Source organism: Curtobacterium sp. B18 (genome assembly GCF_000333375.1).
GTDB lineage: Bacteria > Actinomycetota > Actinomycetes > Actinomycetales > Microbacteriaceae > Curtobacterium.
The window spans coordinates 1-47,653 of record NZ_BACZ01000044.1; the positions used below are offsets into that span (position 1 = coordinate 1).

Genomic DNA, 47,653 nt, shown 5'->3' on the forward strand with positions numbered 1-47,653 from the left:
CGGCGTCGTAGGTCGGGGCGTCGGGGGCGTCCTTCGCCGGGCCCACACCGATCGGCACACCGGCCTCGGGGTGGTTCAGGTCGAACGCCGGCGACTCCGAACGGATGCGCGGGATCGACGTGAAGTTGTGCCGCGGCGGCGGGCAGCTGGTCGCCCACTCGAGCGAACGGCCGTAGCCCCACGGGTCGTTCACGGCGACCTTCGGTGCGTTCCGGGCGGTCACGTAGACGTTGAAGATGAACGGCAGGAACGAGATCGCGAGGATCATCGAGCCGATCGTCGACAGCTGGTTCATCCAGGTGAACCCGTCGTTCGGCAGGTACGTCGCGTACCGACGCGGCATGCCGATGACGCCCAGCCAGTGCTGGATGAGGAACGTCGTGTGGAATCCGATGAACAGGAGCCAGAAGTGGATCTTGCCGAGACGCTCGTTGAGCATCTTGCCGGTCCACTTCGGCCACCAGAAGTAGAACCCGGCGAACATCGCGAACACGACGGTGCCGAAGACCACGTAGTGGAAGTGCGCGACGACGAAGTACGAGTCGGACACGTGGAAGTCGAGCGGCGGCGACGCCAGGATCACACCGGTGAGACCACCGAACGTGAAGGTGATGAGGAAGCCGACCGACCAGAGCAGCGGGGTCTCGAAGGTCACCGAGCCGCGCCACATCGTGCCGACCCAGTTGAAGATCTTCACGCCGGTCGGGACCGCGATGAGCATCGTCATGAGCGAGAACCACGGGAGCAGGACGCCACCGGTGACGTACATGTGGTGCGCCCACACCGTGACCGAGAGGGCCGCGATCGAGATGGTCGCGTAGACGAGGGTCTTGTACCCGAAGATCGGCTTGCGGCTGAACACCGGGAAGACCTCGGAGACGATGCCGAAGAACGGCAGCGCGATGATGTACACCTCGGGGTGGCCGAAGAACCAGAAGAGGTGCTGCCAGAGGAGCGCCCCGCCGTTCGCCGGGTTGAAGATCTGCGCGTTGAACACGCGGTCGAGACCGAGGCCGAAGAGCGCCGCCGCGAGGACCGGGAAGGCCATCAGCACGAGCAGGGCCGTGACGAGGGTGTTCCACGTGAAGATCGACATGCGGAACATGGTCATGCCCGGTGCACGCATCGTGATGATCGTGGTGATGAAGTTCACCGCGCCGAGGATCGTCGAGAAGCCGGTCATGCCGAGGCCGAAGACCCAGAGCGTCCCGCCGAGGCCGGGTGTGAACGTCGTGTCACTCAGTGGGGCGTAGGCGAACCAACCGAACGATGCGGCACCCTGCGGGGTGAGGAAGCCGCCGACCGCGATGAGCGCGCCGAAGACGTAGAGCCAGAACGCGAAGCCGTTGAGACGCGGGAACGCGACGTCGGGGGCACCGATCTGGAGCGGCATGATCGCGTTCGCGAAGCCCGAGAACAGCGGCGTCGCGAAGAGCAGCAGCATGATCGTGCCGTGCATCGTGAAGAGCTGGTTGTACTGCTCCTTCGTCGCGACCACGTGCAGCCCGGGCTCGAAGAGCTGGGCGCGGATGACCAGGGCCATCACACCCGCGAGCAGGAAGAAGATGAACGACGCGATCAGGTACATGTACCCGATGGTCTTGTGGTCGGTGGACGTGATCCACCGGACGATGATGTTGCCCTTGCGGCCGACTCTCGACGCCTGGAAGTCCAGGGTCGTGGAGCCTGCCGCCGGCTGGCCGACGAGCGACGTGGTCATCTGACGGAGCCCCTACTCGTTCTCGGACGCCGTCACGGGCGCCTTGTTGTTCGGTTCGTTCGTGTTGGTGTTGTACTCGTTGCCGAGCAGACCCACCTTGCCCTGCTTCTCGAGCGAGTCGAGGTACTCCTGGTACTCGGTCGGCGTGACGACCTTCACCTGGAAGAGCATGAGCGAGTGGTACTCACCGCAGAGCTCCGCGCACTTGCCCTGGTAGGTGCCGAGCTTCTCCGGGATGAAGTACTCGTCGTTCTGCTTCCCGGGGATCATGTCCTTCTTGTAGAGGAAGTCGATGATCCAGAACGAGTGGTTGACGTCGCGCGAGGAGAGCTCGATGTGGACCTTCTTGCCCTTGGGCAGGTAGAGGGTCGGGAGCTGCGACTCGTCGATCGCGCCGTTCGCGTTCTCTTCTTCCTGGGCCTGGATGCCCTGGTAGTAGACGCTCTTGGACTTGTCGTCCTCGTTGATGTAGTTGAAGTCCCACGCCCAGCGCTTGCCGTAGACGTGGATGGTGGCGTCGGCGTTCTTGAACGGCTGCTCGATCGCGGTCTGGTCCTTCGCGGTGAAGGCGAAGAAGCCGAGCACGAGGATGAGCGGCACGATCGTGTAGAAGATCTCGAGCGGCATGTTGTACCGCATCTGCACCGGCAGGCCGGTCTGGCCCTTGCGGCGGCGGTAGACGATCGCTGCCCAGATGATGAGGCCCCACACGATCAGACCGACGGCGAGGAGCACGACCCAGCTGGTGGTCCACAGGCCGACGATGCGGCTCGTGTGGTTGGTGACGTCCTTCGTCTCCTCCGTGCCGGGGAGCCATCCGTTCAGCTGCTGCTGCGTGCAACCAGCCAGTGCGATGACCAGACCGACGGCCACCGGGACGGCCGCCCAACGTATACGGCGATTCGAACGCACTGTTACCTCTCGGAAGAACGTGAAACCGGAGCAGGCCGCGACGTGAAGGTCGCGCATGGCTCGCTCCCAGCTTGGTTGGAACACTCCTAGCTTACTCGCAGCTCGGGGCCGCTCGCGCACACGCGACACACCTCGGGCCGCTATCCGCAACGGCCCAGGACGGGTTTTCCCTGGTCGTGCCGCATGCCGCGCCCGGGAACGAACGAGCGGGGAGCGACCGTGTCGGTCACTCCCCGCTCGTGTCGGGTCGACGGGTGCTCAGTGGAAGCTGTCACCGCACGCGCAGCTGCCCTGCGCGTTGGGGTTGTCGATCGTGAAGCCCTGCTTCTGGATGGTGTCCTCGAAGTCGATCGAGGCACCGTCGAGGTACGGCACGCTCATCTTGTCGACGACGACCTCGACGCCGCCGTCGAACTCGGCCGTGGCGTCGCCGTCGAGCAGGCGCTCGTCGAAGTAGAGCTGGTAGATCAGGCCCGAGCAGCCACCGGGCTGCACGGCCAGACGCAGACGGAGGTCGTCGCGACCCTCCTGCTCGAGGAGGCTCGCCACCTTCGCCGCGGCCGCGTCGCTGAGCAGGACGCCGTGCGACGGCGCCTCGGTCGTCGGTGCGTTGTCGGTGATGGTGTCGCTCATCCGCGCGTCTCCCTCCGTGCGGTGTCGATCACCGCGCTCGGATCGATTGTAAGCACCGTCAGCCGCGAGTCGCGAGACGCGCCAGCAGGATCGTCTCCGAGGCGATGGCCCGGTGCAGGACGCCGAGGTGCTGCGACTCGTTCGGGCTGTGCGCCCGGGTGTCCGGGTCCTCGACGCCGGTGACCAGGATCTGCGCGTCCGGGAACTGCGCGGCGAGGTCCGACACGAACGGGATCGACCCGCCGATGCCCTGCTCGACCGCCTCGTTGCCCCAGCCCTCGCGCATGGCGACCCGCGCCTCCTGGACGGCCCAGCCGGCGGTGTCCACGAGGAAGCCGTCGCCGGCGTCCGGCTCGGTGATCTCGAGGCGCGCGCCGAACGGCACGTGCGCGCGCAGGTGCCGTTCCACGGCCGCGTACGCGTCGGTCGCGGCCTGCCCGGGCGCGACGCGCACCGACACCCGCGCCGAGACCGTCGGCAGCAGCGTGTTCGACGCGTTCGCGACGCTCGGGACGTCCATGCCCGTGACCGTGATCGACGGCTGGAACCACATGCGGGACAGGACCTCGCCACGGCCGACGGGACGCACGCCCGGCAGCAGTGCGGCGTCGGCGGCGAGCTCGTCCTCGGTCCGCGTCGGCACGTCGGCCTCGTAGGCAGTGAGGCCCTCGACCGCCACGGCACCGTCGTCGTCGTGCAGGGAGGCGAGCAGCCGCACCATCGGGATCATGGCGTCCGGAGCCGCTCCCCCGAACATGCCGCTGTGGCTCGCGTGCTCGAGTGTCGTCAGCGTCAGCTTGAAGGTGACGTTGCCGCGGAGGGACACCGTGATCGACGGGACCTCGGTCGACCAGTTGTCGCTGTCCGCGACCACGATGACGTCGGCGGCGAGGTGCTCCTGCTGCTCGCGGAGGAACGTCCGGAACGACCGGGAGCCGAACTCCTCCTCGCCCTCGATGAACAGGACCACGCCGAGGTCCAGGTCGTCGCCGAACCGGGCGTGCAGCGCCCGGAGCGAGGCGATGTGGGTCATCACCCCGGCCTTGTCGTCCGAGGCGCCGCGCCCGTACAGGCGGTCGCCGCGCAGGGTCGGCTCGAAGGGCGGCGTCTCCCAGAGCGCGTCGTCGCCCTGCGGCTGGACGTCGTGGTGGGCGTAGAGCATCACGGTGGGCTTGCCGTTCCGGGCCGGGCGCACCGCGAGGACGGCGGGCTGACCGAGCTCGCCGCCGGCGGCCTCGACCGTCGTCGTGTCCCCCTCGACCGCCGACCGGACGATCCGGACGGCGTCGTCCGCGAACACGCCCGTCGACCGCGCCAGGTCCGCGACGGCCTCGGCGCTGGCCCGCACGTTCGCCGGGTCGAAGGCCGACCAGGACACCGACGGGAGCCGCACGAGGGCGGACAGGTCGGCGATCGTCGTGGGCAGCGATCCCTGCACGTGTTCGCGGAGGGCGTCGAGGAGTGCGGGGTCGGTGGCGGCGGCGTGCTGGTCGGTGTCGGTCATGTCCCGTAATCTAGAGGACGATCCAGCACGCAGACCGCAGTCAGGAACGCACCGTGGCGAAGGCAGCCCCCAAGACCAACACGACCGTCAACCCGTCCGAGGCCGAGCTCCTCGAACAGGGGAAGGGCCGTCCGACGCCGACCCGTCGCGAGCGCGAGGCGGCCAACCGCCGTCCGATCGTGGGCGGCTCCGCCGAGGACAAGAAGGCCGCTCGTGCCCGCCTCGCGAACGAGCGCGAGAAGGCCCGGGTCGGCATGGCCAACGGCGAGGAGCGCTACCTGCCGGCGAAGGACCGCGGCGAGCAGCGTCGGTTCGTCCGGGACTGGATCGACGCCCGCTGGAACGTCGGCGAGATCATGATGCCGGTGCTCGTGCTGTTCCTCATCGTCGGGTTCGCCGCCTCGCAGACCGTCATCGCGTCGTACTCGCTGCTGCTCGTCTGGGCGTTCGTGGCGCTCTTCGTGCTCGACTGCCTCGTGCTCTGGCTGTCCTTCCGCAAGAAGCTGACGGCCAAGTTCGGCACGATGCAGCGCGGGACGTTCCTCTACATCCTCACGCGTGCGTGGCAGCTGCGCTTCCTGCGCCTGCCGAAGCCGCAGGTCAAGCGCGGGCAGTACCCCACCGTCTGACCCCTCCACGAAGCGCCGTCCGGTCCGCCGGACGGCGCTTCGTCGTGCGGGCAGTGGGTCGGATGCGGGCGCGGGCCGCGGGCGCCTGCTCGGCGGGCCCGGCGCGCCCCCGCCGAGCGGGCGAAATACGTCACGCTCGCGGCCTCCAGGCGGCAGTTCTCGCCCGCTCGCCGAACCTGAGCGGCACGTCGTGCCCACTCGCCCCGCCCGCACGTCGAACGTGAGCGGCAGTTCCCGCCCGCTCGACGAACGCGAGCGGCACGTCGTGCCCACCGTGCCCACTCGCCCCGCCCACTCGCCGAACGCGAGCCGCGCATCGCGCTGCCGACCACCTGCGGATCGACGCGCCGACCACCCACCGGACTGGAGGCGCGGTGCACCCCCGCCCCGCGCCTCCAGTCCGTCAGGCGCGCGCCGCGGGCTCGGGACCCGTCCGATCCGCACCGGCGAAGTCGCGAGAAGTGCCGCTCCGCGGCGCGCGCGACGGCACCTTGCGCGACCTCGCGGCAGCGCACGCGGCGTGTCGTGCGACCTCGCGGCAGCGCGCGCGGCGTGTCTCGCGACCTCGAAGACGGAGGTGCGACCTCGCGCGGCGGGACGCGACCGCGCCCCGACCGGCGCTCAGCGCGCGGCGCGCCGCAACCGCCGGCGCCGCAGCCGGTTGATCCGCGCGGCCCAGGTCGGCCCCTCGTAGAGGAACGCCGTGTAGCCCTGCACGAGGGTCGCCCCCGCGTCGATCCGGTCCTGCACGTCCTGCTCGCTCGTGACGCCCCCGACCGCGATGACGCAGAAGTCCTCGGGGACGGCGGCGCGGACGCGACCGAGGACCTCGAGGGAGCGGGCGGCGACCGGTGCGCCGGACAGTCCCCCGGCACCCATCGCCTCGACCTCCGCCGCGGGGGTCCGGAGTCCCTCGCGCGAGATGGTGGTGTTGTTCGCGATGATCCCCGCGAGCCCGATCGACACCGCGAGTCCGGCGATCGCATCGATCTGGTCGTCGGTGAGGTCCGGCGCGATCTTCACCAGCACCGGGGTCTTGCCGGCGGCGTCGCGCACGGCGGTGAGCAGCGGGCGGAGCTGGTCGAGTTCCTGCAGACCGCGGAGTCCCGGGGTGTTCGGCGAGCTGACGTTGACCGCGAGGTAGTCGGCGAACGGTGCGAGCCGCCGGGTGGACTCGAGGTAGTCGTCCACCGCGTCCTCGACCGCGACGACCCGGCTCTTGCCGATGTTCACGCCGATGACGGGTCGACCGGGGTGCCGACGGGCGCGTTCGAGCCGACGGGCGGCCGCGGCGGCGCCGTGGTTGTTGAACCCCATGCGGTTGATGAGCGCGCGGTCCGGGATGAGCCGGAAGAGCCGGGGCCGCTCGTTGCCGGGCTGCGGCTTCGCCGTGATCGTGCCGACCTCGACGTGCCCGAAGCCGAGGACCCCGAGTCCGGCGATGCCACGAGCGTCCTTGTCGAACCCGGCGGCGAGGCCGAAGCGGGACGGGAAGTGGATCCCCATCGTGGTCACGCCGTCGGCGGCCGAGGGGCGGCAGTACTGCTCGACGACCCGACCGAGGACGGGGACGCGCGGCAGCCACTTGATCACCGCGAAGGCGATGTGGTGCGCGCGCTCGGGGTCCATGTTGGCGAACACCGAGCGGAAGACGACGGCGTACCCGTTCCGGACGACCCGCTCGGCGATGCCGCTCACGCGTCGGCCCCGGCCGGGCTGGTGGTGCCGTGGTGGTCGAGGCGGAGCTGGGTGATGGCGTCCTCGAAGTCCTCGAGCGAGTCGAAGGCCTGGTAGACGCTCGCGAACCGCAGGTAGGCGACCTCGTCGAGCTCGCGGAGCGGTGCGAGGATCGCGAGACCGATGTCGTTCGCGTCGATCTGGCTCGACCCGGACGACCGCACGGTCTCCTCCACGCGCTGCGCCAGCACCGCGAGGTCGCCGTCGGTGACCGGGCGCCCCTGGCAGGCCTTGCGCACGCCGGAGACGATCTTGTCGCGGCTGAACGGCTCAGTGACCCCGTTGCGCTTCACCACGTTGAGCGAGGCGGTCTCGGTGGTCGAGAAACGGCGCCCGCAGGTTCGGGCACTGACGACGGCGACGGATGGAGGTTCCGTCGTCGCTCGTCCGGNAGTCGACGACGCGGGAGTCCGGGTGGCGGCAGAAGGGGCAGAACATGTCGTGCCCAGGCTACCGGTTCGTGCGCTCCGTCACGGCGGCGCCGTGCGCGGGGAGCTGCTCCTCGGTGGCGAGGGCGACGATGTGCGGCGCGACCTCGGCGAGGGCGTCGGGCGTGTACCGGACGACCTGCTGGGCCCGCAGGGAACGTCGAGGCGGACAGCCCGGACCCGAAGCGGGCCTGCCCGCCCGTGGGCAGGACGTGGTTCGACCCGGCGAGGTAGTCACCGAGGCTCACGGGCGTGCTCGGTCCGACGAACACCGCACCGGCGGCGTCGATGTCGGCGAGGACCGCGTCGTCGTCGGCGGTCTGGATCTCGAGGTGCTCGGGTCCGTACGCGTTGCTCACGGTCGCCGCGTCGGCGAGCGAGTCCACGAGCACGATCGCGGACTGCGGTCCGTCGAGCGCGACCTGGAGGCGCGACACGGTCCCGACGCGCGCCGCGCGTTCCGGGATGGCCGCCTCCACCGCGTCGGCGAACGCCGCGGACGTCGTCACGAGGACGGCGCCGGCCTGCTCGTCGTGCTCGGCCTGGCTGATGAGGTCGGCGGCGACGTACCCGGGGTCCGCGGTGTCGTCCGCGATCACGAGGATCTCGGTCGCGCCGGCCTCGGAGTCGATGCCGACCGTGCCCCGCACGATCCGCTTCGCCGCGGCCACGTAGTTGTTCCCGGGACCGGTGACGAGGTCGACCGGCTCGAGGCCGATCTCGCCGACACCGTGGGCCAGGGCGCCGACGGCTCCGGCGCCGCCCATGGCGTAGACCTCGTCGATGCCGAGGAGCCCGGCCGCGGCGAGGATCGTCGGGTGGACCGCGCCGCTGTGGTCGCGCTGCGGCGGCGACACGAGCGCAATCGACCGGACGCCGGCGACCTGCGCGGGTACGACGTTCATGACGACGCTCGAGGGGTAGACGGCCTTGCCGCCGGGCACGTAGAGCCCGACGCGGCGCATCGGCTGCCAGCGCTGGTGCACCTCGGCACCGTCGGCCAGGGTGGTGACGGACGCGGCGGGGACCTGTGCGGCACTCGCCGCCCGGACCCGGCGGATCGCCTCGTCGAGCGCCGTGCGGAGTTCCGGCGTCAGGCCGGCGACGGCCGCGGCGATCTCGGCCGCCGGGACCCGGACGTTCGCGGGCGCTCCCCCGTCGAACCGTTCGGCCTGGTCGCGCAGCGCCGACGCCCCGTGCTCGCGGACGGCGTCGACGAGCTCGCGGGCGGCGTCGACCGCGTGCGAGACGTCGCCGGTGGCGCGCGGCATGAGTCGGTGGAGTTCGGCGCGGGCGGGGAGCCCGCCGCGGAGGTCGATTCGCTGCATCATGAGGGTGTCGATCCTACCGATCGACGCCGTGTGGCCCAGTAACGTGAGGGTCGATGAACTTCGAGAAGGCACGACGCCTCGTCGGCGACCTCGTCCGTGTGAACGAGCGCTACGCCCGGGACGGCCACTACCGGAACGACGTCCGCGAGCGACTCGGGCGGACGGTGTCCCGCGTGGACGTCGGGGTGGCCCGGCGCGAGCGCGACCGTGCACCGCTGACCGCCCGCCCGTTCGAGGGCCTGGTAGAGACGAGCCTCGCGCTCGCCGGCATCCGGACGACCGACCGCGCGCCCGAGGTCGTGCTCGTGGTCGACGAGCTCCGCGAAGGTGCTGCCTTCGCCGGTGTGCAGACCGCACTGGCAGTGGCGCTCGCGCTCGGCGGACGGCTCGGCCGACCGGTCCGCGTGGTGATGGTCCGCTGGACCACGCCGGGCAACAGCGCCGCCGCGGCCGAGGCCCTCGTCGCCGACCGCTTCCCGGAGTCCCGCGTCGACGGCCGCCCGGGGGTCCGGGTGGTCCGCCGCGAGGACGTCCTCGACACCACGTTCGGCGACGACGACGTCTGGATCGCCACGCACTGGAAGACCGCGCACCCGATCGACGTCGCGGTCACCGCCGGGGTGATCGGCCGCGAGCGCGTCGTCTACCTCGTGCAGGACTACGAGCCCGGGTTCAGCCCGTGGTCGACGGAGTACGCCGTCGCCGCCTCCACCTACCGCGCCGGCTTCCGGATGCTCGTGAACTCGGAGCCGCTGCGCCGGTACCTCGCCGAGGTCGAGGCACTCGACGTGCCGCGCGAGCGCACCTTCGCGCCGCACCTGGACCTCGAGCTGCTCGACCGCGTCGCCGAGGCACGCCGGCACGAGGACGTCGTGCGCGTGCTCTTCTACGGTCGTCCGAGCAAGCACCGCAACCTGTTCCGACTCGGTGTCGCCGCGCTCCGGGTGGCGGTCCAGGAGCTCGCCGCCGACGGCCTGCGGGTCGAGTTCCACTCGGCGGGCGAGCAACACGGTGACGTCGAGCTCGACGGCGGCCGCGGCGACGTGAAGCTCGTCAGCCACGGCACGATGCCGTGGGACGACTACTTCCGCTTCATCGCGTCGACCAACGTCGTGCTGTCGCTGCAGCACAGCCCGCACCCGAGCCACCCGCCGTTCGACGGTGCGATCTCGGGGGCCCGTGTCGTCACCAACGAGTTCCGGGACACCCGCGCGCACCTGCACCCGAACCTGACGGCCGTGCCCGCCGACGCCCGGTCCCTGGGGCTCGCCGTCGCCGACGCGGTCCGGCGGGCGGCGGCCGAGGGGCCGACCGGTGCCGTCCCGCTCGCCGACGGCGCGCTCGGGGGTCCGCTCGACGCGGCCGTCGACGCACTCGCCACCAGCCTCGAGGAGCCCTCCGCATGACCCGCACCACCCTCGTCGTCGTCCCGGTGTACGGCGATCTCGAGTCCCTGCTCCGCTGCGTGGACGGGCTGGTCGAGCACCTCGACACGGACCGCCACCGCGTGCTGCTCGTCAACGACTGCGGCCCCGACGCGGACGCGATCGAGACCGCCCTGCTCGGGCGCATCGCTGACCGCCCCGGCTTCCGGTACGAACGCAACGACCACAACCTCGGGTTCGTCGGGACCTGCAACCGCGCCGTGACCGAGCTCGACGCGGGCGCCGACGGCGACGCGGTCCTGCTGCTGAACAGCGACGCGGTCCCCACCGCCGGCTTCCTCGACGCGATGCTCGCCGTCCTCGACGAGGACCGCACCGGCGTGGTGACCGCCAGGAGCGACAACGCGACGATCGCGAGCATCCCGTACCGGCTGACGAACCGCGGCGCGGCGCGGACCGAGGCACGGACCCGCGCGGTGTGGGACGCGATCGCACCGCTGCTGCCGGCGTCGCAGGTGCTCCCCGTCGCGATGGGCTTCTGCTTCCTGACCCGGCGCGAGCTCGTCACCGAGCACGGCCTGTTCGACGAGGCGTTCGCCCCCGGGTACGGCGAGGAGAACGACTACTGCCTCCGCATCGCCGCGCACGGCTGGCTCGCGAAGATCGCGAACCGGGCACTCGTCCTGCACGCCGGCGGGAAGAGCTTCGCCGGCAACCGGTCCGCGCTGCGCGCCGCCCACCAGCGCGAGCTCGAGCGCCGCTACCCCTTCCTGCCGGACGCGGTCGCCGCCTACCAGCGGCACGGCACGACGGCGACCGAGCGGTTCGCCGACGTGCTCGTCCCCGCGGGACCCGCCGCGCGGCTGGCGGTCGACCTGCGTCACGTCGAGGACGCCGCGGGGCTGGCCCGGCGGATCGACGCGGCCTTCGGGGACGGCTTCGCCCTGGAGGCGCGGCTCCCCGCTGGCACGCCGGCCCCGGACGGCTGGACGGTCACCACCGACGACCCGGACCCGGACGACCTCGTCACCGTGCAGGTGCTGGTCGACCCGACACCGGCCGACCTCGTCACGGCGAACCGCCGCGCCGCCTTCTGGGTCGTCGTCGAGACCGGCGTCGCGTCCGTCCCGTGGTCGTCCGCGCCGTACCGCGCCGGGTCGGACCGCGTCGACGCCCTCGTCCGCCCGTTCGCGGACGTGGTGGGCCCGGAGGAGCTGGAGAGCGCCCGCGAGGGCGTGGAGCACAGCATGCTCGCCCCGCTCGAGGGCACCTCTGCCCACCTCGAGCGGCGCTGGGCGGCACTGCTCCCCCTCGACCTCGCTGTCGCCGAGGTCGGCGCACGCGGCGCCGCCACCGAGGTCGCGCGACTCCGCCGGGAGCTCGAGGACCTGCGCACGAGCCGGTCCTTCCGCACCGGTCAGGCGATCGCCAAGGTCGCCGCACGACTGCCGGGGCGTCGCTGATGGCCGACCGGAGCGGCATCGGACGCATCACCCGGCGACTCGCACGCGGGCTGCGGGGCCCCGAGAAGCCGCTTACCGTCACGGACCGGCTCGACCGGTGGGCGCGGCGCATCGGCGAGTTCGGCGTGCTCGACCGCCCGTACCTCGAGGCCCAGACCGGGCGAACGTTCGCCACCGACGACGAGGCGATCGCCTTCTACGTGCACAACGACGGGCAGCGGGGGCTCTCGCTCAGCCCCCTCGTGGAGCACGAGTGGATGCGCGAGCACCAGCCGGTGCCCGCGATGTCCTGGTACGACGCACTGCACCAGGAGGGGCCGGAGCTCTTCCAGACCGGACCGCTCTTCGACGCCGCGGCGTACGCGGCGTCGCTGTCGGCGGCCGACCGACCGGCGTCCACGCTCGATGCGCTCCGCCACTTCCTGCGGAACGCGACCGACGAGACCACGCTCCCCGTGCCTCCAGGCCGTCGCGGACCCGCGCCGACCTGGGCCGCCGTCCGCGAGTCGGCCACGGTTGCGGCTCGCGAGTTCGCCGCGGCCCAGCACCGGACCCGGCGTCGCTACCGGGCGACGTGGGACGGACCGGAGACCGCCGAGGTCCTCGCACGGTACCCGCGCGGGGCCGCCCGCCGCGAGGCCGAGCAGCCGCTCGTCTCCGTCGTGATGCCGGTGCACCGCCGGGCCGACGTCGTCGGCGCGGCCATCGCGTCCGTGCGCGCCCAGCAGCACGCCGCGTGGGAGCTCGTGCTCGTCGACGACGGGTCGGGTGACGACACGGTCGACGTCGTGCGCCGGGCCGCGGTCGACGAACCGCGCATCCGCCTCATCGAGCGCGAGAACGGCGGCGCCGGTGCCGCACGCAACACCGGGCTGGCCGCCGTGCGCGGCGACTTCGTGGCGTTCCTCGACGCGGACAACACCTGGCGGCCCGAGCACCTCGCCGTCGCGGTGTCGGCGCTGCTCGAGACGGACGGTCCCGGGGTGCACACCGGCGTGCGGATGATCGGTGCGAACAACGCCGACGACTCCACCGCGCCGGTCGAGACGTACCGCGGCGAGGACGGCACCCTCGACGACCTGTTCGCCGGGAACTTCATCGACCTCAACGCCCTCGTCGTCCGCCGGGACGTCGCCGCCGCCGTCGGCCCCTTCGACGAGACGCTCCGGCGGTGGATCGACTGGGAGTGGCTGCTCCGCATCGGGAAGCGCTTCGGCGTCCCCGCGTACGTCCCCGTGATCGGCGTCGACTACGACAACGTCCGCGACCCGCGGCGGGTCTCGTCCGCGCAGCCAGCGTCGTGGCAGGAGGTCGCGCTCGCGCGGCACCGCATCGACTGGGACGCCCTCGCCGCGGCGGCGCCCACCCGCGACGCCGCCCTGGTGTCCGTGGTCGTGCCCGTCTTCCGCGACTGGACGATGACCCGTCGGGCCGTCGACACCGTGCTCGGCGCGGCCGACCACGACGGCGACCGGGTCGAGGTCGTGCTCGTCGACAACGGGTCGCCGCGGTCCGTGTCGGCGATCCTCGGCGCGTGGTTCCGCGACGAGCCCCGTGTCGTGCTGCAGCGCGAGGACCGCAACCGCAACTTCGGGCTCGGCAGCGACCTCGGCCTCGCCCGTTCCGCCGGCGGCACCGTCGTCATGCTCAACAACGACACCGAGGTCACCACCGGGTGGCTCCGCCCGCTCGTCGCGGCGCTCGAGGACCGTGCCGTCCTCGGCGCGCAGCCGCTCCTCGTCTACCCGGACGGCGTCGTCCAGACCGCCGGCACCGTCTTCGGCGGCGACAAGGTGCTGCCCTGGCACTTCCTCGGCGACCACCCGCGCCACGACGCGTCCCGAGCCTTCGGCGCGACCGCCGGCGACCCGGGCTCCCCCGCCCGGTTCACCGCGATCACCGCCGCGGCGGCCGCCTTCCGGGCCGCCGACCTGATCCGCTGGCACGGGTTCGACCCCGTGTACGCGAACGGCCTCGAGGACGTCGACCTGTGCCTGCGGGCCATCGAGTCCTCGCCTGCCGGATCGGCCTTCGTCGTCGTGCCGGCGTCCGTCGTCGTCCACCACGAGAGCCGCACACCCGGCCGCGACGACGCCCGCGTCGACAACCGCCGGATCTTCGACGAGCGCTGGCGCGGTCGCTACCCGGCCGCCGACGCCGTCGACCGGTACGACACCGCCGGCCTCCGGTACCTCGGCGTCGAACCCGGGCTGCCGAAGGGCCACGACGTGCACGTCCGGTCGTCGCGGCCCGTCGTCGTCCGCGAGGAGGGGGCCGTCGGGCTCCGCGTCGCGATCAAGCACGACGGGACCCGCGTGGCGGACGTCACGGCGCTCGTCGCCGCACTGGAGGCCGCCGGCCACACCGCGGCGGTCGACATGCCGACGTCCTGGTACCGGGGGTCCAGCGGGATCGACGAGGTGACCGTGACCGTCGTCGGCGGTGGCTCGGCGTCCGGTCGCGCCGGTGCGTCGTTCGTGCCGCAGCCGGGCGCGCGGAACGTCGTCTGGGCCGCGCCGGGGCAGGTCGTGGCGGACGGGGACTTCGCGGTGGTCGTGCCGACGGGGGACGGGGCGGAGCAGGTGGTCCGGGCACTGTAGAGCCGAGGATCCGTCCTTTCTGGGGCCGTTTCTGCGGGCACGTTCACCGGCTTCCAAGCCAGACGCCGCCGTCTGTTCACGTTGGCGGAGCACGATGTCTGCATGTCGCTCCTCTCCGATGCCATGCGGTCGACCTTCACGACCAAGTGCTCCGTGTGCGGTGCCGTCATCCGGAGGCGCGACGCGCTCGCTCACGAGGGGCTGGCGTTCTGCTCGGTCCTGCACGAGGCCGAGTACATCGTCGCCACAGCGGACTGACGACTCCCCGTAGGATCGGGCGGTGCCCGATCGCTCCCTCGCGGTGTTCCCGGCCTACCGGGACAACCCGTACCTGAACCTCATGCTGCTGGCGCCGCGGGCGCGCGGCTGGAACGTCCTCGAGAGCACCCGCCTCGAGCAGCTCGAACAGCACCTCGGACGCCTCGGCGCCGGTGACGTGTTCCACATGCACTGGACCGCGCCGATCGTGCAGCGGACCGACGACGACCTCGCTGCGGCCGGCGCACGCCTCGACCGCTTCCGCACCGCTGTCGACGCGGCACGCGCCCGGGGCGCGCGGCTCGTGTGGACGATCCACAACGTCCTCCCCCACGACGCCCGGCACCTCGAGCTGGAAGTGACGCTCGACCGGTACCTCGCCGCCACCGCCGACGTCGTGCACGTGATGAACGCGGACACCGCCGCCGCCGTCGCCGTCGCGGAGCACTACACACTGGACCCGGACCGCATCGTCCGCATCCCCCACCCCAGCTACCAGGGCGTCTACCCGGCATCGGTCACGCGCTCCGAGGCGCGTGCGGCCCTCGGCCTGATCGACTCGGACCGGACCGTGCTCGCCTTCGGCCAGATGCGCCCGTACAAGGGCCTCGACGTGCTGGTCGACGCCGTCCGCCGGGTCCCGGCCGCGGACCGTCCGGTCCTGCTGCTCGCGGGCCGGACGTCGGACGCGGACCGGGCGTCGATCGACACCATGCTCGGCGACGACCTCCGAGCCGTCCGCGAACACGACCACGTCGGCGACATCGACGTGCAGCGGTGGTTCCGGGCTGCCGACGTGGCCGTCTTCCCGTACCGGCGCGTCCTCAACTCCGGCGCGCTGCACCTCGCGGCGTCGTTCGGCGTGCCGTCCGTCCTGCCCGACGAGCCGCACCTCCGCGCCGAGTTCGGGGACGAAGGGTGGGTGCGGTGGTTCGACGCCGGCGATGCGGCCGCGTCCCTCGCCGGGGTGCTCGCCGCCCCGGTCGAGGGTGCGCCGGGGGCCGAGGAGTTCAGTCGGCGGCTGGCGCCGTTCGGGCGGTCGAGGGACTACGCGCGGTTGTTGGACGAGGTCGCCCGGTAGCGGCTCCGCTCAGAAGAGCAGGCGTCTCGCCGGGCTGAGGCGGAGAACCAGCGCGACCAGGAGCGGCGCGAAGTAGGCGATCAGGAACGTCCACTTCGACGAGGGAAGACCGAGCCGCTCCGTGATGGCCAACGAGAGTGTGTGGGTCAGGATCATCGGGATCGCGCACGCTGCGACGGCGAAGACGACATTGCGCCCCCAGGCGGGGATGAAGCGTTCCAGGCCCTCGACGACGAGGAGCATGCCGCACGAGATCGCTGCGGCCATCAACACGCTCAGGACCGGCGTGCCGAGGTTGCCGGCCTTCATGTTGAGGGTGTCGAGCGCTCCCGACCAGCCCAGCCACCACGACGGTACGAAGAGCACGACCCCCACGAGCAGGGGATGCTCGATCGAGTCACGGTGACGGCGCAACGCCATGCCCACCAGCATGAACGCGAGCGCCGGCAACGCCATCCCTGCGGACTCCGGGATGTGCGCGATGGGGTACCGGTCCCCGATGCACCACGCGATCCCGATCCCCGCCGCGAACCAGGGCAGGAACGGGTGCAGTCGTTCGAGCCACCGCATCAGGACGGCAGCGACGAAGAGACAGGTCACGAACCAGAAAGCCGAGTACGGGCGCGAGATCCAGTCGCCGCCGAGCGGGAGGAGGGAGAGCGTCTTCGTGTCCGCGGGATCACCGACGGCTGCCCGGAACGCCGCCCAGATCACGGTCACGAGGACGAGCCAGCTGAGGTACGGCACGAGCAGGGTCCGAGCCCGCCGACCGAGTTCGTCACGTGTCGTGCGACCGGACTTCCACAGGTACCCGGTCAGGACGAAGAACACCGGAACGTGCCAGGTGTACAGGCCTGCTTGGGCGAAGTGGCGCTGGTCCCAGGTGTGACCAGCCACGATGGCGATGACACCGACGACACGGACGAGGTCGACCGCGACCGACCGGTCCGGTCGGCTCTGCCGGTCCGCGAGGTCGTCCGTGCGAGCCGTCATCGAGAGCATGCCTCATGCTATCGATCTGCGGACACTGCCCAGGACGCACGACCAGCGGGCACGATCACGACGGCGAGGCGGCCACCACGGAGAGGATGATGCTCCGGAAGGCGAGACCGAGACGTCGGTACTCGGCGGCGTCGGCCGGGTGCGTCCCGTCGGTGCTCACGCCGTTCGCCCAACTCGATCCCGACCTCGCGAAGGTCCACGGGTCGGCCCACCGCCATCCCTCCTGGACGACGAACTGCTGCAGTGCCCGCGAGTACTCGACCGCCTCGGTCGGCTTCCAGCGGTACGGCGGGAGGCCCGCCACGATGACCTGCCTCGCTCCGATCGTGTCGACGATCCGTTCGTAGGCCGGGCGTTCGTCGGCGAACGTCCGGCCGGTCCGGACCGCGTTCGTGCCGGCGAGGATGACGAGCACGTCCACGTTCTCGATCGGCTCGACGGCCGCGGCCATCTCGTCGGGTGTGGCCCCGGCACGAGCCCATCCACCTGCGAAGGCGATGCCGTCACCCTTCGCGTAGGTCATCCAGCTCTCGTCGTCGAGTCCGTTGCCGAGGAACCCGGATCGCCCCGCGCTCAGCGAGTCGCCGACCACCGCCACCCGGACATCCTGCCTCGGCACCACTTCAGCAGCCTGGGGTGCGGTCGGTTCGACGGTGAGGACGGGGACCGCGAATGCGGCGATCACCACGGCCAGGGAAGCCATGAGGAATCGAGGACGACGCACGGGTCGATTCTCCCTCACGCTCGGGTCGCTCCGATCATCACGGACGGTCATTCGACGACGCTGAGCGACCTCGTCCGGTCGAGCGCTTTCGCGAGCCACGGGCCCAACGAAGCGCTGTACGCGTTCGAGAGGTGTGAGCCGTCGAAGTAGACGGACACTCCACCGATCGCCGAGTAGCACCGGCCGTCGTGGCAGAACTCGGACTCGACGGGAACCCACCGAACCTCGTCGCCGTACCCGTCTGCGACGAGGAGCCGCTGCGGGAGTGACGTGGAGGCCGGAAGCGCATGCGTGACGTCGTTCGTGCACGATCGGCCCGCCGCGAGACAGGCCGGCCCGATGACCTTGTCCTCGAGGGTCTGGCCGGTCAGCGGCACGTGTTGCACCATCGTCACGCTCTTGTCCGCTCGGCGCACGCCGTCGATCAGCGCCGCGTAGCCGTCGGCCTGCGCCGAGTCGGGCCCCTCGAAGCGGTAGTTCGCCCACAGGTCGGCGAGGACCACGCGGTCAGCTCTGGGGACGAGCGTGTTCATGACCCAGTCGTTGCGCGCGGCGCACCACGCCTGCTGCTGGGTGGGGATGACGTCGCCGTAGGTCGTCCCCGTCGGAGCCGTCATGCTGGAAGGACACCGGTTCCGCGCGGCGACGATCACCTTGACGTGGTCGAGCTTGCCGGCGACGTCGAACGCCGTCGACCATGCGCCCGCGTGGGAATCGCCCCACAGGAGGATCGTCTCGGACGCTTCCCGGTCGCCGTACGTGCAGTACTTCTCGGTGTTCTCCGTGATGTCGTCGATGCAGTCGTCCTTCCAGACGAGCGGTTTGTCGGACAACGGAGCGGGCACGGCAGCACGATCGATGCGGCCCCACGGGTCGCTGCACGAGGCGTCGTCCAGCGCCGCGGCTCCGAAGCAGGACTCACCGCCCGTGACCTGGGCGAGCAACCTGTCGTCTTCTTCCTGCATCTTCGCGCTGGCGACGCTGACGGTGCCGAAGCAGCCCGCGACGAGCACCAGGAGCGCGGTCGCACCCGCGACGAAGCTGCGCCGACGACGACGGGTCAGGACGGCGCTGCGGCGCGCCGGCGTCTCGACGTACCGGTACGACGCCCACGCAAGGACCGCAGTGGCGGCGAGGACGACGAGCTTCAGGCGGAGCGTGAGGTCGGTCCCGAGTACCTGCGGGAGCAGGATGATGAGCGGCCAATGCCAGAGGTAGGCCGAGTACGACACGTCCCCGAGCCATCGGATCGGTCCGAACGACGCGAGGAACCCGAACGACCACGGCGAGTCAGCCGGCGCGCGGCCTGCGATCATCGCCGCAGCGCCGAGCGTCGGGAGCACGGCGGCCACACCGGGGAACGGTGTGTCGTCGGCGTACACGACGGCCGCGATCCCGATCGCGGCCAGACCGACCCACGGCAGCCACACACGCGTCCGACCCGCGAGCGCGGGGAGGAACGCGATGAGGGCTCCGACGGCGAACTGCCAAGCACGCGCTGCGGTGTCGAAGAACGCGACGTCCGGGTCGGTGCGTGTGTGGAGCACCCCCCATGCGAAGCTCAGCGCACCGATGCCGGCGATCGCGGCGACGAGCCAGGTACCACGTCGGCGTCCGATGAGGGCGATCGCGGTGAGCAGGACGAGGGGCCAGACGATGTAGAACTGCTCCTCGACGGACAAGGACCAGAAGTGCTGCAGCGCCGTCGGAGTGGAGCTGGCGTCGAGGTAGCTCACCGACTGGGCCGCGAGGAACCAGTTCTCGGAGAACAACGACGCCGCGAGGACGTTGGCCCCCGTCGCGCTCCACGAGGAGACCGGCAGGAAGACGAGCGTGAAGGCGAGGACGAAGACGAGCACGACGACCGCGGCCGGTGCGAGGCGGCGGATGCGTCGGGCGTAGAAGCCCACGAGCATGGGGACGGGGCGCTCCCGCTCGGCGGCCTTGATGATGTGACCGGTGATCAGGAATCCGGAGATCACGAAGAAGACGTCCACACCGACGTAGCCGCCGGGCAGTCGGTTCGGCCAGAGGTGGTAGAAGATCACCAGTGCGATCGCCACGGCGCGGATGCCTTGGATGTCCGCGCGGAGTCCTCGCTGGACTCGGTCGGCCCCGTCTCTCGGTCGATGCACCCGCCGATGCTACCGGAGGCTGACTCAGCTCCTGGAACCGCGCAGGCGCCCGAGTGCAGTCCGTGCCCTCCTCGCGAGGCTCGGCTCCGGTCGGCGATCGACGAGGAACCTCCAGCCGTCACGACGGTCGCTGAGGGGCTGGAGCAGGTGGGTCCCGTCGAGCGGCGGGATCGGCATCCGCGCAGTGACGAGCGGGACCTCGACCTCGACCGTCGACATCCTGAACCGCGCGGTCGCTGTCCAACGACCGGCCTGGAGCACCGAGGCATCGATCTGCGCGCGCCATCGACCGTCGTTCGACTCGAGGGGCACGATCTCCACGGACGACTCCGGACCGCGGAGGACCACCACTGCGCTGGGTGCCTGCTCGAGCGTGGGAGACGGTCCGAGAACGGTCAGGTCCCGCGTGGTCGGACGGACCTCGTCGATGACGATCGGCGCGTACCGGCGGAGGGCCGAGATGCGACGTACGGCCTCGGCGTCGCCCGCGACCACGGCGCAGGCGGTCGCATCGATGAGCTCGGACGAGTGGTCCAGCGCTCTCGCCGCCCCGGTGACGACTCGTGCGGCGCTCGTGACGAGGGCAGCGAGCTCCGAGATCGGCACCGCGTCGGCGGTGTGCAGGTACGCGCGGAGCAGGCCGTCCACGATGAGCCGCTGGGGATCGAGGGCGGACACGCGATCGGAGCCGACGAGCAGGGCGACGGCGTCCGTCCACTGCCGGAGCAGCGCCGCCGGGTCCGACGCGCGAGTGCGCGCCGCGCTCGCGAAGGCGACGGCGGCCCGAAGTTCATCAGCCCAGAGGAGCGCGAACAGCAGCCTCCGCTCCGGGGCGGCTCCGTCGAGCACGATGGGGTCGAGCTCCGCGAGGAGGGTCGCGATCGCGGCGCGTGCCGCGGGCGGAACGTCCTCGCCGTCCGGGATCTGCGCGAAGTAGCGGTCGACGTGGACCCACCCGTCCGCATCGACCACGAGCATCGACTGCTGGCCCACGAGCTCCGGTGCACTCGACCGGACGAGTCGCGCGCACGTCGTCTCCTCGCGGAGGTACTCGAGGAAGGCACGCTCGTCGGATCGGTTCGACATCGAACCGGCCTCGCCGCCCGCCCGATCGCGGTAGAGGTAGATGCAGTCCGGCACGACGTCGATGCTCGACGCCGTGAGCACCGCCCGGGTCATCGGCTCGATGTCGTCTGCGTGCCCGACATCCGGGAACCGCAGCGACGCCGCGTCCCAGAAGCTCCGCCGGAACATCCGATTCCAGCACGCGCGACCGGCGAGCAGACCCGGTACCCGATCGATGGTCGTCCGTTCCACCCCGGCATCGAACGAGTACCACCGCTGGGTCGGGCTCCACGTCCGCGTCGGTGAGAACTTGAGGTGATCGCCGATCACGATGTCGGAGCCCGAACGCTGCAGTGAGTCGAGCATCGCCCGGTACGCACCCGACGGGACGATGTCGTCCGCGTCGGCGAACACGAGGTACTCCCCTGCCGCGGCGTCGACGCCCGTGTTGCGGGCTGCGGCGCCCCCCGGTGCGCGGGACGGCATCAGCATGACCCTGCTGTCGCGCGCCGCGATCGACTCCACGATCCCGGGCGTCCCGTCACCCGACCGGTCGTCGACCACCAGCAGCTCCATCGAGTCGATGTGTTGGTCGAGGATGCTCTCGATCAGTTCGCCGATCCATGGGGCAGCGTCGTGCGCCGGGACGACGACCGAGAGCATCGGAGCAGGCATGTTCCCGGTCTTCCTCCTGGTCGTCCCCCGTTCGGCGGGTACCGCCCGGAGCCGGGACAGTCTAGCGTCGAGCGAAGATCAGGTCAGGGGGTCGAGTTGTCTCGACGTTGGATAGTCCGTGTCGCCGCCGTCGGCGCGCTCGCAGTCGCGTCGGTCGCGATCGCCGTACCCACACAAGCAGCCACGAAGCCCGCGCAGGTCACCGGCGTCGCGAAGGCGACACAGGACTGGGCCGGCAAGAGCGTCAAGATGACGTGGAAGGCCGTCCCGAACGCGACGTCCTACGTCCTGAAGTGGTCAACCCGATCGGACCTCGCGAGCCCGGTCTACCGGGACTCGTCTGTCGTCGGGGCCTGGATGACGAACCTCCGGCCGGCGACGACCTACTACGTCACGGTGGCTGCGAAGAACGGGACGACGGCCGGCTCCTGGGCGAAGACCGTCACCACGACGCTCCAACCGAACGCCGTCGCGACGTTCGGGACGATCACGGCGAAGCCCGCGCAGAACGGCGTGACGGTGTCCATCCCCGAGGTGGCGAACGCCAGCGACTACCAGGTCCGGTGGTCCGCCGGCCCGAACGAGAACCGGACGCCGGACCGTTGGGCGCCGCACTTCATTCCGTGGTCGTCGGCGTTCGACCCTGCCACGCGGACGTGGACGCTCCCGGCGTCGGACAGCGACCTCACGTCCGTGGCGTACGGCAACCCGATCTACGTCCGTGCGATGGCGCGGAACACCTACTTCAACTCGACCTTCGTCCGGAAGTCAGCGCAGGTCAGCGCCTGGCCCGTCCCGACCAAGCCGGTCTCGACGGACCTCCCGGTCCACCTGGCCAGCTACAACGTCCTGTGCTCGGGGTGCGAGACCGGCGGAACGCCGGGCTGGTCGACCCGCGCTCCGGCGATCGCCGCCACGATCAACGCGAAGGACCCCGACGTGCTCACGGTCCTCGAAGCGAGCGGGCCGTCCGGAGGATCCGGCTCCGCCCAGGCGTACCTGGACCTCGACCGCCGGCTTCCGAACCTGCAGCTCGTCGACAGTGCTCCGATGACGGTCAGCGCCTCGCACCAGGGCAACCGGATCCTCTACGACCCCTCGAAGTACACCGTCGTCGACCACGGGGTCCTCAGCGGCATCAAGGACTACGAGGTCTACCCGGCGTCCGCTGCGCCGGACACGAACACCCCCTGGGCGAAGCTCCGGTCGCGTGACGGCAGCGGCACCACCTTCATCGTGGTCGCCGCGCACTACGGGATCCCGTCGAGCTCCTACCCGCAGGCGCGCAAGACGCTCCTCGGCCAGAACTCGACACAGCTCCTCGCGGCGCTCGATCGCGTCAACCCGGCCAACGCGAACGGGAAGCGCCTCCCGGTGCTCCTGGGCGGCGACCTCAACGACAACCGCTACCCCGAGGACGCGATCGACGGCGCCCAGCCGACACTCGTCCGGGCCGGTTTCTACGACGCGTCGGCCTCGCAGCACCGCTACGGCACCGCGAAGACGACGTACAACAACTACCAGCCGCCGTCGAAGCAGGCAGACGACCCGAACAAGGACGGTCAGCGCATCGACTACATCCTGACGCAGGGGCTCCAGGGCAGCGACGAGTTCGTCAACAACTGGAACCCGGGAACGTCGGTCATCCCGTCCGACCACAACATGATCGAGACGAAGGTGCACGTCCCGGCCGTCCGGTGACCGTGCACGACGTGGACGCACCATAGTCTGTATGCATGGGCATCTTCGGGCGGTCGTCGATCACTGCAACTGATTGGCGGAAGGTCGCCAAGGCGATGTCCAAGTCGCTTGCGGGCATACATGGCAGGCTGGCGTTCGTCACGGACGACACTGAACACCCGGCCATCCCGTGGCTTGTCCACGAGTTCCCGTCCGTTGTCGTCATCGGACCGTCAGAAGCGGAACGACCCGGACTGAGGTCCGTTCTCGCCGAATCACTCGAGGACGAGACCGCGGCGGTGATGATGCTCGGAAGCGTCGGTGCGATCGTCGACGTCCGATCTCGAACGGACAAGGAACGATCCTTGCGGTGGCAGTGGTTGTTCTACCACGTCCGTCGGAACGGTCTCTACCTGACCGAGCACGGGTCATCGTCCGAGTGGTGGAACGACTCGGACTTCCTTGGCGGCGAGAACCGATCGGCGCGTGACTTCGAAGAACTGTCGAGATCGGTGGATAGTGTCGCCGAACTCCACGGCGCCATCGCGTTGACCAAGAGATGTCAGCACGTCTTCAAGGTCAAGGACGAGAACGCAAACAAGGTCATACCGGCGCGACTGCCCCTCGCGCGATTGGCGCTGATCGAGACGCGCCACGGCGGCAAGTTCGAGGGCTCGACGACAGTCGTTGAACACGGTGACGAGCGCCGCCTCCCACCACAACGTTGGAATTACCACCACTCATTCGTCCGCAAAGTTTCGGGCGGAATCACGATGCGTCGAGACGGCCTCGCGCTGATCAACGACACGGTGTTGCCATCGTCTTTCAGGCACGCTCGCGCGCGAAGCGTCTCAAATCCTCAGCTCGACAGCTTCAATCAAGAATTTGGCCGGGTACGAGACCACGCGCCTGGGCGACGGCTCAACGGATCGTTCTACGACCTGAGTTCGACCATGAGCGGGCACTTCGGCCACATCCTCACCGAGACAGTGAGCAAGCTGTGGGGATGGGATCAAGCCAAGAAGGCAGATCCCGATCTGCGAGCGATCTACCGGATCCCCCACGCTGATTATTCACCCACAGTCGAGAGAGCCATCTTCAAAGCCTACGGCATCACTGACGATGACATCGAGTGGGTACACGACGATGTTGAGGTGCAGCAGTACGTCTGGAGTTCATACCTCTGGCAGAATCTCACCCGCTACCATTTCCATCCGCTGGTCAAGAAGACCTGGGAACGGCTTCGAGTCAACATGGTGACACCTCAGGAGACGAAGCGGCGAATCTTCGTTTCTCGAAAAAATGCCCCCACGAATCGTGCATGCCTCAACCTCGATGAGGTCGAGTCGCACTTCGCTCAACGCGGATTCGAGATCGTATACCCTGAGACTCTGCCCTTCATCGAACAGGCAAACACGTTCGGTAACGCAGCCGTCGTCGCGGGGTTCGCCGGATCCGGCATGTTCTCGATGATGTTCGCACCGCGACTCGATGGGGTTCTCGTACTCTCGCACGACTCATACACGGCGAGGAACGAGTTCCTGTACGCGACCGCTCTCTCCGACGAACTCCACTACTACTGGTCCCGCGCCCAGGTCCAGCACGGTGACGACTTCTCCGTCGCTGCTTTCCACTCCCCCTGGGAATTCGACTTCAAAGCCCACGGACCCGCGCTCGACAAGAGCATCGCTCGCATGCACGAATTGGCGGACCGTCAGATTCACTGAAGAGCAGAGCTCTCCAGGGCTCTCATGGCCTGATACACACGCTGACTCGATCCGCCGTCACGGGTTGTCCCGAAGGCACTTGCAGCCCGGTCCGCGAACAGCTCCTCTGACACGAAGCCCCGTTCAGCGCTGCGGCGAACGACGTCGAGCAACGCGGCCTCGTCCGCAACCACGGGTCCGAAGCCGTCCTGTCCGTAATCGAAGTAGCCTTCGCGCCGCGGATTCTTGCCTCCCCAGAACTCCGCCTTGTCGAACTGATAGTAGGCAAGAGGAATGTCGACGAAGGCCGCGTCGAAGGCGATCGACGAATAGTCCGTGATGACGAACGCGGCACTGGCCAGGACTTCCTGGATGTCGTCCACCCCGAAGTCCAGCACCTCGACGCTGCTGGGAAGCCCGAACTCGTGCAGGTAGGGGCGCATGTGTGGATGCGGCATCAAGGCGATCCGCTTCCCGCTCGCGGTGGCAATCTGGTTGAGGAGATCCGAGTTCACGAGGGAGGAGTATCGAAGCGCGTATTCGGTTGTGCCGAAGTTCTCGATCCGTGCACGCTCGTTCGCCCCTCCGACTCGGTCTCCGACGAGGTACTGACGCCACGTCGGAATGATGACGATGCGTTCACTCTGTGAAGCCGCTTGCCGCTTCCGCAGCAATTCGTCGTGACGCGGGAGTCCCGTCAACTTCGTTTCCTTGTCCGAGAACTTGTAGGGCCCTGGACCAGCGATGGACGCGTACTCAGGCTCCGTCGTCGTCACGAAGAGGTGAGGATCCTTGCCGTTCAGCCAACGGGAGAGATCGTCCTGGATGACCCCGTGTTGCAGGAATGTGAAGAAGTACCGCGGCTGCCCGTACCGCCGCCGGTCGATGGGATGGGTGACGTAGTAATCGGCGTGCGATGACGCAAAGTGATCGGCACTCAGCAGAAGTTGCTTCCAGCGGCGAGAGCCGTGCTCCACCAAACGGAAGCCCTCTGCTTGCAAGCGTGACCAAGCGGGGCTCGTGCGCTCGAGGATGAACCATGCGTTGACTTCAGGCTGTTCCCGTGCGAGGTATCGGTAGAGGTGTTCCGCGTTGTCGTTCGCATGGTCGTTCTTGTCCATCAGCGCCCAAGCATGGGCGAAACGCCGGCGGACCCATGGCAGACGCAACGAACACGCCATCAGCCAGTTGTCGGCCTTCCACTTCGACCACTTCCGCTTGCGCCACCAAGCGCCCAGACTCCGCCGGAGATAGCGCGGATACGAAACGTCGGTAGGCGCGTAACGCTCTCGGACACGGCGCCGCTGGTCCTGAACGACCTGGTTCACGATCGCTGGTGTCAACCCCTCGCTCGTCGGCTGCTGCTCCCAGCGACCGATGGAACGAAGAACTCCGTCGAGCCGAATCTGAACTTGGCGGCCGCGGGCGACCCACAGGAGCCTCTTGCGCATCACGGTGCGCCCGTAGAAAGAGAAGTCTTGGACGGTTTCATGCTCTGGGCGACGGGCTTGGTCATCGACCACGATCTCCTCGATCGGGAGTTCGCCCGTGAACCAGTACTCGAGCTTGACCTGCTGGTGCACCTCGTCAACCTCGGTGAACCGAACGTACGACGAGCGGAACGGTTGCACGCCGTCGTACCCGTGGAGCAGTGCCATGCGAATCGCGTACTGCACACCGATGAAGTCGAAGCTCCGGATCGCGTCCGGGGCGATGAGCGACAGGATCTCACCGACAAGACGGTGGAACTCGGGGAACACGTGCGTAGGCGCCGAGGCGCTCAGCGAATGGATCGCAAGCTGCGCCTTGAACATCCAGAACAGCTCGTAGAGCACGGTGTTCTCGAGCCAGCGGGGCACGGGACCCATGCTTTGCGCCCGTTCGAGGAGGTCGAGGTATCCGTAACGGAGGATACTGGTGTACTTGCCCTCGTCGGTGAAGCTCGACCCGAGGAGTGACGAATCATCCTCCCGAGTCCGGTAATGGTACTTCGCAGAGGCCATAAGGCCAAGGAGATGCGTGTTCGATGAAAGCAGGTACCGACCGATCAGGTGACCGTCCTCGAAGTGCGGACGAACGCGACCGTCGAATTCCAGCGCGCGCTCCACGAGGATCTCGCGACGGAAGAACGCGGAATTCACGCTCAACTGGAAGATGGGTTCCACGGCGAGGTTGACGATCCTTGACCCCGACCCGAACTTCGCACGGTGTGGGTGGTTGTCCACAAGTCGCCCGTCCGGCAGAAGCCGCATCTGGTGAGCGGCGAGGAGCGCGAGGCCCGGATGTGATCCATGAACGTCGACGAACTTGGCGACCTCCGCGAAGTAGCCCGGATCGAGGGCATCGTCGGGGTCGATGAACGTTACCCAATCACCTCTCGCCCGCTGCAGCCCCGCGTTGCGCGCTGCAGCCACCCACTGGTTCTCCTGTGTGATGACGGTCACGTCGTCACCGCGGCTTGCTTCCCACGCGCGGAGTCGGCGGAGCGTGTCGTCCGTCGAGCCATCGTCGACGAAGATCAGCTGTACACGGCCCATGTCGAACGTCTGCGCTTCGAACGAAGCGAACAAGTCATCGAGGTAGCGACCCACGTTGAATGCTGCGATGACGGCGGTGAACAAGTATCGCGCCGCGTCTCCTTCGCTAACCGGCATGACCTTTTCATTCCTCATCCGACATTGCCCCCTTGGCGAGCGACTTCCTGATTCGTCGACCCGAATCCATTCCCTGCATAGCGTCGAAAACTCGCTGACAATTGAGCTCATCGCGGGTGACGAAGGCTTCGGCAGATCGCACCGTGAACTGCGGTTCCGAGGTGAAGCCGCTCTCCGCGATGACGGCGAGAGCATCGATGACTTCGTCGGCGGAACGGCTGACCCTCCCGAAGCCATCACGACCGTAGTCGAAATACCCCCGCCGCCCCACGTGGGTGCCGTCGAAGAACGTTTCTGCGTCGAACTGGAAGTAGACCAACGGCATGTCGAGGAACGCCGCATCGAAGGCGATCGACGAGTAGTCAGTGATCATGGCGGCGCCGCGCGCGAGCACGTCCTGCACGTTGACCTCGGCGTAACCGCGGACCTCCACTGCTGGCGGAAGGTCGAAGTCAGAGAGGTAGGGCTCAAGGTTCGGATGCGGCATGAACACGATTCGCTTACCAGCGCTGGCGGCGAGATCGTGGAGTGCAGCGGACGTCAGGAGATCGATCCATGCCCGCGCGTAGTCGCTCTCGAGGAACGCCGGATTCTTCGCGCGGGTGTTCGAGCCCTTCACCTGACGACCGGACAGTCGCTTTCTCCACGTCGGCATGATGAGAATCGCATCGCGGTCTGCCACTGCCACCGACTCGCGCTTCCGCAGGAGTTCGTCATGGCGCGGGAATCCGGTGAGGACGACTTCGCGATCTGAGAACGAATACGGACCTGGGCCGGCGATCGCCTCGCGTTCCTGCGGTGTGACGACCACGAGCAACTCCACGGGCTTGGGGTTGATCCAGCGCGAGATGTCGTAGTTGGTGACGCCGTGCTGAAGCCAGGTGAAACGGTACTTCGGCGGGCCGTAGCGTCGGACGTCGAGCGGCTGGACAACGTACGCGTCGATGTGGGAGGACACGAGGTGAGCCGCATGGAGCAGGAGCGCCCGCCACTCCTCCGATCCATGCGCGATGAGGCGAAAGCCTTCGTCCGCCAGCCGGTGCCAGTCCGGAGATGACCTGGTGAGGACGAACCATGCGTTGATCTCGGGATGATGCTGCCGAACCCAGCGGTACAGGTGCTCCGCATTGTCGTTCGCTTGGTTGTCCCGGTCCATGAACACCCAAGCGTTCCCAAACCGCCGCCGTGTCGAGCGGACTCGCGCTCGGAATCCGAGCGCGACGTCTGCAAGTCGCTTCTTCTCGAGCGCTGTCGAGATGGAGCGACGCAGTCCGGACAGGGCCCAGCGTGTTGCAGATCTGTCGAGGCCGTCCCACTCGGGCAGGGAACGACCGCGCTGATCCATGATGAGCGGGTGCAGCTGACGGGCGGTCAGTTCCAATTCGGGTCCGACCATCGCGTCCGTGCCGAATGCCCGCCGTTGACCATCCAGCACCACACGCGATCGAATACCGCGTGCCAGCCAGACGTGACGTTGCCTGAGCACCGCTTTGCCGTAGAAAATGTAGTCCTGGACAGTCGCGTAAAGGGGCTGAACAACGCGCTCGTCCACGATCCACTGTTCCTCCGGCTGGTCGCCGGTGAACCAGTAGGACATTCGGATCTGTTGCGTACGCTCGTCCACTCGAGTGAGTCGGACGACGTCCGGGCGCTCGCTGTTCCCCGTGTAGCCGATGAGGACTGCTTGCCTGACTGAAGTCTCGACGCCCATCAGGTCGAAAGTCCTCACAGCCTCGTCACTGATCAGTGCGCGTACACGGGCTACGAGCGAGTGGAAGCGGTCGAAGACGTTCGGAGGAGCCAACGCGGTTCGAGATTCGATCGCGCGCTCGTTCTTGAAGTACCAGAACAGGTCGTACAACAGCGTGTTCTCGAGCCAGCGAGGGAGTGGACCCACTGACGCTGCGGTCTCCGCGAGGTCAAGGAGACCGTGCTCTACGACATCCGTGTACTTGCCGGGCTTGTCGTGATGGGACTCCATCAACGACGTCCCGTCTCCGCGGACTCGATAGTGGTACTTCGCGGACGCCAGGACGCCGAGGTGGTGCGCTTCGGTGCGCAGCAGGTACTTGCCGATGAAGTGAGCGTCCTCGAACACGGGTCGAACACGACCATCGAACTCCAAGGCGTTCGATCGGATGTCAGAAGCACGGAAGAAGCTCGAGTTGACCGCCAGCTGGATGAACGGCTCCAGATGAAGATCGATGACGCGAGAGCCCTTGGCGAATTTCTTGCGTAGGGGGTGCGTGTTCCGAAGCTCCCCTGATTCGAACAAACGCATCTGGTGAGTCGCCAAGAGATTCACGGTGCCCTGTCCGTGTATGTCGACGAACTTGTCGACCTCGGAGAAGTAGCCGTCATCGAAGACGTCGTCCGGATCAGCGAACGTGACCCACTCCGCATCGACAAGTCGCATCCCAGTGTTCCGCGCGGCGGCTACCCACGCGTTCTCCTGGCGCACCACAGTCACGTGGTCCGTGCGGTCCGCCGCCCAGTTGCGGAGGATCTCGTAGCTGTCATCGGTTGATCCGTCATCCACGAACACGAGCTGCACGCGTCTGATCGGGTAGGTCTGCCGCTCGAGGGAAGTGAGCAAGTCGGGCAGGAACCGAGCGACGTTGTAGGTCGCGAGTACCGCGGCGAAGCGAAAGGTCGGGGCGCCGGGCATTGGTCCTTCCGGGTTCTCGGGTCGGGGCAACATGTCGCCGCTCATCACACGGTGGCGTCGTACGCCTTGATGACCGTTTCCGGGTCGCCGATCTGCTTCAGCTCTCCACCCTCGAGCCATGCGACTTCGTCACACATTGCCTTCACAGTGCTCATCGAGTGGGAGACGAGGATGACCGTGCGGCCTTCGTCCTTCATCTCCTTGAACTTGGTGCGGCACCGGTTCTGGAACGTCGAGTCGCCGACTGCCAGGACCTCGTCGACTACGAGGACATCCGGCGTCACCGCGACGGCGACCGAGAACCCGAGCCGCACGTACATGCCGGACGAGTAGTTCTTCACGGGCTGGTCGATGAAGTGGCCGACGCCGGAGAACGACACGATGTCGTCGAACTTCCGCGCGACCTCCTTGCGGCTCATGCCGAGGATGGACCCGTTCAGGAAGACGTTCTCGCGGCCGGACAGCTCGGGGTGGAAGCCGGAGCCGACCTCGAGCAGCGATGCCTGCTTGCCGCGGGCGGTGATCGCGCCCTCTTCCGGCCAGAGGATCTTCGCCAGGCACTTGAGCAGTGTGGACTTGCCTGACCCGTTCTTGCCGATCAGTCCGAAGGTGGTGCCGTGCGGCACCTCGAACGAGACGTCCTTCAGGGCCCAGAAGTCCTCGTGCACGGACTTCTTGCCCCGCATGACCATGCTCTTCAGCGAGTCGTTGCGCTCCTTGTACATGCGGAAGCGCTTCGAGACGTGGTCGACGGTAACGGCAGCATCGGTCACAGCAGTTCAGCCAGCTTCTTCTCGTTGCGGGAGAACACGAAGTAGCCGAGTGCGAGCGACGCGCATCCGGCGATGGCGCACGCGACCAGGTCGGTCCAGTTCGGGAGTCGGTTGTCGTACATGAGGTTCCGGAAGACCTCGGAGAACCGCTCGATCGGGTTGAGCTTGTACACGTGGATGATCCACGGGTGCCCGGCCTTGTTCGCCGCGTCCTCGACGAGCGACAACGGGTAGATGATCGGCGACAGGTACATCCACATCTGCAGGGCGATGCCGACGAGGTGCTGCATGTCGCGGAAGTGCACGTTGACGATGGACAGGATCAGCCCGAGGCCGGCGGCGAACATGGCGAGGAACACCATGGTCAGCGCGATCACGGGCAGGTAGATCCAGAAGTTCGAGCCGGCGATGGCGAGGGCGATGAGCAGCACGCCCATCTCGACGAGCCAGGTGAAGCCGAACGAGCCGACGGCCGCGAGCGGCAGCGTCATCCGGGGGAAGTAGACCTTCTTGATGAGCGAGCCGTTGGCGACGATCGACGTCATGCCGGAGTTGATGACGTTCCGGGCGAAGATCCACGGCAGGAGTCCGCACATCAGCCACAGCGGGTAGATGTTCAGTCCGCTCGGGTCGCCGACCTCGAGCCGCGCCCGGAAGATGAACGAGTACACGATCGTGTAGATCAGCATCGTCGCGAGCGGGTTGATCAGCGACCACAGCTGCCCGAAGACCGTGCGGCGGTACTTGCCCTTGACCTCTCGCGCTGTGAGGTTCGCCAGCAACTCGCGCGAGGACATGAGCTCGTTCAGGTACGTCATGCTTCGGGTGCTGGCTCCTCCGGAGCGCAGACAGCGCGCTCCTCGCGGGATTCGGGGGACGAGGCATTCTCGCACAACCGTTGCATGATGCACGATCCGCACCGTGAACGCTGTCCACAGAAGGTGTCGAGATGACGAAGACTCGCCGAAACCTTTGTAGAGTGACAAGGTGATCGTCAGTTTCGCCAACCACTCCACGGCGCCGGTGAACCTCGGTGGTGCGGAGCGGTCACTCCTCCGGTTCGTCGAGGACTGGCTGACGATCGACCCGACCATGACCCCGACCTTCGTCACGAAGGCACCCCGGGGCAAGTTCATCGAGGCGCTCGACGAGCACGGCTGGTCCTACGACGCGCTGCGCTTCCGCGGCTGGGCCCTGCCGAGCCCGCAGCCCGCACCGGCTGCGGAGCGCGCCGCGTTCGCCACCGTCGACTACGCGGCCGTGAACGCGATCATCCGGCTGTACGAGCGCCAGCGCCCCGGACTTCGTCGTCACGAACACGCTCGTCGCCCCCGTGGGCGTCTTTCGCCGGCGGCGGTGCTCGGGATCCCCCAGGCCTGGTTCGTCGGCGAGTACGGCGACCTCCACCACGGGTTGCAGTTCCAAACGGGGCGCGCCGGGTCCTCGGGGACATCGGCCTCATGTCGGGCGCCGTGGTCACCAACTCCGAGGCGATGCGCGCGCACCTCGCGCAGTACGTGCCGGACCACAAGCTCTCCGTCGCCTACCCGACGGTCGACACCACGCGCCTCCAGGCCACCCGCGACCAGCCGCCCGCGGTGGCGCCGTTCCCGCAACCCGACCCCGGGCTCCGTATCACGGTGCTCGGCCGCGTCGAGGAGTCGAAGGGCCAGTTCCGCGTGGTCGACGCGCTCGGCGCGCTCCGCGCGCGCGGCGTCACCGCGAGCGTCTGCTTCGTGGGCAGCTGGAAGCACCCGGGCGAGGACCAGCGCCTCACCGACCGTGCCCGCGCGCTCGGCGTCGCCGACCACGTCGTGTTCGCGGGCGAGCAGCACATCCCCGCGCCGTTCATCGAGGCGGCCGACGTCTGCGTCACGCCCTCGACGATCGAGGCGTTCGGTCGCACCACCGCCGAGTACATGACGCTCGGCAAGCCGGTCGTCGCGACCCGCCAGGGCGGGAGCGCCGAGCTGGTCGAGCCCGGGGTCACCGGCACGCTGGTGGACGCGGACGACACCGCGGCCCTCGCGGACGCCCTCGCTGCGTACGCGGCCGACCCCGACTCGGCCAGGAGGCACGGTGCGGCTGCTCCGGAGCGGCTCGCCGCCGTCACGGGGTCGGGTCACGACAACGCCGCCGCGATCGAGCGGCTGGTCGCCCTGGTCGGCACCGAGGGCTACCGACTCCCCCAGGCCGCGCGCTACTGGTTCGAGCTGCCGGGGGCCTACGCGTCCCTCGGCGCGACGAGCGCCCGCGCCGCGGTGGGCCTGCTCGCGAATCGGGTGCGGTCGCGCTCGGGTGCGGTGGGCCGGCTGCTCGCCCGTCCGGGTGTCGTCGTGCGGAAGCTGGCTCGCCGGTGACCCGCGACCGCCGTGCGGTGACGATCGTCGTGCCGGTCTACGACGACCTGCCCGGACTCGAACGCTGCATCGAGGCGCTCCTCGAGACGGTCGACTTCTCGGTCGACCGGGTGCTGCTCGCGAACGACGTCGGCCCCCGCGTCGACGTGATCGAGGCGCGGATCCTCGAGCTCGTCGGCGACCACGACGGCTTCGAGTACGCCCGCAACGCACGGAACCTCGGCTTCGTCGGCAACTGCAACCGCGCGGTCCTCGAGCTCGACGGGACGGGCAACGACGTCCTGCTCCTCAACAGCGACACCGTGCCGATGCCCGGGTTCCTCGACGAGATGACGGCGGTGCTCGCCTCCGACGACGTGATCGGCGTCGTCTGCGCCCGCAGCGACAACGCCACGATCGCGTCGTTCCCGTACGCCCGCCGGAACCCGAGCGCGAACCTCGCACCCCGACGGACCCGCGAGCTCCACGGCCGCACGAAGTACCTGCTCCCCCGCCACACGGTCTCCCCCGTCGCGATGGGCTTCTGCTTCCTCATCCGCCGCGAGATGATCGACCGCTTCGGCCTCTTCGACGAGGTCTTCTCGCCGGGCTACGGCGAGGAGAACGACTTCTGCCTGCGCATCAACGAGGAGGGGTTCACCTCGGTCCTCGCGAACCGTGCGCTCGTCCTGCACACCGGGTCGACGAGCTTCAGCGGTGACCGCGGCCCGTCGCTGCGGCTGGAACACGAGCGCATCCTGCTCGAGCGCTACCCGTTCTACGGCGGCGCCGTCGCCCTGTTCCTCGCCCGGTACCGCGACGCGGTGGACGTCTTCGCCGACGCCTTCCTGCCCGACGACGACGTGGTCCGGGTCGCGCTCCACCTTCCCGGCGACCTCACCGACGAGCTCGTCACCCGGGTCCGCAGCACCCTCGCCGCAGCGTCCGACGACATGGTCGTCACCGTCATCGTCCCCAGGTCGCAGGTGCGCGCGGCGCGGCAGGCCCTGCCGGGTGCGTCGATCGCCGTCGGCGGGCGTCCGCGGCAGATCTTCGACGTCGCCGTCGCCCTGGGCGCGCTGACGACGTTCGCCCAGCTCTCCGCGCTGAACGCCAACGCGCCACGGTGGGTCCTGGTCGATCCCGTCTCGCACGACCACCGCTGGTCGCTCGCGGTCGCGAACCACCGCGCGTCGGCCATCGACCGGATCCTGCGCCGCTTCGAGAACCACAGCACCGTGTGGCACGGCGGCGACGACCTCGTCAAGATGGTCCGCATGGCCGCGTCGTCCGAGATCGACCCGGTGGCGCTCCGCGCGCGCTGGCACGCGGTGTCGGACATCGCCGAGGCCACGGGGCTGCTCGTGCACCGCGCGACCGTCTCGATCCGCCGACTGACCGCGCTCACCTTCGGTGCGCGGAGCCCCCGTCTCGTGGCGCGCATCCGCGCCATCACCGGTCGCGGGGCCTGACCGGACCACCCGCCGGTCTGGAGGCGCGGGTCGGCGCCGACCCGCGCCTCCTGGCCGTCAGACGAGCGCGTCGACGACCGGACCGTGCCGGTGGGCGGTGGCCGGGTCCCACGCGTCCAGCAGCTGCAGCGTCGCGATGCGGAACGCGAGCGCCCGCACCAGGAGCTGCGCCCACTCGGCGATCCCGTCGCCGAGGGCGCCGACCGCGTCGACCGGGTACCCGTGCCAACACACGGCGTCCACCGCGGCGATGGCCGCGCCAAAGCCGGCGGGCCGCCAGGACGGTGGCCAGTCGATCACCGTCGGCGGCTGACCGTCGGCGAAGAGGACGTTGCCGAGCAGGTCCCGGTGCACGAGCTGGGACGGCGACCGGACCGGCCGGAACGCGGCACCGAGCCGGTCGAGGGCGGGGTGCCGCGGGAGCGGAGCAGTCCCCCAGGCCATGCCGTCGGCACGACTCCACGCGTCGTCGGCATGGTCGAGGAACGCCGGGCGGTCCAGGTGCGCGATCGCCTCGTGGAACGCCGTCCCCGCGGCGATGACGTCGGCCACCCGGGTCGGGTCGGCGTGCCCGGGCACCCACTCGAGCGCTTCCCACGCGCCGGCGCGCCAGGACCCCTCGGACGTCGGGACCGGCCGGGGTGTGCGGAACGCCGGGCTGTGCTCCAGCTCGGCGAGGACCGTGGCCCGCCAGTCCGTCACCGCCGCGCCGTCGTGCGGCCGGAGGACCACGGTGTCGGCGCGCCAGGTCAGCCCGCGGCCGCCCGAGAGCAGGACCGGTCGGGCACCGTCCACCCCGAACGCCCGCAGCACGGCGGGGTCGGGGCGGACGGGCAGCACGTCAGACCAGGCAGTGCGTCAGACCCGGCAGCACGTCAGACCAGGCAGCGCGGGCCGAGCAGGCTCTTCAGCTCGCCGAACAGGTCGGGCGTGAGGTTCACCGGGAACGGCAGCTCGAAGGTACGAGCCACGTCGTCCTTGATGAGCTTCAACCTGACCTCGGTCTCGCCGCTGTGCCGGCCGAGCACGGCGGCGAGCTCCGTGACCGTCGTCGTGGTCGCCTGACGCTCGGGCAGGCTCAGCGTGAGCGGTCCGGATCCCATCGCGTCGCCGACGTTCGGCTGGAACATGCTCACCGCGTGCAGGGCCTTGCCGTCGTCGCGGACGTTCACCCGCCCGCGCAGGACGACGATCGAGTCGGCGACGAGCGACGGCCCGAACTCCTGGTACGTCTTGCCGAGGAACATCACGCCGATCTGCCCGCCGAAGTCCTCGATGTCGACGATGCCGTACGGGTTGCCGCTCGACTTCGCGACCCGGTGCTGGACGCTCGTGAGCAGACCGGCGACCGTGACGGTCTCGCCCTCGACCGAGTCGTCGGCCGCGATGAGGTCGGCGATGGTGATCGACTGGTGCTTGGCGAGCTCGATCTCGAGCCCGGCGAGCGGGTGGTCGGAGACGTACAGGCCGAGCATGTCGCGCTCGAACGCGAGCTTGTCCCGCTTGGACCACTCCGGCCGGTCCGGGACCTGCGACACCACGGCCGCCGAGGGCTGTTCCTCGGCCACCTCGGCGAAGAGCGAGTCGAAGTCGAACCCGACGTTGCCGTGGGCCTCGTCGCGCTTGACCTTCACCGCGCCCTCGACCGCAGCCTCGTGGATCTCGACGAGCGCCCGGCGGGAGTCGCCGAACTCGTCGAAGGCACCGGCCTTGATGAGCGACTCGACGGTGCGCTTGTTCGCGGACGAGATCGGGATCTTGCGCAGGAAGTCGTGGAACGACTCGAACGCGCCCTTCTCGGTGCGGGCCTTCACGATGTCGTCGACGACGTTGAACCCGACGTTGCGGATGGCGCCCATGCCGAAGCGGATGTCCTCGCCGACGGCGGCGAAGAAGCCGATCGACTCGTTGACGTCCGGCGGCATGACCTTGATGCCCATGCGGCGGCACTCGTTGAGGTACAGCGCGAGCTTGTCGCGGGCGTCACCGACACTCGTCAGCAGCGCGGCCATGTACTCGGCCGGGTAGTGCGCCTTGAGGTACGCGGTCCAGAACGACACCACGCCGTACGCCGCCGAGTGCGCCTTGTTGAACGCGTAGTCGGAGAACGGCAGCAGGATGTCCCACAGCGTCTTGATGGCAGCGGCCGAGTAGCCGTTGTCCTGCATGCCCTTCTCGAAGCCCGCGTACTGCTTGTCCAGCTCGGACTTCTTCTTCTTGCCCATCGCGCGGCGGAGGATGTCCGCCTGGCCGAGGGAGAACCCGGCGACCTTCTGCGCGATGGCCATGACCTGCTCCTGGTAGATGATCAGGCCGTAGGTCGTGCCGATGATGTCCTGCAGGGGCTCGGCGAGCTCGGGGTGGATCGGGGTGATCGCCTGCTCGCCGTTCTTGCGGAGCGCGTAGTTCGTGTGCGAGTTCGCACCCATGGGCCCCGGACGGTACAGGGCGATGAGCGCCGAGATGTCCTCGAAGTTGTCCGGCTTCATCAGGCGCAGCAGCCCGCGCATGGGGCCGCCGTCGAGCTGGAACACACCGAGGGTGTCACCGCGCTGCAGGAGCGCGTACGCCTCGGGGTCCTCGAGCCCCATGGTCTCGAGGTCGAGCTCGATCCCGCGGTTCGTCTTGATGTTGTCGAGGGCGTCACTGATGATCGTCAGGTTCCGGAGGCCCAGGAAGTCCATCTTGATCAGGCCGAGCGACTCCGCTGCCGGGTAGTCGAACTGCGTGACGATCTGGCCGTCCTGCTCGCGCTTCATCACCGGGATGATGTCGATCAGCGGGTCGCTCGACATGATGACGCCGGCGGCGTGCACGCCCCACTGTCGCTTCAGCCCTTCGAGCCCGAGCGCGGTGTCGAACACCGTCTTCGCCTCGGGGTCGGTCTCGACGACCGTGCGGACGTCCACCGCCTCCTTGAAGCGGGGGTGGTCCTTGTCGAAGATCCCGGTGAGCGGGATGTCCTTGCCCATCACGGGCGGCGGCATCGCTTTGGTGAGCTTCTCGCCCATGCCGAAGGGGAACCCGAGGACGCGCGAGGAGTCCTTGAGCGCCTGCTTCGCCTTGATCGTGCCGTAGGTGACGATCTGCGCGACGCGCTCGGACCCGTACTTCTCGGTGACGTACTTGATCGCCTCACCGCGGCGCCGGTCGTCGAAGTCGACGTCGAAGTCGGGCATCGAGACGCGGTCCGGGTTGAGGAAGCGCTCGAAGATCAGGCCGTGCCGGATCGGGTCGAGGTCGGTGATGCGCATCGCGTAGGCCACCATCGAACCGGCACCGGAACCACGGCCCGGGCCGACGCGGATGCCGTTGTTCTTCGACCAGTTGATGAAGTCGGCGACCACGAGGAAGTACCCCGGGAAGCCCATCTGGTTGATGATCCCGACCTCGTAGTCGGCACGCTCCTGCACCTCGGGCGTGATGCCCTCGGGGTAGCGGTACTCGAGCCCCTTGGCCACTTCCTTCTCGAACCACGAGTGCTCGGTCTCGCCGTCGGGCACCGGGAACTTCGGCATGTAGTTGGCCGCGGTGTCGAACTCGACGTTGCACCGCTCGGCGATGAGCAGCGTGTTGTCGCAGGCCTCGGGGTTGTCGCGGAAGAGGTGCCGCATCTGCTGCGGGGTCTTCAGGTAGAACTCGTCGGCGTCGAACTTGAAGCGGTTCGGGTCGTTCAGGGTGGAGCCGGACTGCACGCACAGCAGCGCCGCGTGCGACTTGGCGTCGTGGGCGTGCGTGTAGTGCAGGTCGTTCGTGCCGACCAGCGGGATGTCGAGGTCCTTCGCCAGGCGGATCAGGTCGCTCATGATCCGTCGTTCGATCTCGAGCCCGTGGTCCATGACCTCGGCGAAGTAGTTCTCCTTGCCGAAGATGTCGCGGTAGTCCGCCGCCGCCTTGACGGCTTCGTCGTACTGCCCGAGCCGCAGGCGCGTCTGGATCTCACCGGAGGGGCAGCCCGTCGTGGCGATGATGCCCTCGTGGTACTCCTCGAGCAGTTCGATGTCCATGCGGGGCTTGAAGTAGTACCCCTCGATCGACGCCTTGCTCGAGAGCCGGAACAGGTTGTGCATGCCCGTGGTGTTCTCGGCGAACATCGTCATGTGCGTGTACGCGCCGGAGCCGGACACGTCGTCCCCGCCGCCGTCGCCCCAGCGGATGCGGGTCTTGTCGGTGCGGTGGGTGCGCGGCGTGATGTACGCCTCGGTCCCGATGATCGGCTTCACGCCGCCGGCCTTGGCGGCCTTCCAGAACTCGAACGCGCCGAACATGTTGCCGTGGTCGGTCACTGCGACGGCGGGCATGCCCTGCGCCGCGGTCTCGGCCACGAGGTCGCCCAGCCTGGCGGCGCCGTCGAGCATCGAGTACTCGCTGTGCACGTGCAGGTGGACGAAGGAGTCGGAATCCGACACGGAACCTCCGGTTCGCGGGAGCTGCTGCGGTCTGGGAACAGCCTAACCGCGACCGAGGACAAACCCGGGCGCGTCGGCGCGGTCGCCGGGCCCCGGCGCGGCACACGCGCGGACCGCGACGCCGAGGTCGCACAACGCGCCGAGGGACACGCGCGGACCGCGACGCCGAGGTCGCACAACACGCCGCGCGCGTGCCGCCCAGGTCGCACGATGTGTCGCTCCTCGGCGCCGCGAGCGACAGATCCCGCGACCTCGCAGACGAGGTGGCAAGGCCCGATGTGGCCGGGCCCGGCGAGCCTGGCGCCCGGCGCGACCGACACCGGACGGGAGGCGCGGTGCGGGGCCCACCCGCGCCTCCAGGCCGTCGGGGGTCGCCCCGCGCCCGACGCGACGCGACGCCGAGCGGGCGGGACACGCCGCGTGCGTGCCGCCGAGCGGACGGGACACGCCGCGTGCGTGCCGCCGAGCGTGCAGAATGTGCCGCTCGGAGGCGCCGAGCGTGACGTATTTCGCCCGCTCGGCGGGACGGGACGGGACGGGGCCGCGCGGGACGGGGCCGCGCCGCGCCGCGCGCCTACGCGGCGCGGATGCGGTCGAGCGCCAGCTGCAGGTCGTCGGGGTACTCCGCCGAGTACGACACCCACTCCCCCGTGCGCGGGTGCTCGAACCCGAGGCGGACGGCGTCGAGCCACTGCCGGGTCAGCCCGAGCTCGTTCGCGAGCACCGGGTCGGCCCCGTACATCGTGTCGCCCACGAGCGGGTGCCGCGTCGCCGCCATGTGCACCCGGATCTGGTGCGTGCGGCCGGTCTCGAGGTGCACCTCGAGCAACGTCGCCGACCGGAACGCCTCGAGCGTCTCGTAGTGCGTCACGCTCGGCTTGCCGTCGGCCGTGACCGCGAACTTCCAGTCACTCGAGGGGTGCCGTCCGATCGGGGCGTCGATCGTGCCGGAGGTCGGGTCCGGGTGGCCCTGCGCGAGCGCGTGGTAGACCTTGTCGACCGTGCGCTCCTTGAACGCGCGCTTGAGGTGCGTGTACGCGAGCTCGGTCTTCGCGACGACCATGAGTCCCGAGGTGCCGACGTCGAGGCGGTGCACGATGCCCGCACGCTCGGCGGCACCGGAGGTCGCGATCGTGAAGCCGGCGGCGGCGAGGCCCCCGGGCACGGTCGGGCCGTCCCAGCCAGGCGAGGGGTGTGCGGCGACGCCGATCGGCTTGTCGACCACGACGATGTCGTCGTCGTCGTGCACGACCGTCATGCCGGGGACCTCGACCGGGATGATCCGGGGGGCTTCCTTCGGCGTCCACTCGACCTGCAGCCACGAGTCGGCGTGCAACCGATCGGACTTGTCCACGGTCACACCGTCGACGGTCACGCCACCGGCTGCGACGACCTCGGCCGCGAAGGAGCGGCTGAACCCGAGCAGCTTCGCGATGGCGGCGTCGACGCGCTCACCGGCGAGCCCGTCCGGGACCGGCAGGGAACGGCTCTCGGTCACGTCGCGTCGTGCCCGAGGGTGTCCCGCCCGTCACGCGGCGCGCGCGGGTCGTCGACCAGGGGTCGGGAGGCGCGGAGCTCGTCCGCCTCGGAGGCGTCCGACTGCGCGCGGGCCGCGTCCGCCGCGCGCTGCTGCTTCGCGGAGAGGGCGCGCGAGCCGTCGAGGTTCACGCCGAGGATCACCAGCAGGACGAAGATCACCATGCTGATGCAGATGAACGAGTCGGCGATGTTGTAGATCGCCGGCATCATCCACGGCGTCGAGATGAAGTCCACCACGTGGCCGCGGCCGAAGCCGGGCTCACGGAAGAGCCGGTCGAGCAGGTTGCCGAGCGCCCCGCCCAGGAGCATGCCGAGCACGAGCGCCCACCACATCGAGCGGATGCGTCGGGCGAACAGGATGATCGCGACGACGACGGCGGTGGAGACGATCGAGAACACCCAGGTCATGTTCACCGCGAACGAGAACGCGGCACCGGGGTTCCGGACGTAGAGCAGCTGCAGGACGTTCCCGAGGACCGGGACCGGCGTACCGTACGGCAGGTTCTGGACGACGAGCGCCTTCACCCCCTGGTCGAGCGCCACCACGACGACAGCGGCGAAGGCCAGTGCCGCGATCGCGCGGACACTGACCTTCGCTCGTGATGCTGGTCGCGACAACGTCAGTTGCCGAAGCCCTGCGCCGATGCCGGCGCCGGGGTGAGACCGGACTGCTCGGTGCCCGAGCCGTCCAGCTCAGCGAGCTGACCCTGGATGTAGCTCTTGAGCTGTGCGCGGTAGTCGCGCTCGAACGTGCGGAGCTCGTCGATCTTGCCCTCGAGCTGGCGCTGCTCCTGCTCGAGCACCGCGACACGCTGACGGTTCGTGTTCTCGGTGTCGGCGATGATCTGGCGCTGCTTGGCCTCGGCCTCGGAGACGAGACGCGCGGCCTGGGCGGTGCCCTCGGCGATGAGCGCATCACGCTTCTCGACGCCTTCGCGGACGTGCTCCTCGTGGAGACGACGCGCGAGCGTCAGGAGGTTCGTGGTGCCCTCGGTGTCCTCGTCGGCCGGGACCGTGGTGGCCGGCGCGGCGGCGGCGACCGGAGCCGGCTCCGGAGCGGCTGCCACGGGGGCGGGCTCCGGCTCGGGCTCGGGCTCGGGGGTCGGGGCGGACTGCTCGGCCTCGGCCGGCTTCGGCGCCGACTCGGCCGCCTGCAGACGCTGGCGGAGCTCGTCGTTCTCGGCCGTCAGGCGACGGAGCTCGACCACGACCTCGTCGAGGAAGTCGTCGACCTCGTCCTGGTCGTAGCCCTCGCGGAACTTCGTCGGCTGGAACCGCTTGTTGACTACGTCTTCCGGCGTCAAAGCCATTGCCGTCACCTCAATAGAACTGCTGAACGTGTGGAACCGAACCGGTGCGACCGAATCTACCAGTCACACCGATCGGTGCGGATGCCACGCCTGGGCGAGCATCGGTCCCGACCACCGTACACCGACGGTGGCCGTGAACCGTGACCGCACCCTGGGCGTGGCGCGTGTCGTGTCCCCCTAGTTGGCGAACACGGGGATGAGCAGGGCGATCACGAACCGGAGGATGATCGCCACCAGGAGCACGATCGTCCAGCCGAAGTCGAGGGCCACGGGACCCATGCGCATCGGCGGGAGCACCCGTCGGACCGCCCGGATCGGCGGGTCCGTCACGGTGTAGACCACGTCGGCGACGACGAGGAGTCCTCCGCGCGGCCGCCAGGACCGGTTGAACTGCTGGACGATGTCGAGGACGAACCGCCCCCACAGCACGAAGATGTACAGCAGGAGGAGGTAGGACAAGATCGTGAGGATCGCGGTCACGATGGGGCTCGCTCAGCTCGGGTGCGGATCGTCACGCGACGACCTGCACGGGGCGGGTGGGCCTGAGGGACTCAGGACTGGGCGAAGAAGGACGCCTCGATGTCGGACTCTACCTCAGGCGCCTCACCGCTCACCGCGACGTGGGCCGGCGAGAGCAGGAAGACCTTGTTCGTGACGCGCTCGATCTTGCCGTAGAGGCCGAGCGACAGCCCCGAGGCGAAGTCGATCATGCGGCGGGCGTCGGCCTCGGTCATCTGCGAGAGGTTGATGATGACGGGGATGCCGTCACGGAAGCTCTCGGCGATGGACTGGGCGTCCTTGTACTCGCGCGGGTGGACGGTGAGGATCTCGTTCATTTCCTGGACCGGTGCTGCCTTCTGTGCGGACGTGTGCGAGCGGCGGAGCGGGGTGACCTGTGCGCCGCGCTGGTGGGTGTGCGCCTTGGGCTCGGCAGCGACGGGCGCCACCGGTGCCGCGGCGGGCGCGGGGGTCTCGTCGGCGACCTGCGCGGCCGCGGGGGCGGGAGCCGGAGCGGACTGCTGGCGCGCGGTCTGCTGCTGCGGCTCGTCCTCGTACTCGAGTTCCTCGTCGGCGAGGCCCAGGTAGACCATCGTCTTCTTCAGCGGGTTGGCCATGGTTCCTCCGGAGGTCGGTGCTCGTGGATGCCCTTGCAACGAGGCTAGGGCGCGACCGGCCGATTTCCCGTGATTGCGGACCCGATCCGCAGGTGTGTCGCGCCCTCGAGCACGGCGTCGGCGTAGTCGCCGCTCATCCCCGCCGAGATGTCCGTCGCCGTCGGCACGACCGACACCACGCGCTCGGACACGCCGCGGAGCCGGGCGAACGCCGCGCGGGGCTCCTCGTCGAGCGGCGCGACCGCCATCACACCCCGCAGCCGGATCGTCCCGGTCGCGAGGACCCGTTCGACCATCGCTTCGACGGCGTCCGGTCGGACACCACCGCGGTCGGGGTCGTCGGTCAGGTTCACCTGCACGAAGCCGTCGATGACCGGCGGCTCCGGCTCGGCCTCGGTCGGGGCGAACGCGTCCACGACCGACTCGCGGTCGAGCGACTGCACGACGTGCGCGTACCGCCGGACCTGCCGGGCCTTCTTCGACTGCAGCTGGCCGATGAAGTGCCAGGTCAGGTCGAGGTCGGCGAGCTCCGCGGCCTTGGCCTGCGCCTCCTGGTGGCGGTTCTCCCCCACGTCGGTGACGCCGAACGCGGCGAGCTCGCGGACGAGGGACGCCGGGTGGAACTTCGTGACGACGATGAGCGTGAGCTCGTCGGCCGAGCGCCCTGCGGCGCGCGCCGCGTCGGCGATGCCGCTCCTGACGGACGCGAGACGCGCCTCCGGTCCGTCGTCTGGTGACGAGGCGGACGGGAGGCGCGGTTCGGCTACCAAGGAGGACTTACTTCAGGAAGTCGGGGACGTCGAGCTCGTCGTCGTCGTCGTCGAACGCCGGGTCGGCGGCACGCTGCGCGGGCGCCTCGTGCTCCTGCGACGCCCACGACGGAGCGGACGAGGACGAGTCCTCGATCGCACCGCTGGCACCGGCGGACGCCACGGGCACGGTCGCACCGGCGTCGGGGTCGACCCAGCTGGAGCGACGCTCCTTGAGCTGCGAGGTCGGCTCGCCACCGTCGAAGCCGGCGGCGATGACGGTCACGCGGACCTCGTCACCGAGGGTGTCGTCGATGACGGCACCGAAGATGATGTTCGCCTCGGGGTGCACGGCCTCCTGCACGAGACGGGCCGCGTCGTTGATCTCGAAGATGCCGAGGTTCGAGCCGCCCTGGATCGAGAGCAGGACGCCGTGGGCACCGTCGATCGACGCTTCGAGCAGCGGGCTCGCGACGGCCAGCTCGGCGGCCTTGATCGCCCGGTCGGCGCCGCGCGAGGACCCGATGCCCATGAGCGCCGAACCGGCACCCTGCATGACCGACTTGACGTCGGCGAAGTCGAGGTTGATCAGGCCCGGGGTGGTGATGAGGTCGGTGATGCCCTGCACGCCGGCGAGGAGCACCTGGTCGGCGGTGGCGAAGGCCTCGACCATCGAGATGCCGCGGTCGCTGATCTCGAGCAGGCGGTCGTTCGGCACGACGATGAGCGTGTCGACCTCGTCCTTGAGCCCGGCGACGCCGTTCTCGGCCTGGGACTGACGACGCTTGCCCTCGAAGCTGAACGGCTTCGTGACGACACCGATGGTGAGGGCGCCGATGGACTTGGCGATGCGGGCGACGACGGGCGCACCACCCGTGCCGGTCCCACCACCCTCACCGGCGGTCACGAACACCATGTCAGCACCGGCGAGGGCCTCTTCGATCTCCTCGGCGTGGTCCTCAGCGGCGCGACGGCCGACCTCGGGGTCCGCGCCGGCGCCGAGGCCGCGGGTGATCTCGCGGCCGACGTCGAGCTTGACGTCTGCGTCGCTGAGCAGCAGCGCCTGCGCGTCGGTGTTGATCGCGATGAACTCGACGCCACGGAGGCCGAGCTCGATCATCCGGTTGACGGCGTTGACGCCGCCGCCGCCGACACCGACGACCTTGATGACGGCGAGGTAGTTGTGGTTCGTGGTCACGTCAGTCAGGCCTCCGGTTGAACCCTCAACCTCTACTTGAAGTTCAGGGGCAATGCTGGTAGATGTGGTGCTCGCATCGACGCTACGGGTGCCGTCCGCAGGCTGTCGCGCCGCCACGCCGCGTGTCGCGCGATTCCGCTACTTCTTCGCGCGGATGATCCCGTTGTCGGGCGCGCTCACGTCGTACTCGACCACGGTGCCGGGGTTCCGGGCCGCGTGGTCCTTCACGAGGGCCGCGAGGAGCGCCGCCTTGGCGTCGGACTGCTCGGGGTTGCCCCAGACGACACTCGAGCGGTCGCGCAGGGTGAGCGTCACGTCGTCGGCGGTCGAGCCCTTCACGCTCGTCACCTGCGACCGCACGGTCGACGGCAGCGCCAGGACGACCTCGGTCATCGTGCGGAACTCGCTCGATCCGAGCCTCGCCTTCCCGATGTCGGCGAGCGGCATGTTGGCGGGCTGCTTCGGCGAGGACTGCACGACGATGCCAGCGGGGTCGACGAGGTCGAAGGACTTCCCGGACCGCACCGCCACGACGGGCGTGCGCTCGGTGACCGTGACGACGAGGGTGTGCGGCGGGGCCTCCTCGGTCACGTAGCTCTCGATGAGCGGGAAGCCGGCGATGTCGCGCTTGATGGCGTCGAAGTCGAGCCGCGCCAGCGGGGTGCCGATCTGGTCGGAGAGCGCCTGGCGGACCTCGGTGGCGTCGACGCGGTTCGTGCCCTTCACCTCGATCGTCTGCAGGGCCATCAGGGGCGAGAACACCGCGACGAGGATCGAGATCCCGAACACCAGGACGATGCTCGCCGCGGTGATCCACGCGGCACGGCGGTGGCGGCTGCGGCGGGTGAAGCGACGGACCTCGGCCCGCTCGAGCAGGCGACGGCGGCGCTTGGCGATCCGGGCCTCGCGCGCGGTCTCCGCCGCGCGGACGCCGGCGCCGATCGGGCGCTCGCCCTCGCGCTGCTCGGAGCCGTGCAGGTCGGTGCCGTCCGGGTCGGAGCCGTGCAGGTCGGTGAGGTGGGCGAGCCGCTCGGCGTCCTGCCGTTCGGTCTCCCGCCGCTCGCGGGCGGTGCGCTCGGCCTCCGGGTCGTGGTGGTCCTCGTCCGGCGTGTACTCGCGCAGCCGTCCGGCGACCGAGGACAGCCCGGCGCCGAGGCGCCGCCCCGCGGCGCCGGCGAGGGCCCCGGCACGGTCGCGCGCCGAGGCGGTCGCCGGGTCGGTGGCGGTGGGGTCGGCCGTCTCGCCGTCCGGCGCGGTCGGGGCGGGCTCGTGCCGCGCCTCCTGGACCTCCGGCTCGACCTCGCGGGACGGACGCCTCGGGGCCGTCGGGGTGCGGCGCTGCCGGGGCGCACGCGCGCCCGCAGCAGGTGCGTCCGGGCGGGCCGGACCCTCGTCGAACCCCTCTGGACGCTTCACCGGGACTGCGTCCCGTCGTCGTGGAGGGCACTGAGCACCTGCGGGATGATGCGGTACACGTCGCCGCAGCTCAGCGTCATGATGATGTCGCCGTCCCGCGCGACCGCGGCGGCGCGCGCGGACGCCTCGTCCCAGTCCGGCAGGAACTCGACACGCGACTGGTCGGCGAAGCGCTCCTGGACGAGGGCGCCGGTGACGCCGGGTTCCGGGTCCTCGCGGGCGCCGTAGACGTCGAGGACGACGGTGTGGTCGGCGAGCTCCTCGTAGACCTTCGCGAAGTCGCCGGCCATCATCCGGGTCCGCGAGTACAGGTGCGGCTGGTGGATCGCGATGATGCGGCCGTCGCCGACGACGTTCCGTGCCGCCCTGAGCGCGGCCGCGACCTCGGTCGGGTGGTGGGCGTAGTCGTCGTAGACCGAGACCCCGCGCTCCACGCCGTGCAGCTCGAAGCGCCGCTGGGTGCCGCCGAAGGCCTCGATCCCGCGGATCGCGTCCGCGGCGGCGACGCCGAGTCCGGTCAGGACGGCGAACGCGCCGACGGCGTTGATCGCGTTGTGCCGCCCGGGCACGCGGAGCGTCAGGTGGTGCGATGCGCCCGCTGCGCGGAAGTCGACCTCGACGCCGGCGGACTCGGTGATGCGCTCGATCCGGACGTCGGCGTCGACGGCCTCGCCGAAGGTGACGACCTCGGGGGCGTCGGTGCGCGCGCGGATGCCGGCGGTGACGGCCTTTGCGCCGGCGTCGTCGCTCGAGATGACGACCCGCTCGGACGCCTTCGCGGCGAACTCGACGAACGCCTCGGTGAAGGCCTCCTCGCTGCCGTAGTGGTCGAGGTGGTCGGCGTCGACGTTCGTGACGAGCGCGACGGCGACGTCGTAGAGCAGGAACGAGCCGTCGGACTCGTCGGCCTCGACGACGAACAGGTCGCTCGACCCGGGAGCGGAGCTCGTGCCGAGGGACTGGATGACCCCGCCGTTGACGAAGCTCGGGTCCAGACCCAGCTCGACCATCGCTGTGACGATCATGCCCGTCGACGTCGTCTTGCCGTGGGCACCGGCGACCGCGACGAGGCGCTGGCCGGCGATGAGCGCGGCGAGGGCCTGCGAGCGGTGCAGGACCGGGATGCCGCGGCGCTGGGCCTCGAGCAGCTCGGGGTCGGCTCGCACGGGGGACCGCCGTGCCCGAGGCCCCCGGCGCCGACGCACCGGCCGCCGTGCTGTTCACGTCGGGGTCGACCGGCCCGGCCAAGGGCGTCGTGTACACGCACGGGCAGCTCGGTGCCGTCCGGGACGCGCTGGCCACCCAGTACGACATCGGCGTCGGCACCGGGCTCGTCGCCGGGT

The 47,653-nt window shown here is 69.4% G+C and carries 34 protein-coding genes and 3 pseudogenes; 11 read left to right on the forward strand and 26 right to left on the reverse strand.

Translation table 11 applies throughout. The features are described from left to right. The 4 genes from ctaD to I5E_RS01155 all read right to left on the reverse strand — a co-directional run. Positions 1-1,720: aa3-type cytochrome oxidase subunit I (ctaD, locus tag I5E_RS01140; protein ID WP_022905379.1), on the reverse strand; the 1,720-nt coding region annotated here is incomplete at its 3' end. A 12-nt stretch (positions 1,721-1,732) separates the two neighbouring features. After that, entirely contained in the window at positions 1,733-2,632 is a 900-nt protein-coding gene (ctaC, locus tag I5E_RS01145) for an aa3-type cytochrome oxidase subunit II (RefSeq protein ID WP_022905380.1), read from the reverse strand. A 258-nt stretch (positions 2,633-2,890) separates the two neighbouring features. After that, positions 2,891-3,265 carry a HesB/IscA family protein gene (locus I5E_RS01150; protein WP_022905381.1) on the reverse strand — a complete coding sequence of 125 codons (375 nt, stop codon included), beginning with the start codon at positions 3,263-3,265 and terminating at the stop codon, positions 2,891-2,893. A 58-nt stretch (positions 3,266-3,323) separates the two neighbouring features. Further along, positions 3,324-4,769, reverse strand: a complete 1,446-nt coding sequence (locus I5E_RS01155) for a dipeptidase (protein WP_022905382.1) — start codon at positions 4,767-4,769, stop codon at positions 3,324-3,326. A gap of 53 nt (positions 4,770-4,822) precedes the next feature. On the opposite strand from I5E_RS01155, the gene I5E_RS01160 reads away from it, so the two are divergent. Next, the gene (locus I5E_RS01160) at positions 4,823-5,398 is read left to right on the forward strand and encodes a DUF3043 domain-containing protein (RefSeq protein ID WP_022905383.1); all 576 of its coding nucleotides are present in this window, start codon (positions 4,823-4,825) and stop codon (positions 5,396-5,398) included. Positions 5,399-6,019: 621 nt separating this feature from the next. Here the strand turns inward: I5E_RS01160 and I5E_RS01165 are convergent. The 3 genes and pseudogenes from I5E_RS01165 to hisD form a co-directional block, all read right to left on the reverse strand. Continuing rightward, a complete protein-coding gene (locus I5E_RS01165; RefSeq protein ID WP_416394454.1) occupies positions 6,020-7,087 on the reverse strand; it encodes a quinone-dependent dihydroorotate dehydrogenase in 1,068 nt (355 codons plus the stop codon). A 5-nt stretch (positions 7,088-7,092) separates the two neighbouring features. Beyond that, a pseudogene (gene nrdR / locus I5E_RS20850) lies at positions 7,093-7,573 on the reverse strand (transcriptional regulator NrdR). A 12-nt stretch (positions 7,574-7,585) separates the two neighbouring features. Continuing rightward, a pseudogene (gene hisD / locus I5E_RS20855) lies at positions 7,586-8,894 on the reverse strand (histidinol dehydrogenase). Between the two features lie 53 nt (positions 8,895-8,947). Here hisD and I5E_RS20860 point away from each other — a divergent pair. The 5 genes from I5E_RS20860 to I5E_RS22415 all read left to right on the forward strand — a co-directional run bounded on the left by I5E_RS20860 (position 8,948) and on the right by I5E_RS22415 (position 15,681). Continuing rightward, positions 8,948-10,300 carry a rhamnosyltransferase WsaF family glycosyltransferase gene (locus I5E_RS20860; protein WP_022905385.1) on the forward strand — a complete coding sequence of 451 codons (1,353 nt, stop codon included), beginning with the start codon at positions 8,948-8,950 and terminating at the stop codon, positions 10,298-10,300. Next, the gene (locus I5E_RS22410; RefSeq protein WP_022905386.1) at positions 10,297-11,742 is read left to right on the forward strand and encodes a glycosyltransferase family 2 protein; all 1,446 of its coding nucleotides are present in this window, start codon (positions 10,297-10,299) and stop codon (positions 11,740-11,742) included. The genes I5E_RS20860 and I5E_RS22410 overlap by 4 nt, the downstream gene beginning before the upstream one ends. Further along, positions 11,742-14,342, forward strand: a complete 2,601-nt coding sequence (locus I5E_RS01190) for a glycosyltransferase family 2 protein (protein WP_022905387.1) — start codon at positions 11,742-11,744, stop codon at positions 14,340-14,342. The genes I5E_RS22410 and I5E_RS01190 overlap by 1 nt, the downstream gene beginning before the upstream one ends. 102 nt (positions 14,343-14,444) lie before the next feature. After that, complete coding sequence (locus I5E_RS25075) at positions 14,445-14,600, forward strand: hypothetical protein (RefSeq protein ID WP_022905388.1); 156 nt, start codon at positions 14,445-14,447, stop codon at positions 14,598-14,600. Positions 14,601-14,622: 22 nt separating this feature from the next. Further along, complete coding sequence (locus I5E_RS22415; RefSeq protein WP_022905389.1) at positions 14,623-15,681, forward strand: glycosyltransferase; 1,059 nt, start codon at positions 14,623-14,625, stop codon at positions 15,679-15,681. Positions 15,682-15,690: 9 nt separating this feature from the next. On the opposite strand, the gene I5E_RS20875 is transcribed toward I5E_RS22415, so the two are convergent. The 4 genes from I5E_RS20875 to I5E_RS01220 all read right to left on the reverse strand — a co-directional run bounded on the left by I5E_RS20875 (position 15,691) and on the right by I5E_RS01220 (position 21,282). Continuing rightward, complete coding sequence (locus I5E_RS20875; RefSeq protein ID WP_187290436.1) at positions 15,691-16,674, reverse strand: acyltransferase family protein; 984 nt, start codon at positions 16,672-16,674, stop codon at positions 15,691-15,693. Positions 16,675-16,738: 64 nt separating this feature from the next. Beyond that, entirely contained in the window at positions 16,739-17,407 is a 669-nt protein-coding gene (locus I5E_RS22420) for an SGNH/GDSL hydrolase family protein (RefSeq protein WP_187290437.1), read from the reverse strand. Between the two features lie 47 nt (positions 17,408-17,454). Continuing rightward, positions 17,455-19,542, reverse strand: coding sequence for an acyltransferase family protein (locus I5E_RS01215; protein ID WP_042723453.1), 2,088 nt, complete (start codon positions 19,540-19,542; stop codon positions 17,455-17,457). Positions 19,543-19,566: 24 nt separating this feature from the next. Continuing rightward, positions 19,567-21,282 carry a glycosyltransferase family 2 protein gene (locus I5E_RS01220; protein ID WP_083857817.1) on the reverse strand — a complete coding sequence of 572 codons (1,716 nt, stop codon included), beginning with the start codon at positions 21,280-21,282 and terminating at the stop codon, positions 19,567-19,569. Between the two features lie 96 nt (positions 21,283-21,378). Between I5E_RS01220 and I5E_RS01225 the strand changes: the two genes are divergently transcribed. Together I5E_RS01225 and I5E_RS01230 are read left to right on the forward strand one after the other, a co-directional pair. Continuing rightward, entirely contained in the window at positions 21,379-22,983 is a 1,605-nt protein-coding gene (locus tag I5E_RS01225) for an endonuclease/exonuclease/phosphatase family protein (RefSeq protein WP_022905394.1), read from the forward strand. A 35-nt stretch (positions 22,984-23,018) separates the two neighbouring features. Beyond that, entirely contained in the window at positions 23,019-24,689 is a 1,671-nt protein-coding gene (locus tag I5E_RS01230; protein WP_022905395.1) for a glycosyltransferase family 61 protein, read from the forward strand. Here I5E_RS01230 and I5E_RS01235 read toward each other — a convergent pair. The 4 genes from I5E_RS01235 to I5E_RS01250 are packed head-to-tail and all read right to left on the reverse strand — an operon-like array spanning position 24,683 to position 31,581. Next, positions 24,683-27,289 (reverse strand): bifunctional glycosyltransferase/CDP-glycerol:glycerophosphate glycerophosphotransferase, encoded by a 2,607-nt coding sequence (locus I5E_RS01235; protein ID WP_187290438.1) that lies wholly within the window; start codon positions 27,287-27,289, stop codon positions 24,683-24,685. The genes I5E_RS01230 and I5E_RS01235 overlap by 7 nt on opposite strands. 40 nt (positions 27,290-27,329) lie before the next feature. Then, positions 27,330-30,035, reverse strand: a complete 2,706-nt coding sequence (locus I5E_RS01240; RefSeq protein WP_187290439.1) for a bifunctional glycosyltransferase/CDP-glycerol:glycerophosphate glycerophosphotransferase — start codon at positions 30,033-30,035, stop codon at positions 27,330-27,332. Next, positions 30,035-30,763 carry an ABC transporter ATP-binding protein gene (locus I5E_RS01245; RefSeq protein WP_022905398.1) on the reverse strand — a complete coding sequence of 243 codons (729 nt, stop codon included), beginning with the start codon at positions 30,761-30,763 and terminating at the stop codon, positions 30,035-30,037. The genes I5E_RS01240 and I5E_RS01245 overlap by 1 nt, the downstream gene beginning before the upstream one ends. After that, a complete protein-coding gene (locus tag I5E_RS01250; RefSeq protein ID WP_022905399.1) occupies positions 30,760-31,581 on the reverse strand; it encodes an ABC transporter permease in 822 nt (273 codons plus the stop codon). Before I5E_RS01250 ends, I5E_RS01245 begins: the two co-directional genes overlap by 4 nt. Before the next feature lie 642 nt (positions 31,582-32,223). On the opposite strand from I5E_RS01250, the gene I5E_RS22425 reads away from it, so the two are divergent. Next, positions 32,224-33,123, forward strand: a complete 900-nt coding sequence (locus I5E_RS22425) for a glycosyltransferase (protein ID WP_022905400.1) — start codon at positions 32,224-32,226, stop codon at positions 33,121-33,123. After that, the gene (locus tag I5E_RS25080) at positions 33,120-34,574 is read left to right on the forward strand and encodes a glycosyltransferase family 2 protein (protein ID WP_022905401.1); all 1,455 of its coding nucleotides are present in this window, start codon (positions 33,120-33,122) and stop codon (positions 34,572-34,574) included. Before I5E_RS22425 ends, I5E_RS25080 begins: the two co-directional genes overlap by 4 nt. A gap of 57 nt (positions 34,575-34,631) precedes the next feature. Here I5E_RS25080 and I5E_RS01265 read toward each other — a convergent pair whose 3' ends face one another. The 11 genes and pseudogenes from I5E_RS01265 to murC form a co-directional block, all read right to left on the reverse strand. Beyond that, complete coding sequence (locus I5E_RS01265) at positions 34,632-35,414, reverse strand: aminoglycoside phosphotransferase (protein ID WP_022905402.1); 783 nt, start codon at positions 35,412-35,414, stop codon at positions 34,632-34,634. Positions 35,415-35,449: 35 nt separating this feature from the next. Next, positions 35,450-38,932: a DNA polymerase III subunit alpha gene (gene dnaE, locus I5E_RS01270; RefSeq protein ID WP_042723464.1), complete on the reverse strand. Its 3,483-nt coding sequence runs from the start codon at positions 38,930-38,932 to the stop codon at positions 35,450-35,452. A 625-nt stretch (positions 38,933-39,557) separates the two neighbouring features. After that, positions 39,558-40,481 carry an RluA family pseudouridine synthase gene (locus I5E_RS01275; protein WP_022905404.1) on the reverse strand — a complete coding sequence of 308 codons (924 nt, stop codon included), beginning with the start codon at positions 40,479-40,481 and terminating at the stop codon, positions 39,558-39,560. After that, positions 40,478-41,140 (reverse strand): signal peptidase II, encoded by a 663-nt coding sequence (lspA, locus tag I5E_RS01280; protein ID WP_022905405.1) that lies wholly within the window; start codon positions 41,138-41,140, stop codon positions 40,478-40,480. The genes I5E_RS01275 and lspA overlap by 4 nt, the downstream gene beginning before the upstream one ends. 2 nt (positions 41,141-41,142) lie before the next feature. Next, positions 41,143-41,832, reverse strand: a complete 690-nt coding sequence (locus I5E_RS01285; RefSeq protein WP_022905406.1) for a DivIVA domain-containing protein — start codon at positions 41,830-41,832, stop codon at positions 41,143-41,145. Positions 41,833-42,009: 177 nt separating this feature from the next. Next, complete coding sequence (locus tag I5E_RS01290) at positions 42,010-42,312, reverse strand: YggT family protein (protein ID WP_022905407.1); 303 nt, start codon at positions 42,310-42,312, stop codon at positions 42,010-42,012. 71 nt (positions 42,313-42,383) lie between these two features. After that, positions 42,384-42,947, reverse strand: a complete 564-nt coding sequence (locus tag I5E_RS01295; protein ID WP_022905408.1) for a cell division protein SepF — start codon at positions 42,945-42,947, stop codon at positions 42,384-42,386. A gap of 44 nt (positions 42,948-42,991) precedes the next feature. Further along, a complete protein-coding gene (locus tag I5E_RS01300; protein WP_022905409.1) occupies positions 42,992-43,717 on the reverse strand; it encodes a YggS family pyridoxal phosphate-dependent enzyme in 726 nt (241 codons plus the stop codon). Positions 43,718-43,724: 7 nt separating this feature from the next. Beyond that, a complete protein-coding gene (ftsZ, locus tag I5E_RS01305) occupies positions 43,725-44,894 on the reverse strand; it encodes a cell division protein FtsZ (RefSeq protein ID WP_022905410.1) in 1,170 nt (389 codons plus the stop codon). A 138-nt stretch (positions 44,895-45,032) separates the two neighbouring features. Next, entirely contained in the window at positions 45,033-46,310 is a 1,278-nt protein-coding gene (locus I5E_RS22435; RefSeq protein ID WP_022905411.1) for an FtsQ-type POTRA domain-containing protein, read from the reverse strand. Then, positions 46,307-47,467, reverse strand: a pseudogene (gene murC / locus I5E_RS01315) (UDP-N-acetylmuramate--L-alanine ligase); the annotation flags it as partial. The pseudogene murC and the gene I5E_RS22435, both read right to left, overlap by 4 nt. Before the next feature lie 20 nt (positions 47,468-47,487). On the opposite strand from murC, the gene I5E_RS24105 reads away from it, so the two are divergent. After that, on the forward strand, positions 47,488-47,653 hold a 166-nt coding region (locus I5E_RS24105), incomplete at its 3' end, for an AMP-binding protein (RefSeq protein ID WP_441294316.1).

Coding starts and splice junctions, on each gene's coding strand:
- I5E_RS01150 (WP_022905381.1), bottom strand. CDS start 3,265: ATGAGCGACACCATCACCGACAACGCACCGACGACCGAGGCGCCGTCG.
- I5E_RS01155 (WP_022905382.1), bottom strand. CDS start 4,769: ATGACCGACACCGACCAGCACGCCGCCGCCACCGACCCCGCACTCCTC.
- I5E_RS20860 (WP_022905385.1), top strand. CDS start 8,948: ATGAACTTCGAGAAGGCACGACGCCTCGTCGGCGACCTCGTCCGTGTG.
- I5E_RS22410 (WP_022905386.1), top strand. CDS start 10,297: ATGACCCGCACCACCCTCGTCGTCGTCCCGGTGTACGGCGATCTCGAG.
- I5E_RS01190 (WP_022905387.1), top strand. CDS start 11,742: ATGGCCGACCGGAGCGGCATCGGACGCATCACCCGGCGACTCGCACGC.
- I5E_RS25075 (WP_022905388.1), top strand. CDS start 14,445: ATGTCGCTCCTCTCCGATGCCATGCGGTCGACCTTCACGACCAAGTGC.
- I5E_RS20875 (WP_187290436.1), bottom strand. CDS start 16,674: ATGACGGCTCGCACGGACGACCTCGCGGACCGGCAGAGCCGACCGGAC.
- I5E_RS01220 (WP_083857817.1), bottom strand. CDS start 21,282: ATGCCTGCTCCGATGCTCTCGGTCGTCGTCCCGGCGCACGACGCTGCC.
- I5E_RS01230 (WP_022905395.1), top strand. CDS start 23,019: ATGGGCATCTTCGGGCGGTCGTCGATCACTGCAACTGATTGGCGGAAG.
- I5E_RS01240 (WP_187290439.1), bottom strand. CDS start 30,035: ATGAGCGGCGACATGTTGCCCCGACCCGAGAACCCGGAAGGACCAATG.
- I5E_RS01250 (WP_022905399.1), bottom strand. CDS start 31,581: ATGACGTACCTGAACGAGCTCATGTCCTCGCGCGAGTTGCTGGCGAAC.
- I5E_RS22425 (WP_022905400.1), top strand. CDS start 32,224: ATGTCGGGCGCCGTGGTCACCAACTCCGAGGCGATGCGCGCGCACCTC.
- dnaE (WP_042723464.1), bottom strand. CDS start 38,932: ATGCTCGACGGCGCCGCCAGGCTGGGCGACCTCGTGGCCGAGACCGCG.
- I5E_RS01285 (WP_022905406.1), bottom strand. CDS start 41,832: ATGGCTTTGACGCCGGAAGACGTAGTCAACAAGCGGTTCCAGCCGACG.
- I5E_RS01295 (WP_022905408.1), bottom strand. CDS start 42,947: ATGGCCAACCCGCTGAAGAAGACGATGGTCTACCTGGGCCTCGCCGAC.